Raw genomic sequence first — 57,671 nt, forward strand, 5'->3', positions numbered from 1 at the left:
GGCCGAGGCCATGCGCACGCGGTCTGCCAGGCTGGCGTACACCGCCTCGAAGTGGGCGCTGCGGCGGCGCGAGCGGTTCAGCGGATCGCCCTCGGCGTCCTTGTGCTCGCGCCTCACCTCGTCGATGGACATGCGCAGGCCCTTGATGAACTCGTAGCGCGTGTGCGCGTAGTCCACGCCCGCCATCAGCGCATAGACGAGCCCCGCCCAGGCGAAGCTCTGCAGCACGAGGCTGGCGCCGACGCTCATCGCGGCCGACGGCGTCGCATAGCCGAGCTTCAGCGCGGTATCGAGGCAACCGCGGATCACCAGCCACATCACCGACGCGAGCAGCGCCGTCTTGACCATCATCTTCAGCAGGTTGATGAGGTTGCGCGTCGAGAAGATCTTCTGGAAACCCTGCGCCGGGTTGAGCCGGTTGACGTCGGGCTTGATGCGCTCCCAGGCCAGCAGCCCGCCCACCTGCGCGAATGAGCCGACGAAGCCGCCCGCCGCCGCCATCGCGCCCAGGCCCAGCATGGTGGCCACCAGCACGCGCCCGGCGTGCAGCAGCAGCGCCGGCACGCCGTCGTCCGGTGCGATGAACAGGCGCTCGCTGGTGGCGTGCAGCCACAACTCGCGCCACAGGCCGAAGATCGTGGCGCCGGCCAGCCACAAGGCCAGCACGGCGAACAGGAAGACGGCGCTGGACGCCACGTCGTGGCTGAACACCACCTCGCCCCGCTTGCGTGCGTCGCGCAGCTTCTTGGACGTCGGAGCCTGATCCTTCTCAGCCACTGCGGGGCCTCACCTTGGCCTCATGGAAGAGCGCAGGAATTCGAGCACGCCGTTGTCGGGCCGCAGGAACTGCTGCAGGGAATCCCACAGCACGTACATGAACAGCATCATCATCAGCGCGGCCAGCAGGCCCTTGAGCGACTGTGTGCTCTGGAACACGTTGAGCTGCGGTGCCACGCGCTGCAGCAGGCCGGCGCCCAGCTCCACCAGCATCAGCACCAGGATGACCGGCGCGGCCAGCTTGACGATCCAGGTGAAGAGGGTGTCGCCCTGGCGGATGGCGAAGGCCTCGATCACGCGGCTCAGGTCCGGAAAGAAATCGGCCACCGGCCACAGCCGGTAGGAGTCCACCACCGCACCCACCAGCGCCAGCATGCCGCCGGCCGACACGAACAGGTTGATAACGACCCAGCCGAGGAATTCGCCGGTGGGGCCGTTGTCATGCCCTGCCACGGGGTCGAAGAAGGCGGCGTTGCCGCTGCCGGTCTGGAAGTCGATCAGGTCGCCCACGCTCTGGATGGCCCAGAAGAAGATGCCGAAGCCCAGGCCCAGCATCACGCCGATCAGCGCCTCCTTGGCGGCGATGGCGACCCACATCGTCACCGACAGCGCCGGCATGTCGCCCGCCAGCGGCGACATGAACAGCGCCAGCATCAGCATCAGCGAGTTGCGCGACATGCCGGTAATGACATGGGGCGACAGGAAGGGCGTGACCGCGAACACGGCGAACAGCCGCGGCATCGTCAGCGCGATGGAAGCGAGCAGCTGCTCGGGATGGAGGAAGGCGGACTCGTCCATCAGGCCCGCCGCGCCGCCGACCACATCTGCACCGAGGCTTCCTCGGTCGCCTCGTCCTGCCGGCGCTCCTGCTGCGCACGTTGCTCGGCCAAGGCGCGCTGCTGCATCTGCCTGGCCTTCTCCAGCTCGGCGCTGGCGCGGCGCAGCTGCGCGCGGCTCGCGTCGAGCAGCCCTGCAGCCTGCGCCACCACGACCTGCGCCTGCACTGCGGCCGCGCCGGCCGTCACGATGCGTCCATCGAGCGCACGGCTCCAGGCTCCCGCCTGGCGCATCTGCGCCACGCTGCAGCCGCCCTCGCCCACGGCCGCCACGGTGGACTGCCAGTGCTGCGCCTTGGCCTGGTGCTGCTGCAGCCATTGCTGCTCGGCCTCAAGCGCCTGCGCCTCGCAGGCCTGCAGCGCCCGCTGGTCACGCCCCACCACCTGCAGTGCGCTGCGCTGGTGGCGCTCGCGCACATCGGCCAGCAGCTTCCAGGCGATGGCCATGTCACACGCCCTCGGCGAGCCGCCGCAGCGCCGCCAGTGTCTGCTCGAAGGCTTGGCGGTCGCCGGGCTTCTGCGCGAGGAACTGCTGCGTCGCAGCCCGGCGTTGCACCGCCAGGTCGGCCAGCGCTTCGGCGCCCTGGCGGTACTCGCCGATCTGGATCAGCAGCTCCAGCTCCTGGTACTTGGCCATCAGGGAGCGCAGGCGCCCGGCCGCCTGCGCATGCTCGGGCGACGCCACGGCCGACATCACGCGGCTGACGCTGGCCAGCACATCGATGGCGGGGTAGTGGTTGGCCGCGGCGAGCTTGCGCGACAGCACGATGTGACCGTCCAAGATGGAGCGCACCTCCTCGGCGATGGGGTCGCTGTCGTCCTCGCCCTCGGTCAGTACCGAATACACCGCAGTGATGGAGCCTCGCTCGCCCTGCCCCGCGCGCTCCAGCAATTGCGGCAGCATGGAGAAGATCGACGGCGGGTAGCTGCGACGCGTCGGCGGCTCGCCGCTGGCCAGGCCGATCTCGCGCTGGGCGCGCGCAAAGCGCGTCAGCGAGTCCACCAGCAGCAGCACCTTCTGCCCCTGGTCGCGGAAATGCTCGGCGATGGTGGTGGCCACATAGGCCGACTTGATGCGCTCCATCGGCGGCCGGTCGGAGGTGGAGACCACCATCACCGTGCGGGCCATGCCTTCGGCGCCCAAGCTGCGCTCGATGAACTCCTTCACTTCCCGGCCGCGCTCGCCGATCAGCGCCACCACGTTGACGTCAGCCGTGGAGCCGCGTGCCAGCATGCCCAGCAGCGTGCTCTTGCCCACGCCGGGCGGCGAGAACACGCCCACGCGCTGGCCCTCGCCGAGCGTCAGCAGGCCGTCGATGGCACGGATGCCTGTGACCAGCGGCTCGGCCACCATGCGGCGCGCCAGCGGATTCACCGGTTGACGCTGCACCGGCATGCGCGCCAGCGCCTTCAGCGGGCCCTTGCCGTCCATCGGCTCACCCATGGCGTCGAGCACCCGCCCGAGCAGCCCGGGCCCGACGGGGCAGACATGGCCACGGCCTGAAGGCACCACCTCGGTCAACGCGGAGATGCCGGTGGTCGGCCCCAGCGGCGTCAGGATGGCCACCTGCTTCTGGAAGCCCACCACCTCCGCCAGCAGCGGCGGCTCGCCCGGCGTGCGCAGCTCGCAGAGTTCGCCCACATGGGCCTGGATGCCCGTGGCATCGATCAGCATGCCCACCGCCTTGCTGACGCGGCCGCGCACGCCCACGGTGGGCAGGTGGCCGAAGGCGCGCGACAGGTCGTCGACGATGCTTTGCGTGGCCAGCTCGTCCATCAGCCCTGCTCCGCTGGCTGCAGCAACCCGCTGCGCTCCACCGCGGCTCGAAAGGCTTCGAGCTGCGCGTCAACACCAATCTGCAGCGTGCCCGAGGGCGTCTGCAGCACGCAGGCCTGGGCCGGCAGGGCCGGGTCGGCCACCACGGCCAGCGCGTGGGCCCAGGGCAGCTCGCCGCCGATCTGCCGCAGCGCCGTGCGCACGTGCTCCTCCTGCGCAGGCGCCACGCGCAGCATGACGAAGGGCTCGTGGCGTACCAGGGTGTCGACGCGGCGCAGCGCAGTCTCCAGCAGCGCCGCCGGATCGGCCTCGCTCAGGAACTGCCGCACGGCCTGGGCGACGATCTGCGCCATCGCCGCGCGCAGTGCCTGCAGCTGGCGCTGCGCGGCCAGGGCCTCGCCCACCAGCTGCTGGGCGTACTCGGCCCGCGCGGCCTCCAGCCCCTGCTCGTGACCCTGGCGGCGGCTGTCCTCGGCCTGCTGCCGGGCCTGCTGCTCGATGCGGCGCGCCTCCTGACGCGCGGCCTCCACCACCGCCGAGGCGTCCAGCAGCGCGGCGTACTCGGCCTCCTTCAGCACCTTGCGCTCGCTGAGCAGCTGCAGGTTGTCGGTCGTGATCAGAAAAGCCAGTCCCATTGCGGCAGTCTTTCCGGGACGATGCACAGCAGCATCAGCTCCCTGAGTTGTTCGAACTGGCGCGGCTGCAGCGGTGGCACGCGCAAAAGGCTCACGCGCTGCGGCAACTTGAGCCGGATGCGCTGCAGCACCGCGGGCCCCTCGGGCAGCAGCGCGCCCGTCAGCAGTCGGTAGCCGCGCTGCACCATCACATGGCCGGCCGCGTGCGGGTGTTGCTGCAGCCGCTGCATGTCGACGCGGATGTGGGTGAGCTGGGGCACGCGGTCGAGCACGAAGTCGACCGCGTCGTCGGCCACGCGCAGCGCCTGCCGCCGTACCTGGCTGCCCAGGCCACCCCGCAGACCGAACAGCGGCTTGTGCGCCGCAAAGCCACAGTAGATGGCGAGCAGCCGCAGCGAGGCGGCATCCATCAGGTCCACGCGCTTGAGCTGGGAGTCGAACTGCAGGTCCAGTCCCTCGTCGGCCAGGCCGCRGGCGCGCAGCAGTTGGCCCAGCACCGCGCGACCCGCGGGCCCGAGGTGTGCAGTCCTGCGGTGGCGCACTGGCCAGTCCGGTGGCAGCCAGCTGGGGTGCAAGCCGTCCTCAGGGTGCAGACCCTGGCGCAACGCCATGCGCAGCATGTCCAACGGGCCATGCTCGGATGCCGGCGGTGCCGCTTCGACGGGGGGCTGTACGGTTCGCATCAGCGCTTCAACAGTTGGCGCCGCGCCCAGGTGCGCCAGTCAAGACCCTGGCGGCGCAGCAAACCGGGCAGCGCGATCAGGCAGGCCACCGCGGCCAGCAGCAGCACGCCGAGCGTGATCACCGTGCGGTCGAGCGACAGGCCGGCCACTTCGTAGCGCACTGGCAGATCGGCGACCGCCGCCACGCCGCTTGCACGCCGGGCCTCCACCAGCGACAGCGAAACCTGGTCGTGGGACAAGCCCTCGATGCTGTGCGCCACCATGTCCTTGACGGTGGGCGCCAGCAGCCGCAGGTCCACGTCGGGGCGGTATTTGATGAAGACCGCTGCCGACGAAGGCTTGAGCTTGTCGCTCAGCGGGTCGTTGGCCGGGATCACCACATGCACGCGCGCGGCCACCACGCCGTCGATGGTGCGCAGCGTCTGCGACAGTTCCTGCGAAACCGCATAGATATAGCGCATGCGCTCTTCCGACGGCGTGGACACCAGGCCCTGCTTCTGGAAGACGTCGCCAATGCTGGCGTAGCGGTCGTGCGGCAGCCCCTGCGAGCGCAGCACGTCCAGGGCCGCGGGCAGGCGGCTTTCCTCGACCTTGAGCTGCCAGAGGCCGCCCTCGGCCGCCTCCTTCTCGGCGGGGATGCTCTCCGAGGTCAGCGCGGCCAGCATCTCGTTGGCCTCGCGCTCGTTGAGGTTGGAATAGAGGTCGACCTTGCAGGCGGCAAGGGCGAGGCACACGACCAGGGCCGCGGCGGTGCAGAGTTGCCTAGCCATTGTTCTTCAGCAACGAGTTGAACTGGTTGCTGCAGGCGCTGGCCAGGGCCGTGCACATATGCATCTTGCTGAAGTAGGTCATGGAGTCGTTGCTGAACCTGACGATCTCCATCTGCGCGCGACCGAATTCGACGGCGGCGGTCTGCGGATCGCCCAGGTCGGCCGCCGGCACCATGCGGTGGGCTATCAGCTCGCTGGCCCCGGGGCGCTGGCCGAAGAACTGGTCGGCAGCGCTGGACAGCGATTGCAGCGAGCCGGTGCCGCCGGCCTGGGGGCGGACCATGTAGCCGGCGAAATGCTGGGCTTCGGCCGGATCGATCGCGGCCGGCGCCGTGGCGCTGGACTGGACCGCAACGGCCATGGCATCAACGGGTTGGACCATGATGACCTCGCTGGGGTGAAAGGGATGAAGAAGAAGTGCCGCCCCGGCGCCGGGGCAGAGATGAAATGCCGCCCCGGCGCCGGGGCGGCGACAAGCGGAAGGTCAGACCTTCTGCGACTGCTGGCGAACGTCGCTGGCCGCCTGCAGGACCGTGTTGGTCTGCTGGGCGTTGGCCGACGTGATGGCCGCGGTGCGCTGGGCGCTCTGCGACGTCACGGTGCTGAAGATGGTCAGCTGCTTGTTCTGTTCCAGGATTGCCTTGCTGTCCAGTCCGGACTCGGGTGCGGCTACGGCCATGGTTTGACTCCTAACGTCAAAGGTTGATGACATGACAAAAATCGCCCCCGCCCTCGTGGACGGGGGCATTCCGCACGAAGGCCAGGCCTCCGGTGCGAAATCCCTTGGTGCTCATCGCGCGCCCTCCCTGCCTGGTGACACCACCAGGCCATCGGCCTCGATGCGCTTGAGTTCGGCGCCCGACTTGAGCACCGCCCCCTCGTAGTAGCGGTTGCCATTGGCGAGCTGGATGTAGCTCATGCCACTGGCGTCCTGCGTGATGCTGACCATGCGCGACGGCAGCACGTTCTGCCACGCGTCCCACTGCGCGCGCTGCTGCTCGCCCGCGCGGTCGACCTGGGGCCGCGGCCGCAGCTTCACCTGGTCGGACACCAGCACCGCGGGATGCAGGTCGTCGGCCAGGCGACGGATCTTCTGGCGCACTGATTCGTCCTCGGTAGCGCCGGCCACCACCAGCCGGCCCTGGCCCGCGTAGCTCATCGAGATGCCGGGGTCGCTCACGTAGCGGCGCGCCTGCTCGACGATGTCCTCGGCCGCGTGCACGCTGGTGCTGACCTGCCGGCCGAAAGGCGCCATCGCCTCGGCCAACGCCTGCTTGCGCTGGCGCGACTCGACGTAGCCGCGCACGTTGAAGCGGCCACCAGCCACCGCGACCACTTCGACCTCGGGGAAGGGTTTCAGGGCCTTCTCCACCTCGGCCAGGTCGACCGTGGCGGCTCGGGTCGAACTGCCCGCACTGCCGGCCCAGGCCAGCACGCCGGCCGCCCCGCCGACCGCCAGCACCACCACCGCCACGCTCAGCCAGGGCGAGCCACGGCGCGCGGGCGCTTGGAGCAGAGCGGCCGGAGGCGCGTCGCCGGGCATGATGCTTTCGGCCCACTCGGACGCCGGGTCGTCGTGCTCGGGCGCGGGATAGCTGCGGTCGACCTGGAAGTCGATGCTGCCGACCGACACCACGTCGCCTGCCACCACGCCCTTGCGCTGGGCCTGCACGTCCTGGCCGTTGAGCCTCACGGCGGCCGCGCCGACCTTCTGCAGCGACATCGCCAGTTCGCCCACCGTGAACACCAGGTGGCGTGGCAGCACGTCGCTGCCGGGCAGCATGACCTCGCACTCACCCGAAGCGCCCAGCGTGTTGACGCCCGGCTTGAGCGCGATGGTGCGGCCCTTGACCGCGCCACTGAGAAAGCGCAGGCACCAGCCCGGCACGGCGGCCGTGGTGGTGGTGTGGGCCCGCGCGTTCATTGCGTGGGCTCCTGTTGCACCGGCAGCGGCGGCTTGCTGCCGGGCGTGACGAGGCGCGGCGTCAGCAGGTAGAAGCGCTCCATGTTGTTCTGCTTCTTCTCGCTGTACTGGAACAGCTTGCCCAGCACCGGGATGCTGGACAGCAGCGGCACGCCCGAGGTCGCGTTGGCCTTCTCCTCGGAGGTGTAGCCGGCGATCAGCAGGCTCGTGCCTTCGTCCACCAGTGCCTGGGTGTTGACGGTGCGCCGCCGCACGACCGGGATGCGGTCGACGGTGGTGCTGCTGACGTCGCCATCCTCGATGTCGATGGACATCAGCACGCCGCGGCCTTCCTTGTCGTCGACGATCAAGGGAGTCACGCGCACCGCGGTGCCGGCCGTGACGCTGTAAAGGCTCGAATCCTGGAAGCCGTCGACCCGCACATAGAACTCGCTGAGGTTCTCCAGCACCGCCTCGTTGTTGTCCAGCGTCAGGACCTTGGGCCGCGCGATGAAGTTGGCATTGCCCTTCTGGGCCAGCGCGCTGACGCGGGTCAGCAGGTAGTTGCGCAGGTCGTTGCCGATGGAGGCGGTGAACAGCGCGCCCAGCGGCGTGCTGGGGTTGCCCTGCGGGTTGACGGTGACGACCTGGCCGGCCTCGGAGTTGGCGTTGCCGAAGGTCAGCGGCGGCAGGTTGCCGCGGCCGATCTGCAGGTCGCCGTGGCGGGCATGCAGCCGCCAGTCCACGCCCAGGCTGTCCAGCGTGTTGGTGCTGATGTCCATGATCGTGACCTCGATCTCGATCAGGCGCGGCCGCACGTCCATGGTCTGGATCAGCTTCTCGTAGCGTGCCATGCGCTCGGGCGTGTCGCGCACCAGCACCGCATTGAGTCGCGTGTCGGGCTGGAACTGCGGCAGTTCGCCGCTGGAGAACTCGGGGCCGCCGCCGTCACTCTCGTCCTCGGCGGCACCGCTGCCCTCGCTGGACAGCTTGGCCACGCCGGCGTCGGCGCTGACGCCGAGCTTGGTGCGCCGCACCGGCCCGGTCACGGCCGAGGGTGCCGCTCCGCGCGCCGCCCCGGTGCGGCCATACAGATTGCGCAGCACGGTCGCCACGCCAGGAATGGACACCTGCTTGCCGGCGCGGTTGATCTTGAAATCGGCGGCCCACGCATAGCGCAACGGGAACACCTGCACCTCGGCACGGTCGTCGCGCGCCGCGCGCTGGTCGATCAGCCGCACGGTCTGGCGCACCAGCTCCACATAGCGCTTGGGACCGGAGACGTAGACGTTGCCATCCGCCTCGCTGATCTGCAGCGGATAGCGGGCGTCGGCGATCTTGAGCCGGGCCAGCGTGTCGGCGATGCGCTGCGCGTTCTTGCCGGCGATGGTGAACACCTCGCTGCGCGTGTCGGCGGCCGGATCGACGAACAGGAAGGCGCCGTCGTAATACCAGGTCAGCCCGTTGGCCGCGCAGATATTGCTCAGCACCATCTGCACCGCACCGGGCTGGCTGCCGGTGATGGCGAAGCGGCCGCTGATGGTGCCGCCGACCTTGCCGTCGATGACCGCCGTGACGCCCTGCGACGCCGCCAGCTCGCGCAGGAAGTCGCCTACCGGCTTCTCGTTGGCTTCCATGCGGAAGGGCCGGCCGTTGCGCGGCAGGTCGGCCGCCCTGGCGGGGCTGGCCAGCAATGCCGCGACCAGGCCGGCGCAAAACAGGAGGTAGACGAAGCGCAGCATCAGCTCAGCGAAGTCAGGGTTTGGAAAGCGCGCTCGGCGAAGCGCAGCACATCGCGGCCGAGCCAGCCGGCCGTCACCACGAGGGCGATCAGCACCGCAATCAGGCGCACCGACTGGCCGATGCTCTGGTCCTGGATCTGCGTGACCGCCTGCAGCACGGCCACGACCAGCGAGGTCAGCGTGGACACCAGCACCATGGGCAGCGAGACCATCAGCACGATCAGCAGTCCTTCGCGCGTGATGTCGAGGATGCTCTGAGGGGTCATTGGTGCACCCTTCGGCCTGCGGCCTTGCCTGGCCGCTGCATCGGCCAGGCGTTCGCCAGGCTTGGAATGCCCATCGGGCATCCCAAGTCCGGGCTCACTCCCGCCGAGCGGGAGCGAACTTGCTTGGGGCGGCCCGGCGCGGCGTTCATGCCGCCTCCGCGATCGGGGTGAAGGCCTGCGGCTGCGGGTTGCTGACCCAGCCGACCGGCTGCAGCGCGACGTCCTCGTCGACCTCCTGGTAGGACAGCACCGCCAGCTGGGGCGCCACCGGCTCGATCAGCGTCTTGATGTAGCGCCGCGTGTCGGACGACACGATGGCCACCACGCGCTGCTGGGCGCCACCGAGGATGCGGCGCACCTGTTCGCGCACGTCCTGCGCCACCGCGGGATCGAGCAGCAGCAGGTTGCCGCGCGGCGAGCGCTCGACGGCGGCCTGCACGCGGTCGATCAGGCTGGACTCGAACAGGATGGCGTGCAACTCGCGCCGCGCGCCGACATGGCGGCTGGTGATGAAGCGGCCGAGATCGATGCGCACCAGCTCCGTCAACGCCACGACGTCGGGCTCGGTGGGCGCCCAGATCGCCAGGCTCTCGAAGATGGCGTGCAGGTTGCGGATGGGCACGTTCTCCTGCAGCAGCCGGCGCAGCACCTCGGCCAGGCGCTGCAGCGGGACGGCGCGTGCCACTTCCGCCGCCAGCTCGGGCACCTCGCGCTGTGCCGCGTGCAGCAGACGCTGCACCTCCTGCAGGCCGATCAGCTGGGCGATGTGGCGACGCACTGCATGGTCCACATGCAGGCCCAGCACGTCTTCGCAGGTCCAGGCACGGACCGCTGTCGGTGCGGCATCGACCCATACGACCCGCGAGAAAGGACCGAAGGGCTCCGCCACCTCGGCACCCGCCGGCGGCGTGGCGGCCTCGGCCGCGTCGAGCAGCCAGCTGCCCGGCCGCAGCGTGCCTTGCGAGACCACCACGTCCTGCACCAGCACCTGGTACTGGTTCTCGCCCAGGCCGCTGCCCCAGCCGACCTGCACGCGCGGGAACACCGGCCCCAGGTCGCTCTCGACGCGGGCCTTGGCCGCGGCCATGCGCAGGTCCAGCGCGGGGCGGTCCAGGCGCCCGCGCAGGCCAGTGGACAGGCGCAGCTCCAGCGGTGCGGCGATGGCGCCCTGCACCACCTCGCCACCATCGTCGTCCGCGTCGCTATAGGACATCCAGGCCGGCGTGCGGCGGCTGTCGAGCAACCGGCGCGTCAGCAGCCCGGCGCCCAGCACCACCAGCGCCAGCGTGCCGAAGACCCACTTCGGAAAGCCGGGCACCAGCAGGAAGCTGGCGGTGGCCAGGCCAGCAATCACCAACGCACGGGGATGGGCCATCAACTGGCGGCTGATCTGGTTGGCCAGCTGGCCCCCGTGCGGTTCGCCATCGGCCGACACGCGGGTGATGACCACGCCCGAGGCGATGGACACCAGCAGCGACGGGATCTGCGACACCATGCCGTCGCCCACCGTGAGGATGGCGTAGCGCTGCAGCGCGCCGCCGATGCTCATGTCGTGCATCAGCGTGCCGATGGCCAGGCCCGCAAGGATGTTGACCAGCGCGATGACGATGCCGGCGATGGCATCGCCCTTGACGAACTTCATCGCGCCGTCCATCGCGCCGTGCAGCGAGCATTCCTGCTCCAGCTGCTGGCGGCGCTTTTGCGCCTGCACCGACGACAGCACGCCGGCGCGCACATCGGCGTCGATGCTCATCTGCTTGCCGGGCATGGCGTCCAGTGCGAAGCGCGCCGCCACCTCGGCCACCCGCTCCGAGCCCTTGGCGACGACGATGAACTGCACGATGGCGATGATCAGGAACACCACGCCGCCGACCACGACGTTGTTGCCGACGATCAGCTTGCCAAAGGTGTCGATGATGTGACCCGCATTGGCGTGCAGCAGGATGAGCTTGGTCGATGCGATGTTCAGCGCCAGCCGGAACAGCGTCGTGAACAGCAGCAGCGACGGGAAGGTGGACAGCGACAGCGCCGACGGCACATACATCGCCACGATGAGCAGGGTCAGGCTCATCGACAAGTTGGCTGCGATCAGAAAATCCAGCAGCGGCGTCGGCAACGGCAGCACGAACAGCGCGACGATGGCCACCAGCATGCCGGCCAGCAAGAGGTCGTTGTGGCGGCCCGCGCTGGCGATCAGGTCCTTCATGCCGCTGCGTCGCGGCAGGTGTCTTTGCAGTGCGTTCGGTGCGGGGTCGGCCATGCGAAGCACTCTATGGCGTGACTTTTTTACGCACCACTACGAGTCCCCGTAGCGCCTCGCCGCAGCTCGCGGTGCTACGAATTCACGTAGTTCCTCCCAGCCCCGCGGATGGCTACGCTCGCCGCGTGCTGATGCCTACCGCCGTGATCGATCTGAGCGAAGTGAGCGCGTTGACGCGCTTGCCGGCGCCCGCCTGCCTGGCTCTCAACCGCCTCTACGACCGCCGCGCACCGCCCATCGAGCTGACGCTGCGGGGCGCGAGGCATCGCCTGCAGTGGCATTTCGGCAGCATCCAGGATTTCACTGGATTTGGCCGTTATCGATTCCGCCTCGGCCCTCACACGGGCTGGCTGATGCTGGATTCCCCCGCGCAGGCCGCACTGCTGCAGGAGCGCAGCCATGCCCTGCTGCCAGCCGAGTTGCGCTACGTGCTGCTGGCCGATGCGCTGCAGCCGTTGGCCACCGCACTGGAAGCGGCCCTGCGTCTGCATTTCGAATGGTCGCCGGGTGAGCCTGATGAGGAGGCCGACTCACCGGCGCCACTGGAGGCCGCCGCCTGCTTCACCGTGGCGACCGATGGCCAGGCCTGGCCCTGGCAGGGCTTCGTGCTGTTCCAGGACCCCTCGGCGCTCGACAAGCTGGTCCCCGCCCCGCCCGCTGCCTCAGCTGGCCCCATGAGCAAAAGCTTCGACGGACTGCGTGTGCCATTGGCATTCCGCATCGGCGACAGCGTGCTGAGCCTGGCCGAGGTGCGCGGCATCCGGCCGGGCGACATCGTCAGCGTCGAACACTGGACCGCCGCCGGCACGGGCCTGGTCGTGCAGGCCGAGCTGGGTGGCCCTACGGGCCGGCAACTCATCGCGCGTGCCGAGGGCTCGCGCATCACCGTCACGCAATGGAGAAACCCTTCGATGAAACGAGATGAGCTTGCCCCCGCCACTGAGGGCGACGACGCGACGGGCCTGCCGCTGGACCGACTCGATGCGCTGGAAGTGGCGCTGCGCTTCGAGGTGGGTCATCTGAGCCTGTCACTCGGCGAGTTGCGGAATATCGGCCCCGGCCACGTGTTCGATCTGACACAGCCGCTGAACCGCAGCCCGGTGCGCATCCTGGCCCATGGCAACGTGCTGGGCAAAGGCTTCCTGGTGGCGGTCGGTGAACGCCTGGGCGTGCGCGTCTCGGAATTCGCGCCGACCGAGCTGAAGACCTGACGATGAACACCACCGGCATGCCCGAGCCCATGACGCTCGTGGCGCTGATCCTCGCCTTCGGGGTGGCGCCCTTCGTCGCGATGATGGTGACCAGCTACACCAAGCTGGTCATCGTCTTTGGCCTGCTGCGCACCGCGCTCGGCCTGCAGCAGACGCCGCCGAACATGGTGCTCAACGGCATCGCCATCATCCTGTCGGTCTACATCATGGCGCCGGTCGGCATGGAGGTGGCCGACGCGCTGCGTCACCGCCAGGCCGGTGCCAGGAGCGAGGGCTGGACTGACGTCGTGATGGTGCTGGACGCCGGCAAGGCGCCGCTCAAGGCCTTCCTGCAAAAGCACACCCATGAGCGCGAACGCCAGTTCTTCCTGAAGTCGGCCGCCGCCATCTGGCCCAAGGAGCAGGCCGACAGGCTGCAGGCCGACGACTTTCTGGTGATGGTTCCCAGCTTCACGCTCAGCGAGCTGACCCGGGCATTCCAGATCGGTTTTGTGCTCTACCTGGTGTTCGTCGTGGTCGATCTGATCGTGGCGACGGTGCTGCTGGCGCTGGGCATGTCGATGATCTCGCCGACCACCATTTCGCTGCCGTTCAAATTGCTGCTGTTCGTCATGCTCGACGGGTGGGCCCGCTTGATTCACGGGCTGGTGCTTTCGTATCGATAGCCGTGCGGTAGCACCATGACGCAGATGAGCAATCCGCCAACGACTGTCGTCATCACCATCCCGGAGACGTTCAGCATGCCGAGTGCGAAGGTGAAGCCGCCCAGCAGCACCGCAGCCAGCAGCACGCCCACGATGCTGCCGCGGCCACCTTGGATCGCCACGCCGCCAAGGATGACGATGGTGACGGCGTCGAGCTCCCAGCCCAGCGCGAGGTTGGGCCGCGTGCTGCCAATGCGGCCGGTCAGCTGCACGGCCGCCAGCGCCGCCATCAGTCCCGCAGCGGTGAACAGCAGCAGCCGGTAGCGCTGCACCGCGATGCCCGAGAAGCGCGCAGCCACGGGGTTGGCGCCAATGGCGTAGATGCGGCGGCCATAGACCGTGCGGTGTTGCAGCAGGATGAACACCACCGCCACGGCCAGCATGACGCCGAACTCGATCGGCACGATCAGCCACGGCCAACCCGCAAGATCCCCCAGCGTACCGTTGCCCCACTGGCTCAACCATTCCGGGTAGCCCGTGATGGCCTGGTCGCCCAGCAGCACCAGGGCCAGGCCGCGGTAGAGCGACAGCGTGCCGATGGTGACGACGATGGAGGGCAGCTGCCAGCGCGTGACCAGCCAGCCGTTGAATGCGCCACACACGATGCCGCAACCCAGAGCGGCGGCGATCATGCCGGCCGGGCCTGCGCCGGCCTGCATCGCGTAGCCCATGGCCAGGGAGCACAGCGCCATCGTCGCGGCGATGGAGAGATCGATCTCGCCCGCAATGATCAGCAGAGCCATGGCCATCGCGATCAAGGCCTTTTCCGACATATTGGTCGTGCTGTCGGCGATCGCATAGGGCGAGGCAAAACCGTCGATGCACAGGCCGAAGCCGACGTAGACGGCGACGATCAGCGCCGTCAGCACCCATTCCCAGGAACCCCAGGCCTTCATGCCGCTCGCCTTTCCAGGATCTGCTGCCCCGACCGGCGCTGTGCTCGCGAGTTCAGCATCACCGAAACCAGGATGACAGCGCCGGCAATCGCCTGCTGCCAGAACGGCGAGACGTGGATGACCGGCAGGGCCGCATTGATGACGCCGATGAACAGCACGCCCAGCAACGCGCCGCCAACCGTGCCGACGCCACCCGCGATGCTGACACCGCCGATGACGCAGGCCGCAATCACGGTCAGCTCGAAGCCGGCGGCCAGTTCGGTGAAAGCAATGGCATAGCGGCCGACCCAGAGCAGGCCGGCAAGCCCGGCACAAGCGCCCGACAAGGTGTAGGCCATGCGAATGCGCTGCGACACCGGGATGCCCACGATCCGCGCCGCAGCGGGGTTGCCGCCGCAGGCGTAGAGATCACGGCCTTCCCGTCGCCAGCGCAGCAACCACCATCCCAGCGCTGCGACGGCGGCTGCAATCCACACCAGCAGCGGCAGGCCCAGCAGCTCCGAACGAGGCAGGGCCTTGATGGACGCATGGATGTCCTGGTCGTTGACCCAGGCGCCGCCGCTGACCAGGAAGATGGCGCCGCGATAGACCGACATGGTGCCCAAGGTGACGACGATGGGCGGCAGCTCGAAGCGCGTGATCAGCCAGCCATTGAGGGCGCCCTGCGCCGCGCCCAGCGCCAGCGCAAGCAGGATCAACACCGGCGCGCCGGCACCCGGAAAGAGCTTGCCGAACAGCGCCACCAGCATGCCCGTCAAGGCCAGGTTGGACGCCACGGACAAGTCGATGCCGCGCGTGAGCAGAACCGGCATTTGGCCGATGACGAGGATGGCCAGCAGGGCCGAATCGTTGGCGATATCCAGTGCATTGCGCGGCGTGAGAAACACGGGAGATCGCAGGCCAACCGCCAGGGTGATGGCCACGATGACGGCGGCCAGCGCCAAATCGCGCCAATTCATGCGACGCGTCATGCGGCGTTCCTGCTCAGGCCCGAAGCCGCAGCCACGACAGTTTCTGCATCCACCTCGCCACGCCGGAACTCGGCGACTTGCCGGCCACGCTTCATGACGACCACGCGGTGGGCCAGGTGCATCACCTCGGGCAGTTCGGACGACACCAGGATGACCGCCAGCCCCTGCGCCACCATCTCCGCGACCAGTTGATAAACCGCCTGCTTGGCGCCGACGTCGATGCCCTTGGTGGGTTCGTCCAGGATGACGATGCGCGGGGCCAGCCCCAACCACTTGCCGATGACGACCTTCTGCTGGTTGCCACCGGAGAGGCCGGACAGCGGCGTGTCCTGGCTGGCGGTCTTGATGTTCAGCCGTTCGATCAGCCGCTGCGCCCAGGCGCTTTCGCGCAAGGCGGACAGCCAGGGCCCGCGCGAGACCTGGCCCTTCACGGCGTGACGAGGCCCGGCCAAGGCGGCCAGGCTGAGGTTGTGCCGCACCGAGAAATCGAGAATGCCGCCCTGGCGCTGGCGCTCCTCGGGCACATAGGCCAGGCCCAGCGAGATGGCATCGGCCGCGTCACGGATGCGCTGCTCCTTGCTGTCAATCAAGATGCTGCCGCGAGCGAGCGGCTTGAGGCCCATCAGCGCCATCATGATCTCGCTGCGCCCTGCGCCGACCAGGCCGTAGAAGCCCAAAATCTCGCCACGCCGCAGCGCAAAGCTGATGCCGTCGAATTCGGTCGGGTGGCTGAGATCGCGCGCCTCCAGCACGACCGCACCGGGTTGCGTGTCCACGCGCGGGTACACCTGCTCGATGCTGCGGCCGGCCATCAGGCGCAGCAGCTCCGGCTCGCTGGCCTCTTTCATGCGGCCACTGCCGACCGAGGCGCCATCCCGCAGCACCACGTAGTTGTCGCAGACGGCGAACAGCTCATCGAACTTGTGCGAGATGAACAGCACCGCCACGCCGCGAGCCAGCAGCCCGCGCACGAGGCCGTAGAAATCGCGGATCTCGGCCTGCGACAGCGCGGCGGTGGGTTCGTCCAGGATGACGACGCGGGCCTGGTGCGACAAGGCCCGCGCGACCTCGATCAGGTGCCGCTGCGCCAGGCTCAGTTGCCGGACCGGCGTCGTGGCGTCAAAGCCCGCGCCCACCTCGTCCAGCACCTGCTGGGCCAGGCGGTTCATCGTCGCCCAGTCCACGACGCGCAAGGCCGCTGGCCCGCGCATGGGCTGACGGCCGATGAAGATGTTCTCGGCCGCCGTCAGCTCGTCGAACATCACCGTTTCCTGGTGCACGGCGACGATGCCGGCGGCCTGGGCCGCGTGCGTGTCGTGCAGGTGCAGTGGCTGACCGTCCAGCCACAGCTCGCCGTCGTCGGGCTGATGCACGCCAGTGAGGATCTTGACCAGCGTCGACTTGCCCGCGCCGTTCTCGCCGATCACGGCCAACGCCTGGCCCGGCCTCAGTTCGAGGTCCACGCCGCGCAATGCATGCGTCGGCCCGAAGCGCTTGTGGATGCCCCGCAGGCAGAGCACCCCGGCCGGGTCAGAAGAACTTGGCGAACTTGTCGACATTGCCGGCGTCGTAGGTGAACGGCTCGGCCATCACTGCTTCGGTATTCGCGTCCAGCGTGACGGTGCCGACCCGGCCGACGCTGATCTTGGCGCCCGCAGTCGCTGTCGCTTTGCCGGTGACCAGGCCGTGGGCGATGTAGATGGCCGAGTAGCCCAGGTCGATGGGGTTCCAGATCGCAAAACTCTTCACCGCGCCGCTGCGAACGTGGCCGGCCATTTCCGATGGCAGGCCGAGGCCGGTGACGAAGACCTGGCCCACCCTCTTCTCGTCCTGTACGGCCTTGGCGGCGGCCGCGACGCCGACCGTCGTCGGCGCGACGATGGCCTTCAGGTTGGGGTAGCTCTTCAGCAAGCCCTGCGCCTCGCGATAGCTCTTGTCGGTCTGGTCGTCGCCATAGACCACGCTGACCAGCTTCAGGCCCTTGGCCGTGGGCTGGGCCAGCGCCTTCTTCATCTCGGCGATCCAGAGGTTCTGGTTGGTGGCCTGCGCGGTAGCCGACAGCACCGCGATCTCGCCGCTGCTGCCGATGGCGTCGGTCGTGAGGCTCACGAGCTTCTGGCCGATCAGCGCATTGGACGAGGGCGCGAGATGCACGAGCCGCCCATCCTTGCGCACCGCCGAATCGAAGGACACCACCTTGATGCCGCGCGCCATGGCCTTCTTGAGCACCGGCACCAGCGCGTCGGGGTCGTTGGCAGACACCACGATGGCCTTGACGTTCTGCGCAATCAGCGTGTTGATGACCTCGATCTGCCCCTCGGCCGTGGCCTTGGCGGGGCTGGCCAGCACGATCTCCACGCCGCCGAGCACCTTGGCGGCTTCCTGCGCACCCTGATGGGCGGCAATGAAGAAGCCGTTGCCCGAGCTTTTGGCGACAAGGGCGATCTTGTCAGCGGCCAGCGCGCCCTGTGCGGCAAGGCAGAAGGCGGCTGCGGAAACGGCAAGCGTCAGCGTGCGGCGGCTTAGGGTCATGGCGCATTCCTGGAAAGAGGGCTCGAAGGCTGCCGCAGGCTATCCGTTCTTGCCCAGAGAATGTCGGCCCTGGCGCACAACGAGCAAGCTGTTGAGCGAAGTCCCTTGCGCGCGAGCCGCCCTATTGCGGCATCGTCGCCTGCGCGGGCATGGCCTTCCCAGGTGTGCCGCCCTCCCCTTCGAATGGCCGAAGGCGAAACGCCACGCGAACCGGTTCCAGCCGGGTGCGGTACTGCGCATGAGGCTGGCCGACGAAGCTCCAGGAGTTGTCGCCGCCCACGCCCCACTGCGCGCCGTCGATCAGCAGCGTGCCGTGGTCGTGGGCGACGATGTCACTGCTCTTCCAGGTGCCGGGGGCGCGGCGGTAGAGGTCGGTGTAGGGAAACGCGAGCGCGTTGGCCATCAGCAGCTGCTGGCCCTCCACGCGCAGGCCGCGGCCACCGCCGGAGACTTCGAGCCAGCGCACGTCGACCTTGTTGCCGGTGTCCTGCGGCCGCATGTAGTCGTGGTTCTGCTCGGCGATGGCGCCGTGCCAGAGGCCGACCGCAGCGCCCGTCTTGCGGTCGACGTAGCTTTCGTGGGGACCGCGGCCGTACCAGGTGACCGTGGTCAGGTCCAGCGGCATGTCGAACCACAGGCCGACCCGCACGGGCGGCGGCAGGTCGCTTTTGAGCGGCGTCAGCACGCCCGCCACGTCAACGGAGCCGTCGCCGCGCATGGTGTAGGTGGTGACGAAGCGCGCCGCGCCGGCGCCCAGGCGATGGTCGACCACAATCTCCGCTCCACCGCCCGGCAGGCGGCGGCTGGCGATGGACCGGACCTGGCGCTCACGGGTCATCACCTTCCACGGCGCCTGCTGCGCGACCGTGCCGGTCAGCGTGTCGTTGTCGGTCTCGGCACGAACGAAGTTGGGCTGGCCGCCAGTCAACAGCGGCGTTCCTGCCTTGCCGTAGCCGGTCAGCAGGCCGGTCTGGCGATCGAGTGACAGCGTCGCACCCGCGGCCGACAGGACCACGGCGTCGGCACTCTCCTTCAGCTCGACCGTGCCCTTGGCCGGCGGGGCCGATGCGATCACGGGAGGCGTCAGCGCGAACTGCTCCCAGCCGACGACGTAACCTTCCGGCGTCAGCGGCACGGCACCCGCCCTGGCCCTCGCGCGCACCGTGACGAGGTATTCCGCGCCCGGCTTGCGCCGGACGTTGGACAGCGGCAACTGCAACTTCTGCGTGGCCCGCGCCGCGGTCGACAGCCCGGGCAGCGGCCCCGAGGCGACGGCCACGCCGTTCTCCAGCAGCGCCCATTCGAAGGCAAAGCCCGACAGATCGCGGAAGTCGTGGCGGTTGCGCACGACGACCGTGCCTGCCTTGGCATCGAAGGCCTCGAACTGGATGGGCGAGTAGACCTTCTGCACTTCGTAGACATGCGGGTTGGGCGTGCGGTCGGGCTGGATCAGGCCGTCGCCGAACTCGATGTCGCCGCCCGGGTTGGGGCCGTACTCGCCGCCATCGCCCCAGTAGCGTCGTCCATCCTTCGTGGTGCGATACATCGACTGGTCCACCCAGTCCCAGATGAAGCCGCCCTGCAGCTTCTCGTACTTGTAGATCGTGTCCCAGTAGTCCTTGAAATTGCCGCCCGAGTTGCCTTGCATGTGGGCGTACTCGCACTGGATCATGGGCTGGGTGCGGGTGGGGTCGGTCGCCCAGTCCACCATCTTCTCGATGTCGTCGTACATCGGCGCGTAGATGTCGACATAGGCGTTGGGCTCATGGCGCCAGTCCACCGTGCCCCAACCCAGGTAGGAGATCAGCCGCGAGGGGTCACGCTGGCGCGCCTGCGCCGCCGCCTTCTCGAAGTTGGGGCCGAGGCCTGCCTCGTTGCCGAGGGACCAGAAGATCACCGACGGGTGGTTCTTGTCGCGTTCCACCATGTTCAGCACACGGCTGACGTGCGCGCCTTCCCAGGCCGGGTCGAAGCCGAGCTGGATCTTGGCCCTCAGTTCCGGATGCTGGTGCCCGTAGCCCATGTAGGCATGGCTCTCGATGTTGGCCTCGTCCATGACGTAGAGGCCGTATTCGTCGGCCAGCGCGTACCAGAGCTCGGCATTCGGGTAATGAGACGTCCGCACCGCGTTGATGTTGTTGCGCTTCATCAGCTCGATGTCGCGGCGCATCGACGCTTCCGACATCACGTGGAAGGTCTCGGGATCGTGCTCGTGGCGATTGACGCCGCGGATGACGATGGGCCGGCCGTTGACCATGACCAGGCCCTTGCTGATCTCGACCGTGCGAAAGCCGATGCGCTGCGGCGTCGCCTGGATCAGCCGGCCGTCGGCGTCGAGCACCTCGACCAGCAGCGTGTAGAGGTTGGGCGTCTCGGCCGTCCAGGGGCGAACGCCCGGCACGGGGGCGGACAGCGTCTCGGTGCGGGCCGCACCGGCCGCGACGGACGCGGTCCGCGTCAGCACGACCTTGTCGCCCTCCAGCAAGCTCATGCGCAGCGTCAGCGGCTGGGTGCGCGCGGTCAGTGCCACGTCGACCGACAGCGCGCCGTCGCGGTAGTCCTTGTCCAGGCCGGCATGGACGAACAGGTCGGTCAGCCGTGTCCTCGGCACGGCCTTCAGGTAGACCGAGCGCTCGATGCCCGAGACCCGCCAGAAGTCCTGGTCTTCCAGGTAGGACCCGTCGGACCAGCGATGGATCTGCATGGCGACAACGTTCTTCTGCCCCGGCTTCAGCAGCGCTGTGATGTCGAACTCGCTGGGCAGCTTGGAGTCTTCGGAGTAGCCCGCCTCCATGCCGTTCACCCAGACCCGGTAGGCCGAGCCGGCCGCACCGATATGCAGGATGACGTCCTGCGCCGACCAGTTCGCCGGCACCTCGAAGCTGCGCCGATACGAGCCCACCGGGTTGGTGGCATGCGGGATCAGCGGCCGGTTGGCCGGGAAGGGATAGGTGATGTTGTTGTAGCGGGCCTGGTCGTAGCCCTCGGCCTGCCACATGGCCGGCACCTTGATGGTCTTCCAGCCCGAGATGTCGTAGCCGGGCTTCTCGAAGCCGCTGGGCACGTCGTCGGACGACGGCGAGAAGCTGAACGACCAGAGGCCGTCCAGCGTCTGGTAGCGGGTCGACCGCGCGGGGTTGCCGGCCAGCGCCGCTTCGCGGCTCTCGAACGGGAAGTGGGTCGCCGCGGCCGGCAGCTTGCCGCGCGCGTAGACCGCCGGATTCTCCCAGTCCGGCCGCGACGCGTCGACCTGCACTGCCTGCACCTGCGGTGCCTGGGCGCGCGCCGCACCGCCCAACGTGACGCCCAGCAACGCCACGCTCACGCCGGCGATCAGTCTCAGCTGCATGTGTATTTCCATCATCAAAGCTCGTTGATTTCCTTGTGGCGCGGCACCAGCGCCTTCATGGCGGCCCAGGCGGCCAGGTAGGCCAGCGCGCAGATGGAGAACATGATCATGTAGCCGGTGGACAGGTCGCCGCGCGCGCCGTAGGCGTCGAAGATCCAGCCGCCGAGCTTGGACACGGCCACGCCGCCCAGGCCGCCGGCCATGCCGCCGATGCCGACGACCGAGCCGATGGCCCGCTTGGGGAACATGTCCGAGACGGTGGTGAAGAGGTTGGCCGACCAGGCCTGGTGGGCCGACGCGCCGATGCCGATCAGCAGCACGGGAAGCCAGTAGCTGATGGAGCCCAGCGGCTGGGCCAGCAGCACCACCAGCGGGAAGAAGGCGATCACCAGCATCGCCCGCATGCGGCCGTCATAGGGCTTGTAGCCACGCTCCATGAAGTAGGTCGGGAACCAGCCGCCGCCGATGCTGCCGATCATGGTCATGCTGTAGAGGACGGTGAGCGGCAGCGCGATGTCCGTCGTGCTCATGCCGTACTGGCCGGTGAGGTATTTGGGCAGCCAGAACAGGTAGAACCACCAGACGCCGTCGGTCAGGAATTTGCCGACGACGAAGGCCCAGGTCTGGCGGTGCGCGAGCAGCCGGAACCACGGCACCTTGGCGCCCTCCACGGCAGGCGCGGTGGCCTCACGGTCGCTGTTGATGTAGGCCAGCTCGGCCGCACCCAGCCGGCGCTGACGGGACGGCGCGTCGTAGAAGGTGAGCCACAACGCGACCCACAGGAAGCCGATGGCGCCGATGGCGATGAAGGCCATCTGCCAGCCCCAGGTGACGGCGATCCACGGCACGGTCAGCGGCGCCAGGATGGCGCCGACGTTGGCTCCCGAATTGAAGATGCCGGTGGCGAATGACCGCTCCTTCTTGGGGAAGTATTCGGCGGTCGCCTTGATGGCCGCAGGGAAGTTCCCGGCCTCACCAAGGGCCAGCACGGCGCGCGACACCATGAAGCCCGCCACCGACACCGGCAGCCCGACACCAAGGGCCACCAGCATGCCGCCAATGGGCACGGAGAGGGCATGCATCATGGCGCCGAGCGACCAGACGACCACGGCGATGGCGAAGGCGCGCTGGGTGCCGATCGCGTCGATGAACCGGCCCGCGAAAAGCATCGAGATCGCGTAGCCGAACTGGAACACCGCGGTGATGTTGGCGTAGTCCGTGTTGGACCAGCCGAACTCCTTGGACAGGGCCGGCGCCAGCAGGCTCAGGACCTGGCGGTCCAGGTAGTTGACGGTGGTGGCGAAGAACAGCAGCGCACAGATGGTCCATCTGTACTTGCCGATGACTTGCGGGTTCATGTTCAGTCCTCTGTTCACTCAGCAACCAGTTTGTCACCGACGAACACGCGGTAGCGGCGGATTCGGCCGGTGACGCCATCCGGCCCCTGGCGCGGTGTGTAGCGCAGGCCGGCGATGTCGGCCGGCGCGCCGAGGTCGATGATGAGGCGCGGCGGACCGGAGGGACGGACGGTACCGCTGTAGGCCGTGTGCCAATAGTCAGTCGCCTGACCGTTGATGGCATTCAGCGCGCCGCCGTCTTCCTTGCGCACCTCCTCGCTGCTGGCGTAGGCGATGGTCCAAGCCGTCTGGTTTAGCGGCTTGCCCTGTGCGTCGAGCAGCGCGAGTTCGGCTATTGCCGCATGGGGCTTGCCGTCGAAGCTGTCGAGCACCTCGATGCAGAGCTGGCGGCCGCGTGCGGGCTCAGCAAAACGCACGTCCTGCGTGGCCGGGCCGCTGGCGAACTGCCCGGCATGCACCGGCGTCAACCCAGCCAAGCGCGGGCGCGCCTTGCTGGGCGGCCGCGCCAGGTCGAGCTCCGGCCGCAGTTTGTCGAGCACGGGCGCGGTCTTGCCTTCGATGCGATTGACACGCGGCCCGGTCAGGTCCAGCACCACGACCTCGTTGCGGCCGGCCTTGATCCAAGGCCCCGGCAGATACATCGTCTGCGTCGGGCCGATGCTCCAGTAGCGCCCCAGGCAGCGGCCGTTGATCCAGACGATGCCCTGGCCCCAGCTCGACACGTCGAGGAAGGTGTCGGCCGGCGCCGCCGCGTCGAAGCTGCCGCGCCAGAAGGCCGGTCCGGCAGTTTTCTTGGACTGCCAACGCAGCGGCGGCAGGTCGCCCTCGGCACCAAAGTCGATGGCGCGGATCTCCCAGCCCTTAAGCTCCTGCGTCTCGGTCTTCGACGTGCGCAACATGACCGGGCCCTGCAGGCCCTTGCGGTCGTGGACTTCCATGCCGAAGTTCACGCGGGCAATCGTGTACAGCAGGATCTCGACCACGGTGTCGCGGCTGCGCGCGGGGATGTCGACGCTGAAGCGGCGGTAGCGCGTGTCCATCGTGCCGGCCAGGCGGCCGCCGACGAAGACCCAGGCCAGGTCGCGCGCGTTCGCGGCCTCCAGCTTGCCGGCGGGGCCGGCCGGCAGCGTGACGCGATAGGCGACCAGCCCGCGGCTGATGTCGTAGTGCTCGATGTTCCTGGGCGACTCGGCGGCAATCGCCTGCGCGGGCAGGTTGGCGAACACCGGCGCCGACTCGGTGAGGGTGAACGGAGGGATCGCCATCACCGGCAGCCGGGCCGGCGGATCGGGCAGCACCTCGCCCGGCTTCAGGTGCTTGGCCAGGCAGTCGCGGTAAGTGCGGAACTTGTCGCCCACCCAGCCCGCCTCGCCGATGGGCGCGTCGTAGTCATAGCTCGTCGTGTCGGGGCGGAAGGGCCGGTCACAGCCACCCCAGAGGCCAAACGTCGTGCCGCCATGGGCCATGTAGAGGCTGAACGAGCCGTTGGCCTTCAGCATGGTGTCGATGTCCTGGATGGCGCGGGCGTTGTCGCCGCGCTTGTGCGGCGAGCCCCAGGTGTCGAACCAGCCGGAGTAGTACTCGCCGCACATCAGCGGCCCCTTCTGCAGCGCCGCCAGCGCCTTGAAGCCGGTCACTGGGTCGCTGCCGAAGTTGGCCACGTTGAACAGCTCCGGGATGTGCGTCTTGCCGAGCGCGTTGGTCGGGTTGCACTGGAACAGCGGCACGTCAAAGCCGCCGTCCAGCACGGCCTGCCGCATCACGCGCATGTAGTCCTTGTCGTCGCTGAGGAAGCCGTACTCGTTCTCCACCTGCACCATCAGGATGGGGCCGCCCTGGCTGACCTGCATCGGGGCCAGCACCCGGCCGACCTCCCTGAACCAGCGCCGCACCGGTTGCACGAAGGCGTCGTCGCGGCTGCGCAGGAAGGCGTCACCGGGGTGCTTCAGCAGCCACCACGGCAGGCCGCCCATCTCCCATTCGGCGCAGGCGTAGGGGCCGGGGCGCAGGATGACCCACAGGCCCTCGGCCTGTGCCTGCCGGCAGAACTCCGCCGCGTCGCGCTGGCCTTCCCATTGGTACTGGCCTTCGCGCCATTCGTGGAAGTTCCAGAACAGGTAGGCGCACACCGCGTTCATGCCCATGGCCTTGATGGCCTGCAGGCGGTGCTTCCAGTACTCGCGCGGCACGCGGGCGAAGTGCATCTCGCCGCAGCGGATCTGCAGCGGCTTGCCGTCGAGCAGGAAGTCACTCTCGCCGATGGCAAAGCGCGGTGCTTCTGCCTTGGCCGCGCTGGCAGGCGAAGCGTTCAGCAGCAGCGTCGCACCAGAGGCGGCAGCGCCGAGCAGTCGACGACGGGGAAGAAGAACAGTCATGAGGGGTCCTGATTTCTTGTACGGCCGGCCTGAACAAAAAAACCCTGCCTCACGGAGACAGGGTGAAAGGCGTGCGCCCGGGCACCACCTGGAGAACTCTGCTGGCTTGCTAGAACGCCACCCGCACACCCACGTTGAAGCGGCGGCCGACGTCTTCCAAGGTCAGGAACTGCGACTCGTTGTTCGCGTATTCGTGCATGCGTTCGTTGTTCAGGTTGATCGCGTCGGCATACAGCGAAATCGTCGGCGTGACGTTGTAGCGCACGCTGGCATCGGCCTGCCCGTAGGCCGCGCGCGTGCGCGGCAAGGTGCTGCCGCCGCCGCAGTCGACGGAGAAGTGGTTGCGCCAGTTGTAGCTCAGGCGCGCCTGGAAGCGGCTGTCCTCGTAGAACACCGAGCCGTTGTACGACTGCTTGGACAGGCCCGGATAGCCACAGCTGGCGACGCCGCCTTCCCGCGTGGCGTTCGCGTCCACATAGGTGAAGTTGGCCGCCACGCCGAAGCCCTGCAGCAGCCCGTTGTTGGCGTCGAAGGCATATTGCCCGGCCAACTCCAGGCCCTTGATCTTGCCTTGCTGCCCGTTGCGGATGCGGGTGTCGTGCGCGATCTCGGGGAACTGCGGCAACTGGATGTCGACCAGCCGGGATTCAAGAAAGTCGGTGACCTTCTTTTGGAAGACCGCCGCGCTGACGTAGTTGGTCTTGGACAGATACCACTCCAGCGACGCGTCCAGGTTGGTCGAGCGCATCGGCTTGAGGTAGGGGTTGCCGCCGCCGGTCTGCACGTCTCCAAAACGGCCACCGTACCAGTTGCTCACGCCCATCTGGTTCAGCGTCGGGCGCGTCAGCGTCTTGGAGGCCGCCAGGCGCAGTACGACGTCGCGCGTCAGGTCGAGTTTGAGATTGGCAGAGGGCAGCAGGTTGTTGTAGCTGTTCTCGACCGAGTTCACGCTGTCGGGGCCGTAGTTCAGGATGTAGGTCGTGTCGTTGGGGCTCTTGACGGCAGACAGCAGCACGCGGCTGATGCCGATCGACGTGGAGTTCACGTGCACATACCGCGCGCCCACATTGCCCGACCAGCCGTCGCCCTCCCACTTGCTGTCCACGAACAGGCTGGACACCTTCTCCTTGACGGCCCACATCGACGGCCTGGTGTAGTCGATGGCCATCGGGCCGTTGGGGTACTTGGTCTTGTCGCCGTAGAGCGCCGGATCGTTGGACTGCGCGATCAGCGACGGCTGGTTCAGGTAGGCCATGTAGGCGTAGGGGTCGAACCTCAGGAAGGTCGACGGCATCGCGCCTTCCGCGCCCAGGATGTTGTCGAGCTTGCTCACCGTGAACAGCGAGGCCGGCAGCGACACGTGATAGCCGCTGAACGCGTTCCACGAATCGCTGTTCCATTGGGTGCGGTCCACCTTGCGGCGCGAGGCCGCGAGGCCGAACTGCAGCCCCTTGAAGTAGCCGATCTCGTGATCCCAGCCCAGGTTGACGCGGCCTTCCTTCAGGTCGTCGCCGTTGCGGATCTGGCCGTAGGCAACAGCGTGGGCACGCACGGCGGCGGGGTCGGAGAGGCTGTCGCCGAAGTGGATGGTGGGCGTGCCGTCAAAGGTCAGCGTGTCGCCGTTCTTGGGCACCATGCCGGCGACGATCCACATGTCGGGCGTCCCCGAGGTCGTGCGCGACGAGGACAGGTCGGCTTCCAGGTTCCACTCCGGCGCCAGCGCCCACTTGGCATTGCCACCGAAGGCCTTGGTCGTCGACAGCCGGTCGCCGGCCTTGACGATCATGTCGTTGGAGTTCGCCTCGCCGAGCAGCTTGCCGGGGCCGGCAATCTCCGGGTTGTTGGCGAAGAAGGTCGAGCCCGGCCGCAGGAAGCTGGTGATCTGGTTGTCGGCGTTGAACTTGACGCCGAGCTGGGTGGGGTTGTTCCAGTCGCTGACCGCGATGACGTCGTTCTTCTGGTCCAGCCGCGAGTACAGCGCATCGGCCGTGAGCTTGAGCGCCGAGCTCGGGTTGAACTGGACGGTGCCCGCGGCCACCAGGCGCTTGCGGCGCTCGTTCTCCTCCTGGAACCCGAAGCTCTGCGGGATGTAGAGCTTCTTGACCGTCACGTCGGCCATGGTCAGGTTCTTGGAATTGAGGTCGCCATTGATGACGGACACGTCCTTGTAGTTCCACGCGTCATTGACGGCCTTGGTCTGCTTCGAGGCACGGTCGGTGTACGACAGGGAACCGCTGACGCCGAAGCTGCGGTCGTCGTTCGCGAACGAGTACATCGCGCTCGCATTGGGCGTCTTTTTCTTGGAGTTCGAATCGTAGGACCCGGACAGGTTCACCACCGCGCTGTGGCCCTTGCGGCCCAATAGCGGCCGCGCCGTTTGAATATCGACCGTGGAGCCAATGCCGCCCTCGGGCAGGAAGGGCTGGGCCGTCTTGTAAACCAGCGCCTTCGAAATGAGATCCGGCGACAGCAGGTCGAACGAGAACTCACGGCCGCCGGTATCGCTGGTCATGGTTCGGCCGTTGACGAGCACATTGTTGAATTCCGGCCCCAGCCCGCGCACGGAAATATACCGGCCCTCGCCGTTGTTGCGCTGGATCTGCACGCCAGTGACGCGCTGCAGCGATTCGGCGATATTCGTGTCGGGGAATTTACCGGCGTCTTCCGCGGACACCGCGTCGACGACGCCGTCCTGCATGCGCTTGGTCGCGACTGACGATTCCAGCGAGGCCCGGATACCAGTGACGACGACCCGTTCCAGGTCGGGCTTTGCCGTATCTTGCGCATGCACCGGGGATGCCAGCCAAAACTGGCTGATCAAACCGGCAATGACGGTTTTAGCGAAATTCTTTGACCGCATGGTTGTCTCCGTGAGGTGGGTATGTTTGGCAGGCGAAATAAAATGCGTTCGTCTGCCGATTTATTGATACCAATCATTACACCGCTCGCAGTGGATTACACCTGAACAGGTAATGTCGAAAGGCTAGCACCGTTGAATATTCAATTCGTATGCTGTTTCGCCTTTGCCCCATCAAAAGTTCGTATAGCTGGCAATAAACATATAGTTACGGAGCGGCGCTTTAGGGCACAGGCTTTCCCGTCGCTCAGGGTTTCGGACGCCACTGCAGCACTCGCACCTTGCTGGTCGGAATGTCAGCGGTGCCCTCCCCGTCCACCTGCTGCACGGTTTGCAGGAACAGGTTCAATTCGCCTCGCTCGCGCCACAACTCCGTGTCAAAACTGGGTTCCCAGGCGCCGGCGGAATCCGCCGTCAGGTTGTGCACGGTCCAACGCCGGGCACTGAAATCGGCTATGCGGGCGACCGACACCCGACTGCCCCGCTCCTCGTCGCGAAACACCAGCAGCGCCGTGGGCTCACCACCTCCCAGGCTCACCATGATTTGCGGGCGTGACACGGGGATCGCCTTGGTCCCCACGCCGCTGAGCGAGAACGGCGTGCGCCGAAAGTCCAGCTCCAGTTCCCGCCAGGCACCACCGCGGCGGTAGACCACCTGGTACTGCGGCACCGTGCGGCCCGCGCGCCGCCAGTAGCTGGCGATGTAGGGGTTGCCGTCCTGGTCGGCCGACATCGAGGTCTGGTTAATCAGTTCGCTGTTCTGCGGGATGTGCGCGGCGACCTCGGCGCTGGACAGCGTGATGGGCAGCGCGCACGGCCGGCCGTCGGAGGTCTCCCAGCTGCGGCCACCGTCGCGCGAGCGGGCATAGGCCAGGTCGTGGTTGCTGGCGACGTCCGGCGATTCGCGCCAGACCCAGGACAGATGCAGGGTGCCGCGGTGGTCGAGGAAGGCTTGCCAGTAGGCGTTGCGCTGGCCTTCCCCGCTGATCAGGTTGGCGTGCAGCCGTGTCCACTTTTGCGTGGCGACGTCGTAGCGGTTGAGCACCAGGTTGCCGCGGCCCGAACCGCCGTCCCGGTAGAAGAACAGCAGATTACCGTCCGGCTGGCGGTGGAACTCGGGATAGGACACGGAGGCTTCGTCCTGCCCCGTCATCGGCATCTCGGCCGTCATTTCCAGCGCACCGGGCCGCAGGCTGCGCGCATAGCGCAGCGCACTGTTGTGGTGGTCCCAGGCGAGATGCAGATAGCCCGCGCCATCGACCATGATGCTGATGCTGTTGTGGGCATCCAGCGCGTTGCCCTGGTAGGGCGTGGCCTTCAGCTCCCAGGCGCCGCTGCCGAGCCGGCGCTTGCCCAGCACCACCCGGGCCTGCGGGTCGTAGAAGGCGATGTACTGCATGTCGCCGTGGGTGACGAGGGAGTTCTTGCGGAACACCACGGCGTTGACGGAGTTGCGCGCCCAACCCTCACCGACGTCGACCACACGCACATCGCCGGCGTGGATATCAGCGGCGCGCGGTGGTGGCGCGGCGCAGCTTACGGCACACGCCGCGGCCATGAGAACGGACAGCGCGTCGAACTTGCGGGCCGAGCGCCGGGCCGCTCCCAAGCCGGCCCGCCTGGGGCGATGTGCTTGCGGCTCAACGCCGCAAGCATCGCCGTCCCCACGGGGGACCGGTTGGGCACGCCCGCGTTCAGCGGCGCGAGACCGGACGAGGGGCATCAGAACCTGCCGCGCAGGCCGATCTTGAAGGTGCGACCGTCGTACTTCGCATAGTCCATGCGGGTCTTGTTGCCCAGGCCGTACTGGCCGGTGGCATCTTCGAAGTAGTCGTAGGCCAGCGTGTTGGACAGGTTCAACCCCTCCACGCGGATCTCCAGCGAGTCGTTGATCTTGTAGCTGACGTTGGCGTCCAGGTAGCCGCGGCCGGCGCGCCAGCGGATCAGGTCGTCGCCGTTGTTCTTCGGGTTGTCGCTGTGCAGCGAGCGGCCCTTGTAGTTGTAGGACGTGCGGAATGCGAACGGGCCGTTCTCGTAGTACAGCGTGGTGCTGTATGCGTACTTGGGCACGGAGTTCACGTCGATGACGCTGCCCCCATTGGTCGTCCACACCGCGCTGTTGAACGGGTTGATGTGCGTGTAGCTGGCCAGCGCGCCCAGGCCCTTGAAGGGTTCGGGCAGAAAGGTGAAGGCCTGCTGGTAGGCCAGCTCGAAGCCCTTGAGCGTCTGCTTGCCGGCGTTGCTGTAGGTCTTCAGCGTCATCGGCAGCTTGGGATCCACCTTGCCGTTGGCGTCCTGGAAGATGGCGCCCAGCGCCGTGTCAGGCAGGCCCAGCGCGCCGAAGGTGGTTTGCACGCTGTTGCTCGTGGTGGCGTCGGTCAGTTCCTTCCGGAACAGGGCCGCCGACAGCATGCTGCCCTTCTGGAAATACCACTCCAGGCTGGTGTCGAAGTTCTTGGACTTTTGCGGACGCAGGCTGGGATTGCCGGCCGTTGCGGTGTTGTCGAACGGGTTGGGGATGACCGTCTGCGCCGCGATGATGGACAGCGCCTGGCGGCTCAGCGTCTTGCCCCAGGAGGCGCGCCAGGTCAGGTTGTCGGTCAGGTCCAGGGCCGAGCTGAAGGCCGGCAGCACGCTGGTGTAGGAGCCCTTCTCCTGGTTCGGTGCATACGTGAGGCTGGCACCCTGCTGCTTGAAGTTGTCGATCAGCGTCTCGGTGCGCGCGAAGCGCACGCCGGCGTTCAGGCGCAGTTCCCGGTCGAACACCTGGCCCCGGAAGTCGGACTGCACGAAAGCCGTGGACACGTTCTCCTGCGCCTTGAAGCTCTGCGCCGGCGTGAAGGTCGCCTCCGAGTTGAGGGCCAGCGGGTCGAAGGTCGAGTAGGTGTAGGCGCGAGTGAAAGTGCCCCAGGCGTGCGGCCAGCCGGCACCCATGTCGAGGTTGCCGATCGGCAGCACGGAGGTCATGCCCGAACGCAGGCCTGCCGTGCCCAGCGTGTTGAGCTTGGCGGTCGCGGCGGATGTGCCGTTGCGCTTGTTGATCTCCTTGGAGGTCTCGGAATAGGCCAGGCCGGCCTTCAGGTGGCCGGTCCAGTCGCCGGCGAGGGCGTAGTCCCAGTCGGCGACGACGCGGCCCTGGTTGCTCTTGTCTGTCTCACGAGTCCAGCCGGTACCGATGCCGAAACCCTGGAAGTTGGCGGGGTCGGTGTAGCTGGTCGGCGAGGACAGCGACGGGTAGACGTGGTCGCTGCCGTAGTCGATGGTGGAGTCGACACCGAAGATCTGGCCGGACAGGGTGTCCTGGTAGCTCAGCGCCTTGCTGTTGTTGGTGCTCAGCTGGCCAGTCAGCACCAGTTTGTCGCTGACGCTCCAGCGGGCATTGGCGGCCACGTAGCCGAACTTGGTTTCGTCTTCGCTGTAGGTCGCTCCGCTGCTGTAGGACGTATTGCCGAAGGTGCCGGTCAGCAGGTTGGACGCGGGGTCGATCTTGACGTTCAGCGGAATGAAGCCGTTGTTGCCGCTCTGGCCCGCCGGCTTGGTGCGGTCGGTGGTACGGCTGTTGCGGATCAGCAGGCCGAAGTAGATCTCGTCGCGGGTGTTCTTCAGCTTGGAATAGAGCGTGTCCAGGCTGAAGTTCAGCGTCGGGGTCTTGAACTGCAGCGAGCCCACCAGGCCGTCGCGGGTCCGGTCATTGGCCGAACCGTAGAAGCGGTAGATGCGGGGCAGCAGTGCGTTGTCGACTTGGGCGCGGGTGTAGCTGCCGAGGTTGGCGCGCGGGCTGTCGTAGTCCAGCGCGAAGGCGAAGTTGCCCTTCACGGGACTCTGGCTGGCGCGGGCCGAGCTGTTATAGCCACCGGTCGCCTCAAAGCCTGAGCGGTTGTTCACGGCGGCGGCGTGCGACACGCCAATCAGCGCGCCCCAGTCGCCCCAGGTGTTGGAGTACAGCGCGAAGCCCATCGGGTCCGTCTTGCCGGACGTGGTGTTGTACGACGCCGTCACGCCATAGCGGATGGTGCGCTTGGGGTTGTCGAAGGGGCGTGGCGTCTGCAGGTCCACCACGCCGCCCATGCCGCCTTCGTTCAGTTCCGCCAGCGGCGACTTGTAGAAGTCCACACGGCCGAACAGTTCGGACGCGAACACGTCGTAGTTGAAACCGCGCACCGCCGAGCCGATGGTGGCCGTCGACACGGTGTTGACGAGGGCGCCATTCAGCGTGGTGACCGTGTACTCGGTCGGCAGACCACGGATGGAGATGCGCTGACCCTCACCCGAACTCTCGTCACGGTTCAGGATGATGCCCGGCACGCGCTGCAGCGATTCGGCCACGTTGGCCTCGGGGAACTTGCCGATGTCCTCGGCGACGATGGAATCGCGCACGCCGATGGCCTGCTGCTTCAACGCCATCGACTTCTCGAGACTGGCGCGGAAACCGGTCACGACCACGGTCTCGAGTTTCTGGCCGTCGGGCTTGGCGGCGGCGTCTGCGGCGTCGGGCGCTTTTTCGGCCGCTTGGGCGGGCGCCGCAGCCTGAGCCGCGGCGTGGCCGTAGGCGGCGGCAAGCGCCATCGACACGGCCGAGCAAATCAGGGTTTGTTTCATGTCTCTCTCCATGCCTCAAGGGCTTTTGTCATCAATGTGACTACAAGTTGTTTTTATATCGACGATGGCTGGATCAGCTTGCTCATCGCAGATTCATTTCGATAACAGCAATATGTGACAACGTTACCATGCGAGCCCAAAAAAAATGGGCTCATGAAACCCTCCAAGACGCTTACAGCGCAGCATGTGATCACGCTTCCTCGACCCTTAGTTACGGTATGGTAACGTTGCCTCATCGATCTTGAAAGTTGCTTTGGTGCGACATTGCAGGATCATCACCAATGTTCTCGAAGACAGTCAGGGATGCTTGGCAATCTTGGTGACTATCAAACTAGGGGTGTCACGGCCTCGCCCCGTTCAGCTTAGTCTCCATGGCGCGAAAGGAGCTATGAATAAGGCGCCGCGAGATATACAAAATTTCAGAGTCAAAGCGCATCGCAGGACGCCACCGGGAAAACATGGCTACTCCGCGCCGAATTCGACCCGGATCGGCGATGCGACGCGCTTGCGGTAGGCCTCCACATAGCCCTGCCAGGCTTGCGCCGTGGGGATCTCACCAGACCAGTCGACCGCGGCGCCAAGGTAGTAGCGCAGCGGCTGGCCGGTCTTGGCCTTGACGAGGATCAGTTCGTTGTCGGGATCGGCCGCGTAGCCGTCTGCACCGGGCAGCAGGATGGCGACACCGAAGTCACCCGCGCTGCGCTGGCGCACCCACTGCATCAGCGTGTCCGGGGCGCGGTAAGCAGCGACCGTCGGCGCCTGCTCGGGATAGGCCGGCTTCTTGTTGAGGCCCAGCGCGACCGTGAGCGTCTGCGGCGTGGCAGTGCTGAAAGTGCTTTCGACCGTGTCGAAAAGATGGCCCGCGTCGACCGTGAACCGCTTCACTTCGCTGACCGCCACACCGCCCGCGTCCCACTTGTCGTAGGTCAACTCGAAAACGGCACGGACGGGCCCGTTCGTGATGACGCGCCACGCCGAGTAGTTGCGGCTGACGAACAGCCGGCTGCCATTCCAGATGCCCGTGCCGCCCGCGCCGCGGGTGCGGCCGACGGCGTACATGTCGAGCCCTTCGCCCTCGTCCTTGTGATAGTGGTCGTGGCCCTTGTTGTACCAACGGTCGACGATGAGGTAGGACGGCCGCTTGAACCAGATGTCGACGCCGCTCGTGACGAGGACTTCCTTGTCGCTCCCGGGCGGCGCCGGCGCGGCCAGCGCCTGGCCGTAGGTGCGGTGCCCGATCCTGTCGTTCTCCCACGCGAAGTCGTCGAGGCGCTCGGGGACATAGCGGGCGAAGGCCTTGACGGGAAACGGCGGCGCAACCGTCGTCGTCTTCTCGACGGTGAAGCGCGCGCTCTGCTCGTCCATGGCGAAGTCATGCTGGAAGATCAGCTCCCCGTAGGCGATGCCTTCGTTCTTCGGGTCTTTCGCCAACGGCGCCACGTTGGTGACTTGGTAGGGCAGCAGGTTGCCACCGGCATCGCGCACAGCGAGCTGATGCAGCAGTGCCCCGGGCAGGCGCCGGGCCACTTCGGACCAGGGGACCGCGATCGTCTCGGCCGGCCGCGCGGCCTTCAGCTCGTGCCGGACAGTGACGACCAGGCGCTCCGCCGCGCCGGCGCCCAGCGCGTTCAAGGCCAGCCAAACGGCGAGGAACGCCCGCTTCATCAGTAGCCCACGGCGTAGTCTTTGGGAAAGCGGTTGCTGCTGAACGCCTTCTTCTGCGTCCAGTCCTGCGCCGGCGCCGTCCAGTAGGAGTCGGTCGCGGGCAGGCCCAGCGCGAGCAGGCCCGCCGCGGCGATGTACATGCTGCCGTTGTTGGAGTACCAGTCCCCCAGTTCAGGCTGATGGCCGCGAAAGCCGATGGTCAGGAAACCGTCCTTCGTGAAGTTTCCGGGGCCGTCCCAGATCGCCACGTGCGCGGCGTGCAAGGCCGAGCGCACCTGCCCCTCGGGCAACGATGCCGGCAGCTGCTTGCGCCAGGCCAGCAAGGCCAGCGGCTGGAACACCGCGGTGCGGTAGGTCAGCGAGCGGCCGATCGGCGGGTAGCTGCCCTGCGGGCCCACGAAGCGCTCCAGGTGCTCGCAATAGCGCTGCGCGCGCTTCGTGGCCTGCGCCAGCAGGTCCTCGGGCTTGGCGTTCCAGAACGGCCCCTTCCTGGCCACCAGCACCTCGAGGATCTCAAGGAGCATGGGGTACATGACGTAGGAGCAGTAGTAGTCGAAATGGAAGTCCTGGCCGTCCTTGATCCAGCCGTCGCCGACATACCACTCGTTGATCTTGCGGATGGCCCCGTTCATGCGCATCGGGTCGGATTCCTCGCCGATGGACAGCAGCCAGGCCTCGTTCATCGCCGCGAACAGCAGCCAGTTGATGTAGGGCACCTCGATGCGGCGCAGGCCCTTGATCTCGGCCACGATGCGGCCTTTCGTGGCCGTGTCCAGCGGCTCCCACAACACCTTGGGTGCGCGCATCAGCGCGTTGGTGAAATAGGCGGAATCCACCAGCGCCTGGCCATGCCCCTTCCAGGTCAGGTAGTCCGGGCTCTTGGGGTCGACCGCGTTGACGTAGCTCTGCAGCGCCTGTTGTTGCAGGCGCTGGCGCAGCTTGCCCTCGGCAGCGTCATCCGCCGGCAGCGCGAGCCACGGAGAGATGCCCGAAATCAAGCGACCGAAACATTCGAGGTAGGCGACGGAAGGGTCGCGGCCATCCCAGGTGGGGCTCAGCTCGAGCGCAAACTTCTTCTTCAGCTCGCCTTTGGACATCAGGCCCAGCACCGGCTCCGCCATCTGGCGCAGCAGGTTGAGCATGTAGGCACGCTCCTGTCCAGGCGCAGCGGCAGTTGAGGCAGTCGCCGCAGCTGCCGCCTCGCTGGTGGCCAACAGGGCCGGCACGGTCGGCCCCAAGGCCGCAGCGCGCATGAAATTTCGACGTTGCACTTTGTCTCCTGGCTGCGCCGTTATTTGTCGAGCAGACGGACCATTTCAGCCCCTGCCAGCAGGAAGGCGCCGACGCCGAAGTGCGACGTGGAATTCTGGTCTACCACCTGCCCCGGAATCGCGCGGTCGCCGATCGGCTGCACATACCCCAGCTTGCCGTCGGGCTGTAGGGCCACGGTCGTCAGGTAATGCCAGCCGCGCTGCGCCGCAGGCAGGTACCGGTCACGCGGCAGCAGGCCATTGTTGATGCCCCACAACAGCCCGTAGGTGAAGAAGGCGGTCCCGCTGGTCTCGGGGCCCGGCGCATGGGCCGGGTCCATGAGGCTGCGCGTCCAGTAACCCTCGGGCTGCTGCAGCGGCAGCAGCGCCGCAGCCATGTCCTGAAGGCGCTGCACGTACTCACCGCGGTGCGGATCGTCCTGCGGCAATTCCGACAGGACCCTGGCAAGCGCCGCAAATGCCCACMCATCGCCGCGGGACCAGAAGTCCTTCTTGCCGTTGACGCTCTTGTGCTGCGGGAACACGTATCTCGCGTCCCGGTAATAGAGCTTCTCCTGCGCGTCGTACATGATGCTGTTGGCGTGGCTGTAATACTCGTACATCTTGTCGAGATACTGGCGATTGCCGGTGGCCTTGTACATCTTTGTCATGACCGGCATGGCCATATACAACCCATCCACCCACCACCAATAGTCCTTGTTGGGGGTGCTCATCTGATATTCCATCACCTCGCGGGCGCGGGCAATCTTGCGCGGGTCCTTCTCCAGTTGATAAAGATCCGCGTAAACCTGAAAGCAGATCTGCCAATCACCGAATAGCACGTGCTCCGGCGTTTCGCCGTAGGTGTATTTCCAGGTCGATTTATCCTTGGACCGCGCGCCCGCCCATTGGTTGTATTCGGCCCAGGTCTCGGTATAGCGCCGATAACCTTCATTGCCGGTCACCCGGTAGGCTTCGATATTGCCGGTGTGATAGGCCGCCACATTCCAGAACGGGCTGTCTTGAGCAGGTGCGCGCGCTTGCCAGTAGGAATTGATCTTGTCGATCGCCGCAATCACTTCACCGCGATTGCTGCCGTTCTGAGCGGGCGCGCCCGCACATCCACCCAGAGCAATGCCCAGCGTCAATAACAAGCCGCTCACGCAATTCTTCAGTTTCATCAGCATCGATCCGTTGAACGCACGGAGCAATTCCAATGCGTCGGCTTGGTCGGCGCAGCCCGCCGGTTGGCTGCTGCGGCCATAGAGTATGGTTACGTTAGCATATCAAGTCGAAATCACAAAGAAATTTGCGTGACCGGCACGCTTTGCCGGCCGCGCCAACGAATGTGGTATCGTCACCACATTCTGGTATTCCATCTCAGCGTCGATCTATGCCAAAACCCAGCAGGCTCAGTGAAGTAGCGAAGTTGGCCGGTGTCGCGCCCATCACCGCATCGCGTGCAATCCGCGGCACGGGCTACGTCTCGGAAGATGCACGCGCACGCGTCATGGAGGCTGCGGCCAAGCTGAACTACTCGCCCGACATGGTGGCGCGACGCATGCGCGGCGAGAAAAGCCGGCTCATCGGCATCTTCGTGAACAACTTCGGCTCACTGGTGCTGCATGAGATCACGAAGGAGATCAGCAACGAAGCGCGTGCCCGCGGCTACGACATCCTGCTGTTCAACGCCGACCGTTTCGACGCCCCAGGCCGCGCAGACACGCGCGACATGCTGGCCAATCTGTGCGCCGGCCTCATCCTGCCCATGCCGAACGTCGAGGATGCCTACCTCGGCGACCTTGAACACCGCCAGTTGCCCTGTGTGTTCGTCAACTTCGATGCGCGCGCCATGGGGCTGCCCGTCGTCGTGGTCGAAAACCGCAAGGGCGCCCGCACGGCAGTCGAGCACTTGCTATCGCTGGGGCACCGCCGCATCGCGTTCATTGCCGGCTCCCACTACACGGGCCAAAGCACCGAGCGGCAGGCCGCCTATGTCGAAGCCCTGAACGAAGCCGGCATCGCCGCAGACCCGGCGCTGATCGTTCCGGGGCGTTTCGTCCAGACCGGCGGCTACGCGGCCACCGTGCAGCTGCTGGACCTGCCGGAGCCGCCCACCGCCATCTTCGCGGCCAACGACGAGATGGCGTTCGGCGCCATCGACGCCATCCACAGCAAAGGCCTGCGCGTCCCCGAAGACATCTCGGTCGTGGGTTTCGACGACATCGCCATCTCCAGCCACATCCACCCACCCCTGACGACGATGCGCCAGCCGCTGGTCGAACTCAGCGCCTGCGCGGTACGGGAACTTGTGGCGCTGATCGAGGGCCAGGGCATCGCAGCGAAGAAGATCGCCCTCCCGCTGGAACTGGTCGTCCGCAAATCGACCGGCCCCGTGGCGCAGCGCGGCTGACATGAATCGCGCACTGGCTGCGAGAGCTGGGGCGGCTGTGCCGCTCAGCCTTGTCGGGCTGGGCGCCCTGCTGCTCTGGCTGCTGTGCGGCGATTTCGGCGTCTCGATGCGCGACCGCGCTGCCGTGCCCAGCGCGCTGGAGCTGCTGCGCCGGCACGCGGCGTCTGACACGACGATCTCGCTGCTGCTGTCCACGGTGCCCGCCGCCTTGAGCTTGCTGTTGGTACCCCTGGCCGGCTATCACTCGGACCGCTGCCGCAGCCGCCTTGGCAGGCGCAAGCCCTTTCTGATGGTTGCAGCGCCCACCGGCCTCGTGGCCATGGCGGGCCTGGCAGCCTCACCCACGCTGGCGGGCTGGCTTGATGCTGCACTGGGCGGCTGGTCACCCGGCCTGCACAACTGCCGACTCGCGCTGTTCAGCCTGTTCTGGGCCGCATTCGACTGCGCCGCCATCAGCGCTTTCTCGCTGTTCAACGGCCTCGTCAATGACCTTGTACCCGCGGGCCTGCTCGGTCGCTTCTTTGCGGTGTTCCGAATCGTCAGCCTGACGATCGGCATCGCGTATCACAACTGGATCTTCGCGCTCACGGACCACCATCTGCGCGAGGTTCTGATGGGCGTCGGCCTCTTCTTCTGCCTGCCTATCCTCGCGATGGCGTTGATGCTGAAGGAGACACCCTTGCCGCCCGACACCGCGCCCGCTGACAAGACGGAGCGCCGGCTGAGATTTCCCCTCGACCACGTGCTGGCCTGCTTTCGCCATCGCTCCTATGGGTGGGCCGTCGCCGCCTTCGTGCTGGCGAGCGTCACCTTCAGTCCCTTCAACACCTTCTATCTGCACTACGCGCACGCGGCCGGTATCCAGAAGGCCACGCTGGGCGCATTGACGGCAGCCGGCTATGCGGTGTCCATCGTGTCGGCCTTTGCCATTGGATCGATGGCTGATCGCTTGGGTGCGGTGCGGGTCTCGGTAGCCATCATGACGGTGTATTGCGCCATCTCGGCGGGCGGCTTCGCCTTGGTGTCGGACGCCGCCAGCTTCCGCGTCTTCTACTTTGCCCACGTGGTGATTTCCGGCGCATGGTTCACGGCTGCTGCATCAATGCCGATGGCGCTTTTCCCGCGCGACAGATTCGTGCAGTTCAACTCGACCAAAGATCTGATGGTGATCTTCGGCACGATCCTGGTCAGCAGCGTCCAAGGGCCGATGCTCGACCTGTCCGAACACGACTATCGCTACACGCTGCTTGCAGGAACGGTTTTCTCTCTGCTGTGCGTTGTGTGCCTCTTGCGTATGCCGTTCCGCCGCAGCACACCTGCCTGTCCAACAATCGCTGAGCCAACCGAACATCCTGAATCATCAAATCCTGGCACGTCTGCGCTTGAGCAACGGAGCTGATGTCGACGGCGAGATCTCCGCAAAGAAGTCGAAGAGTTGCTGTGCTGCGGGCGCCAGCCCTCGCCCCCGACGTTTGATAAGACCGACGACGCGCTTCACTTCTGGACCATCGAGAGGGATGCTGACCAGCAAGGGATGGTCACGCGCGGGCATCGCCAACGAGGGCACTGCAGCAACACCAAGCCCGGCCTCCACCAACCCCAGCAACGTGGTCACGTGTTGCGCCTCGTACAGGCTCTGGGGCCTGCCCACAACCCCGGCCAGCGCCTGATCAATCAGCAGCCGGTTGCCCGAGGACTTTCCCACCGTGATGAAGTCGTGCGCGGCAAGATCCAGCCAACTCACACGGCGTTTGTTCGCCAGCGGATGGTCTCTTCGGCAAGCCGCCACAAAGCGCTCCTCAAGCAGGGGTTGGAACTCAATCTCTGGTTCCTGGCTGCCGATGAAGTTGAGCCCGAAGTCAGCCTCGTTGCGGGACACGGCCGCGAGCACCTCGTTCGCACTCGCATCAAACACCTTCACACGAATCTTCGGATAGCGGTCGCGGTATCGCCGGATCACTTGCGAGAGGTAGTAGTAGACCGTCGAGGGAACGCAGGCGATGGTGACCTCACCCATGCGGGTGGCGGCAATGCCTTTGATGCCGAGCAACGTGGCATCCAGGTCATCGAGCATGACCTGGACCTTTCGCGCGAAGTCCCGGCCCACAGCGGTCAGGCTGACGCGCCGGGTCGTTCGCTCCAGGAGCTTGACGCCCAGCGCTTCTTCCAGCTTCTCGATGCGTCGGCTGAAGGCGGGCTGGGAGATGTTCACGGCCTCCGCCGCCTGGCGGAAGTTGGCCAGTTCGGCCACGGCGCGAAACGCCTGCAGATCGTTCAGATCGAAGTTCAGCGCCATGGAATTCCTTCTCGGCGGGCCGAAACGGGCACCCTAGATTGATGCGCCCTGTGGATCAATCGATTCTAACAATGCAATTCACAGACGATCTGTTGCTGAAGATCATTCAGCCATGTCTTCCATCCGCCTCCCTTGCGTCCTCATGCGCGCCGGCACCTCCCGCGGTCCGTTCTTCCTTCGTGAGTGGCTTCCACAAGATGACCTGGCGCGTGACCAGGCGCTGATCGGTGCCATCGGTGCATCCGATCTKYTKCAGGTSGAYGGCGTSGGCGGCGGCAGCACGCTGACCAGCAAGGTSGCGATCGTGTCGCGGTCGTCCCAACCGGACTGCGATGTCGACTACCTCTTCGCGCAGGTTGGCGTCGGGCAGCAATCCGTCGATACCCGTCCCAACTGCGGAAACATGCTGTCGGGCGTCGGCCCGTTCGCCATCGAGCAGGGCTTGATTCCGGCAAACGACGGCCTGACCACCGTCCGTGTGTTCAACGTCAACACCCGCTCCCGCATCGAGGTCACCGTCCAGACCCCTGAGCGCTGCGTTCGCTACGACGGCGATACCCGCATCGACGGCGTTGCAGGCACAGCGGCGCCGATCTATCTCAACTTCCTGGACGCCTGGGGCGCCGTGACGGGCGCGGTCTTTCCGACCGGGCGCCGCATCGACCTCATCGACGGCATCGCGGCGACATGCATCGATGCCGCCATGCCGCTGATGATCATCCGGGCGTCCGATCTCGGCGTCAGCGGCCGTGAGACGCCGGTTCAACTTGACGAGCATCCCGGCCTGCTGGAACGCATCGAGCGGCTGCGCCGCCATGCGGGCGAAATCATGGGCCTGGGAGACGTGACGAACAGCGTCATCCCGAAGCCGGTTCTGGTGAGCCCAGGCGATGGCCCGGACAGCATCACCTCGCGCTACTTCACGCCCAAGCGCTGCCATGCATCGCACGCCGTCACCGGCGCCATCGGCGTTGCCACGGCGTTCGCACTGCCAGGCACCGTCGCCAGCGGCGTTGCCATGCGACCGCGAATCCATGACGTCGTGGTCCTGCATCCGCAGGGTCGCATCAATGTCGCCGTTGAGATCGACGGCTGCGGTGAGGACGCGCGCGTGACGCGCGCCGCATTGGTCCGCACCGCCAGAAAGATCATGCAGGGCGACCTCCATGTGCCTGGCTATGTGTTCTCGAAGCCCTTGGAATCCAACAACGGAGACGACGAAGTGCAACTGCTTCTCACCCCTTTCATCGCCGGCGCTCTCGTCGCCGCAACACCGGCCAGCCAGGCGCAGACGGCCGCGCCCTACCCTGCCAAAACCATCACGATCGTCGTGCCCACGGCCGCCGGCGGCGGCAACGATGCAATGGCCCGCACCATCGCTCAAAAGCTGGGCCCGCTGCTCGGCCAGACGATGATCATCGACAACCGTGCCGGCGCCACCGGCTCCATCGCCAGCGAGTACGTCGCCCGTGCAACGCCCGACGGCTACACGCTGCTGTTCGGGTACATCGGCACGCATGGGATGAATCCGGCGCTGCAGAAGCTGCGTTACGACCCCGTTGCCGACTACGAGCCCATCGGTCTGGTCGGCTACTCACCCACGCTGATGGTTTCGACCGTCGACGCGCCGGTCAAGGATGTGAAGGACCTGGTCACGCAGCTGAAGGCCAAGCCCGACGCCTTCGCGTATGCCTCCGCCGGCAATGGCACGGCGCCGCATTTCGCGGCCGAGCTGTTCCTGCTGAATGCCGGCGTGCACATGACGGGCATCCCGTACAAGGGCTCAGCTCCGGCCATCACGGACACCATCGCCGGACAGACCCAGTTCATGTTCCCGAGCCTGTTCACCGCGCTGCCCTTCGTCAAGAACGGAAAGCTGCGCGCCATGGCGGTGGCCGGTCCCAAGCGCGTCGCCGCCTTGCCGGATGTGCCGACGCTCAAGGAGGCCGGCGTTGACGGCGTCGATGTCATGCAGTGGTACGGCATCTTCGCCCCGGCCAAGACGCCAAAGGCCGTCGTCGACAAGATCAACAAGGCGCTCAACCAGGTGCTGGCCGACAAGGAAATCGTCAAGCGCATCGAGGACCACGGTGCCGATGTCCAGACCAGCACGCCCGAGGCTTTCGGTGCGTTGGTGAAGAGCGAAGTCGCCAAGTGGAAAAGCGTCGTGCAGCGGGCCAAGTTGAAAGCCGACTGAGCCCTCGCCCCTATCAACCAGAACAAACCGGAGACAGAAAATGAAGCATTCAAGAATCGTGATCGCAGGCCTCGTCGCCTGCTCGGCATCGACCGCTTGGTCGCAAGGCGTGACGCTTGCCGGTGTCGCCGACGCCGCCGCGCGTTATGTGTCCAACGAGGGGCGAGGGTCAGTGAGCTCGCTGGTCAGCGGATCGAACTCGACCAGCAAGCTCATCGTTCGCGGTGTCGAGAGCCTCGGCGGAAACCTCTCCGCAGGGTTCCACCTGGAGCATGGCTTCCAGCTCGATTCGGGCACCCAAGTCGCCAGCACGCAGTTCTGGGACAGGCGCGCCACCGTGCATCTCATCAGCAAGGACTGGGGCGAGCTCCGGATGGGGCGCGACTACGTGCCGAACTACCTCAACTGGAACCGCTTCGACCCGTTCGCCTATGTGGGAGCGGGCGGCGCCAACAACTTCATCTCGGCCACGCCGAACGGGCCGATCCGGTCAGCGTTTGGGTCGGGGCTCAACACCACCGTCCGGTCGAGCGACTCCGTGCAGTACATCCTTCCAGGCGACCTCGGCGGCCTGGAAGGCGGCGTGATGCTCGCCGCCGGCGAGGGCGGGACCACCGCTGACGGAAAGAACAAGTTCACCGGGGGCCGATTGGGATACACCGGCAAAGGCTTCACCGTCTCGGCCGCCGCGTCGCGCAGCACGAACAACCTGACCGGAGGCAACGCGTTCCGTGACCAGGTCGTTGCGGGCAGCTATGACTTCGGCCCCGTGCAGCTGAGCGCGGCCCTGCGCCAGTTCAAGCAGGCAACGGCCAAGCAGACCAACCTGTTGCTGGGTGCGTGGATCCCGGTCGGTAGCGGCACCGTCAAGATTTCGCTGAACCGCGCCAACCTGTCCGGAAAGGTCGGCACGGTGTCCATCGACGCCAACGACGCCCAGCAGTTGGCGGTCGGCTATGTGTACGACCTCTCTAAGCGCAGTGCCGCCTACACGACCTTGTCCGTGATCAACAACAAGGGCGCAGCTACCTATGTGGTCCCCGGTGGCGCGTCCGGCATGGCCGGCGGCGGCACGTCCAAGGGCCTCGAGGTCGGCCTGCGCCACAACTTCTGACCGGAGGATTCGACATGGACGACCTCGCCGCATGGATCGGCCGCACCGCGACCGCCGACGACACGATCACCCCGACACCCGTCGCGGCCTTGGCCGCCACCCTGGACTACCCCTCGGCGCCGGTCGAACCGGGTGCCGCCCTGCCTGCGCTCTGGCATTGGCTGTACTTCCTGTCGCTGCATCGCCAGTCTGAGATCGGCGCCGACGGCCATGCCAGGCGAGGCGGCTTCATGCCGCCGGTGCCGCTGCCGCGGCGGATGTGGGCGGGCAGCCAGTTCGAGTTCCATTCGCCGGTCCGCGTGGGGGATCGCGTCAGCCGCACCTCGACCATCGCCGACGTGAAGACGAAGAATGGGCGCACGGGCCCGCTGGTCTTCGTCAAGGTGAGGCACGAGCTGCGCTGCAACGGCGCGGCCGAGCCGGCGCTGGTCGAGTTCCACGACATCGTCTACCGCGAGGCCCAACGCGCCGATGACGTCGCGCCGCCCCCGCAGGCGGCTCAGGTTGATGCGCCCTGGCAGCGCGTGATCGTGCCCGACGACGTCCTGCTGTTCCGCTACTCGGCGCTGACCTTCAACGGGCATCGCATCCACTACGACCGCAAGTACGTCACCGAGGTCGAAGGCTATCCAGGCCTGATCGTCCATGGCCCGCTCATCGCCACGCTGCTGATGGATCTGCTGCGGCGCCAGCTTCCCGACGCGGATGTCGCGACCTTCCAGTTCAAGGCCTTGCGGCCGACGTTCGACCTCAATGCCTTCCGCGTCAATGGCGCGCTTCAGGACGACGGCAAGACCGTGCACCTCTGGGCGATGGACCACGACGGCTGGCTGACGATGGACGCCACGGCAACGCTGCGTTAGGACACCAATCATGCAACCCCTCAAAGGCCTGACCGTCGTGACGCTGGAGCACGCCATCGCCGCGCCATTCGCGACGCGCCAGCTTGCGGATCTCGGAGCGCGAATCATCAAGATCGAGCGCCCGGGCAGCGGCGATTTCGCGCGTGGCTACGACAACCGTGTGCGGGGCCTCGCCTCGCACTTCGTCTGGACCAACCGCTCCAAGGAAAGCCTGACGCTCGACGTCAAGCATCCGGAGGCCGCGCGCGTGCTGGAGCGACTGGTGCTTGAGAAGGCGGATGTGGTCGTGCAGAACCTCGCACCCGGCGCCGCCGCGCGGCTCGGGCTGGGTTATGAGCGCCTGTCCGCCATCAAGCCCGGGATCATCGTGTGCGACATCTCCGGCTATGGCGGCGACGGCCCGTATCGCGACAAGAAGGCCTACGACCTGCTGATCCAGAGCGAAGCCGGCTTCGTGTCCGTCACCGGCACGCCCGACGAGCCCAGCAAGGCCGGCCCGTCGATCGCAGACATCGCGGCAGGCATGTACGCGTACACCAACATCCTCGCCGCGCTGATGCAACGCAGCCAGACCGGCCGAGGCCAGCACATCGACATCTCCATGCTGGAGTGCCTGACGGAGTGGACGAGCTACCCGCTCTACTACGCCTTCGAAGGCGCACCACCACCGCCGCGCACGGGGGCCAGCCACGCCACCATCTATCCCTATGGTCCCTTCCCCACGGGCGACGGAGGCACGGTGATGATGGGTCTGCAGAACGAGCGCGAGTGGGTCAACTTCTGCGAGAAGGTCCTTTTGCAGCCGGGCCTCGCGACCGCCCCTCGCTTCACCGGCAACGCCAGACGGGTGGCAGAGCGGGTCGCCTTGCGCGCCCTGATCGTAGACGCCTTCAGCGCGCTGACGGTGGCGCAGGTGGTTGAACGCCTGGAGCAGGCTCAGATCGCCAATGCGCGCGTCAACACGATGGCGGACGTCTGGGCGCATCCGCAGTTGCAGGCGCGCAAGCGCTGGCGGGAGGTCGGCACGTCCGCCGGGCCGGTGCCCGCGCTGTTGCCGCCCGGCTCCTGGGATGAGGGCCCTCGCATGGACCCCGTGCCCGCTTTAGGCGAGCACACCGACGCCATCCTGACGGAGCTGGGGATGGATACCGACGCGATCCGGGCGCTTCATGCGGCCGAGGCTGTCTGACATGCCGGCCCGCACTTACCTCTTCGTTCCGGGCAATCGCCCCGAGCGCTTTGACAAGGCCCTGGCCAGCGGCGCCGATGCCGTCGTGCTTGATCTGGAAGATGCCGTGGCGCAGGAGGACAAGCCGACGGCGCGAGATGCAATCTCGACCTGGACAAGGCTGAGGACGGCGGCCGAGCTGGACAGGATCGTCCTGCGCGTCAACGACGCCGAGAGCGGCGAATTCGCCGACGACCTGCGGCTGCTGCGCGACACGAGGCTGCCCAGGGCCATGCTGGCCAAGGCCGAGTCGCCCGAGCATGTCCGGGAGCTGCGCGCCAACGCGCCTGCCGTCGACGTGCTGGCGCTGATCGAATCCGCGCGAGGCGTGGCCAATGCAGACGCGCTGGCCGGCTGTGACGGCGTTTCACGGCTTGTGTTCGGCACGCTCGACTTCGCGCTGGACCTCGACATCGACATCAGCGACCAGGCCGATGGCCTTGCTTTCTCCGCCAGCCGTCTCGCGCTCGCATCCCGTTGCGCCGGCATTGCCGGGCCGGTGGCCGGCGTCACGACACAGCTCGACGACGAGGCGCGGTTGCTGGCTGAGCTGGCCTGGGCGCGTCGGTTCGGCTTCACAGCCAAGCTCTGCATCCATCCCAGGCAAGTGGCCATCATTCACGCCGCACTCGCACCAAGTGCGCAGGACCTCGATTGGGCTCGCCGGGTGCTCGCGGCCGACGCGGCTTCACCCGGCGCCGCCCGGCTCGACGGCCACATGGTCGACCGCCCCGTGGTCCTGCGCGCGCAGCGGCTGCTGCAGCGCGCATGGCACTGATCCTCACCCCCACTGGAGACACTCCCCATGGCTTCCACCCTCATCGACTCCGTCATCTTCCAGGGCATCTTCGGCACCGAAGCCATGCGTCACGTGTGGTCCGACGAGAACCGAACGCAGAAGTACCTCGACATCGAAGCGGCACTTGCCAAGGTGCAAGGGCGGCTCGGCCTGATTCCGCAGGAGGCGGCCGACGAGATCGTCAGCCACTGCCACCTCGACCAGATCGACATGGCCAAGCTGCGCCTGCAGACCGAACGAATCGGCTATCCGATCCTGGGCGTCGTCTCCCAGCTGAACCTGCTGTGCCGCGACAAGCTGGGTGAGTTCTGCCACTGGGGCGCGACGACGCAAGACATCACGGACACCGCCACCGTGCTCCAGATCCGCGAGGCGCTTCAGCTCGTCGACGATGAGCTGACGGCGATCTCGGCGGCGCTGGCCAAGCTGTGCCGCGAACATCGCCTGACGCCGATGATCGGGCGCAGCAACCTGCAGCAGGCGATTCCCGTCACCTTCGGCTACAAGATGGCTGGCCTGCTGTCGGCCATTGAGCGGCACCGTGAACGACTGGCCCAGCTGCGGCCGCGCGTGCTSGTCGGYGAGTTCGCCGGCGCGGCAGGCACSYTGGCRTCSCTACAGACCSAYGCGATGGAGACCCAGGCCGGCCTGTGCGCYGAGCTGGGSYTGRGSCAGCCSSTGATCGCCTGGCACACCATCCGCGACAACATCGCCGAGGTAGGCRCCTTCCTGGGCCTGGTCGGCGGCACGCTGGGCAAGCTCAGCATGGACGTGAAGCTGATGATGCAGACCGAAGTGGGCGAGGTGTTCGAGCCTTATGCCCACGGCCGCGGCTCCAGCAGCACGATGCCGCAGAAGCGCAACCCCATCTCCAGCTGCTACATCCATGCGGCGATTTCGGTGGTGCGCCAACATGCCGCCGCACTCATGGACGCCATGGTCGCGGATCACGAACGCAGCACCGGGCCGTGGGAGATCGAGTGGATCGTGCTGCCCGAAGCCTTTTGCCTGATGGCTGGCGCGCTGAAGCAGTCGCGCTTCGTGCTGGAAGGGCTGGAGGTGGACCCGGMCGCCATGCGCCGCAACATCGACATGACGCACGGCCTGGTCATGAGCGAGGCCGTCATGATGGGTTTGGGCCCGTACATCGGTCGCGAATTCGCGCACGACCTGGTCTACGACATCTGCCGTCACGCTGTGAGGCAGCAGCGGCCGCTGCTCGACCTGCTCTGCGAGCACCCGCAGATCAACAAACATCTTGATCGAGATGCGTTGGCCGTCTTGTGCGACCCCAACAACTACCTCGGGCAGTCCGGCGTGATGGTCGACCGCGTGCTGGCCACCCTGCGCTGAAGAGTCGGCCAAGACCGACGGCGCAGTACGCGTTTCATAAATTCGGAGACAAGCGATGCAAGTTCCCAAGCTTCTCAAGATGCTCTACGTTCAAGTCCTCATCGGGCTGGTGGTGGGCATCACGGTTGGTCACTACTGGCCGGAATTCGGCGCTTCCCTCAAACCCCTCGGCGACGGGTTCGTCAAGCTCGTCAAGATGATGATCGCCCCCATCGTGTTCTGCACGATCGTCAGTGGCATCACGTCGTTGGGAGAGTCCAAGGAGATTGGCAAGACGCTGATCAAGGCCATGGGCCTGTTCTATGCGCTGACGGTCATCGCGCTGTTCACGGGCCTGGTCGCGGTATCCGTCATGCAGCCTGGCGCGGGCATGCACGTCGACCCCACCCACTTGGATGCAGCGGTGGTCGCCAAATACACGAGCAAGGTGCCGCCGAGCGGATTTGTCGAGTTCGTTCTCCACATCATTCCCACCTCTTTCTTCGGTGCGTTTGCCGAGGGCGAGGTCCTGCCGGTGCTGCTGCTGGCCGTGCTGTGCGGCTTCGGACTCACGCGCATCGGCCGTGGGGGGCACGTCGTGCTGTACAGCATCGACAGCTTCTCGCACATGCTCTTCGCTGCGTTCGGTTTCGTCATGCGGTTGGCCCCGCTGGGTGCATTCGGTGCGATGTCGTTCACCGTCGGCAGGTACGGCATCAAGTCCATCGGCTCCCTCGGCATGCTGATTGGCACCTTCTACGTCGCCTGCGTCTTCTTCGTCGTGGTTGTGTTGGGCCTGCTCGCCCGTGCGCACGGGTTCAAGCTCTGGCAGCTGCTCCGCTACATCCGGGAGGAACTGCTGGTCGTTCTGGGCACCTCATCCAGCGAACCCGTGCTTCCCCGGCTCCTGATGAAGTTGGAGCGGCTGGGATGCAAGAAGGGCGTGGTCGGTCTGGTGCTGCCCACGGGATATTCCTTCAACCTGGACGGCACCGCCATCTACCTGACGCTGGCGTCGATGTTCATTGCGCAAGCCTGCGACATCCATTTGAGCTGGGGACAGATCGGTGCGATGTTGGGGCTGATGTTGCTGACATCGAAGGGTGCGGCTGGCGTGACCGGCAGTGGGTTCGTCGCCTTGGTCGCCACGTTGACCGTCATGCCTGACCTGCCCGTTGCAGGCGTGGCTCTGCTGGTCGGGATCGACCGCTTCATGTCCGAAGCGCGGGCTCTGACGAGCACGATGAGCAATGCGGTGGCCTGCGTCGTCGTATCCATCTGGGAGAGGGCATGCGATCGCGAGGTCCTGACGCGTGAATTGGCGATCGGTTTTGTTCAGGTCGAGCTCGAAGAAGAAACCGAAAGGGAGATTCCGGTCGCTCAACCCGCGCCCGTGGTTCAGGCAGTGCAGGCCCACTGAACGCTTGTCGGGCACCGCGCCCCTCCCGTCCGCCATCCGATCGACCGGGACGATGGCACACCGTCCCAGGGCTCCGAGCCGCCGGCCACGCCCCACGAAGCCCTTGCCGAACCTGCGTCCAGTAGGCAATGAAGTTCTGAAGCTCCCGGTAACGGGCCTTTCGCGATACGCTGCTCACTTGCTGCCAGCGGCAAGCGAAGGCAAAGGAATTCAGTGGGGCAACTGGAAGGCCAGAGTCAGAGACACCTCCTGCCGGGTCTGCTCCTGGCTTCGGCTCTGCTCACCTCGCCATCCCCTGCCCTCGCGCTCGATCCTCCCCTGCAGGTATCCCAGTACGCGCACACCTCGTGGACTGCTCGGGACGGCGCCTTGCTGGGCCTCGTCTTTGCGATGGCACAAACCCCCGACGGCTATCTCTGGGTCGGTGGGTCATTTGGCATGTTTCGCTTCGACGGCCTTCGGTTCGTTCCCTGGCAACCACCGAGAGGCCAGTCGCTGCCAAGCAATCCCTACGCCCTGCTGGTTTCCCGCGATGGCACGCTCTGGATTGGCACCTTCAATGGCCTGGTCAGCTGGAATGGCATCGAGCTGACCCGTTATCCGCAGATCCCCAACGGGTTCGTGACGTCGTTGTTCGAGGACCGCGACGGAACGGTCTGGGCCGGCCTGCTGGGCGAACAGGGACGGCTGTGCGCCATCCGCGCAGGTCAGGCCCAATGTTCCATGCCCGAAGGCGGGTTTGGCCAGTTCGTCTGGAGCCTGGCCGAAGACAAATCCGGGGCGCTGTGGGTGGGTGCGGACTCGGGCCTCTGGCGATGGAAGCCCGGGACGCCGCAACGATTCGAGACGCCAGGCGCGCGAGTGGGCGACCTGAGCACGACCGCCGATGGACAGCTCCTGATTGGCATCCGTGGCGCAGGAATCCAGCGCATCGACGGCGACAGGTTGGTGCCTGCTCCGATGCGAAGCGCTGCCAAGCCCGATGAATGGCTAGCTGACCGCGACGTCAAGGCCAACAAGTTGTTGCGGGACCGCGATGGCGGGCTCTGGATCGGAACCGAAGGCCACGGGATCCTCCATTTGCAGGAGGGGCAGGCCGACGCGTTCACCCGGGCAGACGGCCTCTCCGGGAACATCGCCTGCAGTCTCTTCCAAGACCGCGAGGGCAACATCTGGTTCGGCAGCGAGAAGGGAATAGACCGCTTCCGAAAGCTGCCTGTCACCACCCTCTCCTTGCAACAAGGGCTGCCCAATGACGGCACGAAGTCTGTGCTGGCCACGACGGACGGCAGCGTCTGGGTGGCAACCGGCGATGGACTGGCCCGATGGAAGGGCGCGAGACCGACCGTCTACAGGGAACGCGACGGCCTGCCCGACGCCAGGGTGCAGTCCCTGCACCAGGACGCCGAGGGGCGACTCTGGGTGAGCACGGGCCGTGGCCTCGCCTACTTTGCGAACGACCGCTTCGTCGCCGTCAGCGGTGTGCCCAGCAAAGAGATCTATTCCATCACGGGGGACGGGGCGGGCGACCTCTGGCTTTCAGGCAACGATGGCCTTGCACGGCTGCATAAGGGCCGATTCGCCGAGAACATCCCGTGGGCCGCGCTCGGTCGCCGGCAACAGGCCAAGGTCGTCGTCGCCGACCGAGGTGGCTTGTGGCTGTCCTTCTGGCAGGACGGTGGGGTGTTGTATTTCAAGGACGGCAAGGTCCAGGCCGCCTACACGCCCGCCAAAGGGCTGGGCGCGGGCCACGTCGCCGGTCTCCGGCTCGATGCCGAAGGAGCGGTCTGGGCTGCCACCGAAGAGGGGGGCCTCAGTCGGATCAAGGATGGCCGCGTCGCCACGCTCACGGTCGGCAACGGCCTGCCCTGCAACACGGTGCACTGGTCGACGCTGGACGACGATGGGTCGCTGTGGATGTATGCGTCCTGCGGGCTCGTGCGGGTTCTGCGTGATGACCTGGCTGCCTGGATCGCCGACCCGAGCCGCCGGGTCGCCACGAAGGTCTGGGGGGCCGCGGATGGCGTGCCGCTGCTGGCGCTCACGCCGGCCTACTTCAACCCTCCCGTGGCGAAAGGGCCGGACGGCAAGCTCTGGTTTGTGTCGGGCGCAGACGTCCAGGTGATCGCCCCCGACCACCTGCCCTTCAACCCGCTGCCGCCGCCGGTTCACATCGAAGCTCTGCTCGCCGACCACAAGCCCTATGCGGTCGAGAACGGCCTTCGTCTGCCCCCGCTGGTCCGCGACATGACGATCGAGTTCACCGCGCTGAGCCTGGTCGACCCGAAGAGCACGCGCTTTCGCTACAGGCTGGAGGGGCACGACCACGATTGGCAGGAGGCCATCGACAGGCGCCAGGCCACCTATACCAATCTGCCGCCCGGCAACTATCGCTTCCGCGTGAAGGCGTCCAACAACAGCGGCGTGTGGAACGAGGAAGGCGCGCAGCTCGAGTTCGCCATTCCACCGGCCTTCTACCAAACCACCTGGTTCCGCCTGGCCGGCGCCGTCCTGCTCATCGGCCTGGCATGGAGCGCTTTCCAACTCCGGCTGCACATGCGCATCCGGCGGCTGCATCGGCAGTTSGARGCGACGCTGGAKGCGCGWRTYGCCGARCGCACGCGCATYGCYCGCGACCTGCACGACACSCTGYTGCARCGTTTYCACGGGCTGCTGCTGCAGTTCCAGGCCGCGCTCAACCTGCTGCCTGATCGCCCGCGCGAGTCGAGGCAGATCCTTGCGGGCGCCATCGACCATGCAGCCGAGGCGATCACGGAGGGCCGCGACACCGTGCAGGGCTTGCGGACCTCGGCGCTGGAGACCAACAACCTGGCGGACGCCTTGCGGGCGCTCGCCGAGGATCTGGCGAACGAGAGCGGTCACGCGGCATCGGCGCATGTCGAAGTGCAGGGAACGCCGCAAGCTCTGCATCCGCTGGTGCGCGACGAGACCTTCCGCATCGCCGGCGAGGCGCTGCGCAACGCCTTCCACCACGCTGATGCAAAGCAGATCCAGGTCGAGATTGGCTACGACGAGCGGCAGCTGTGCGTACGGGTTCGCGACGACGGCAAGGGGATCGACCCGGAAGTGCTGCACGCGGGCGAAAAACAAGGGCACTTCGGGTTGAGCGGCATGCGAGAGCGCGCCGAGCTCGTCGGCGGCAAGCTGGCGGTTCGCAGCGGCCCGGGGACCGGAACGGAAGTGGTATTCAGTGCGCCCAGCTCGCAGGCGTACAGTCGGCCAGTACCGGCTCGATCATGGTTCCTCCACAAGAAGTTCGCACCCAGCGAGGTCGGCGAATGACCGAAGATCTGACCCGCATCCAGGTTCTCTGCGTCGACGATCACCCGATCGTGCGGCAAGGCATCGCGATGCTGCTWTCYGTGGAGCCGGACATGGCCCTSGTGGCGGAAGCAGCGAACGGMCGCGAAGCGATTCAGCAATTCCGCGCGCACCGCCCGGACGTCACGCTGATGGACTTGCAGATGCCCGGCATGAGCGGGCTCGACGCGATCGGCGCGATCCGGGCCGAGTTTCCCGAAGCCCGGATCATCGTGCTCACCACCTACGCCGGCGACGCTCAGGCGCAGCGCGCCTTGCAAGCCGGCGCGCGCGGCTACCTTCTGAAGAACGCCTTGCACAAGGAGCTGCTCGACGCCATCCGCGCCGTGCACGCCGGCCGCCACGCGCTTCCGTCGGAAGGGTCATTTGAACTGGCCGAGCAGATCATCGACGACAACCTCACGCCGGCGGAGATCAGCGTCCTGCGATTCATCGCTCAGGGGAACGCCTACACCGAGATCGCCAGGGTGCTCGCGCTCAGCGAGGAGGCGGTCGAAAGCCAGGTGCGAAGCACCCTGTCGAAGCTGGATGCCCGGGATCGCGCGCATGCCGCGACGATCGAACTCGAGCGCGGGATGCTCCAGACCGAGCGCGCCGCCCGGCACGCAGCCGAAGCGGCCAACCGAGCGAAGAGCGAGTTCCTCGCCGGCATGAGCCACGAGCTGCGCACACCGCTGAATGCCGTCCTCGGCTACGCGCAACTGCTGACCATGGAGGGCGGCCTGAGCGCGCGCCAGGCGCGCGGCCTGGACACCATCCACCAGAGCGGGCAACACCTGCTGGCGCTGATCAACGACATCCTCGACCTGGCGCGCATCGAGGCCGGCCGCACGGACCTGAACCCGGAGCCGGTACACCTGACCGGCCTGCTGCAGACGGTCGTGAACCTCATGCGGGTGAAGGCAGACGAGAAGCGTCTGGCCTTCGTGTTCGAGGCCGGTGAGGGCTTGCCCGAGGCCGTGCTGGCCGACGAGCGCCGGTTGCGCCAGGTGCTGCTGAACCTGCTGGGCAATGCGATCAAGTTCACCGACCACGGCACGGTCGCGCTGCGCGCCCGTGCCGAGCCGACTGGCCCCGGGCAGGTGTTGCTGCGGCTGGATATCGAGGACACCGGTGTCGGCATGCGCCCCGACGACATGGAGCGCATCTTCAAGCCCTTTGAGCAGGTGGGCGACGTGCAGCACCGCAGTGCTGGCACGGGGCTGGGGCTCGCGATCACCCGCGCGTTGGTGAACGACATGGGCGGACAAGTGCAGGTGAGCAGTGAGTTCGGGCGCGGCTCCCGATTCCGCGTGGAGCTGCCGTTGCCAATAGCGCAGCCGGCGGAGGCCGCGCCTCGCAGGATGCCCGGCGTGGCGCGCTACACGGGGCCGCCGCGACGCGTGCTGGTGGTCGACGACGTGGCGGCGAACCGCACGCTGATGTGCGATTTCCTCACCAACGCCGGATTCGAAGTGGCGCAGGCCAGCGATGGCAGCGAACTGCTGGCAGCGGCGAGGAGCTTCCGGCCGGACCTGATCTTGATGGACAGCGTGATGCCGTCTGTCGGCGGCGTGGAAGCCACGCGCCGACTGCGGCGGGAGGCCGATCTGGCCACCGTGCCTGTGATCGCGGTCTCGGCCTCGGCCACCGCCGAGCACCGTGCCGCCTGCCTGCAGGCCGGCGTCAACGTGTTCCTGACCAAGCCTGTGTCCCTGGAAGCGCTGCGGGCCCATATCGGAGAGCAGCTCGGCCTGCAATGGCCGCCCACGGCAGGCGCTGACTGATTGAGCGGCGGCATGGTCCGGGCGGGCGCGTTGCGCGCCCTGCCCTCACCCGGCAATCCTCGAGGTTTGAACGACTGAAGCGATTGGATTAGCCTGCATGGCTCACGCTCGCTCGCAAGGAGACCTTTCCATGAAGCTCTACTTCGCCCCTGGTGCCTGTTCGCTGTGCCCACACATCGTGGTGCTGGAGGCGGGCCTGGCCGCTGAAACCGTGCAGGTCAATTTGAAGGCCCACCAACTGCTCGATGGCAGTGACTACTWCGCSATCAACCCGCGCGGCTACGTGCCGCTGCTGGAGCTGGACGACGGCCAGCGCATCACTGAGAACGCAGCCATCGTGCAGTACCTGGCCGAACGCGCGCCCGACCGAGGCCTGCTGCCACCGGCCGGCACCCTGGCACGCACGCGCGTGCAGGAATGGCTGGCCTTCGTCGGCAGCGAACTGCACAAAGGCTTCTCGCCGCTGTTCAATCCGGCCCTGCCCGAAGAGGCCAGGCCGATCTTCAAGAAGAAACTGCTCGATCGCTTTGGCTGGGTGAACCAGCAACTGGCCGGCAAGTCCTACCTGATGGGCGAGACCTTCACCGTGGCCGACGCCTACCTGTTCGTGATCACCGGCTGGGCCGGCCGCGTCGGCGTGGACATCGCGGGCCTGGAGAACCTGGCGGCCCACCAGGCGCGAACGCGCCAGCGCCCTGCGGTCCAGGCGGCCCTGCAGGCCGAAAGTCAGGCTTGATCGCTGCTGCTGGAAAGCGGGCCGCTGCCTCGCCACGGGAAGAAGCACCTGTGCCTGCGCGGCGCTGGCCTCGTCACCACAGCGGCCGGCGAGGAACACTGCACGTGTGAGCCATGTCAGGGGACTCCAAGGCCGGCGGGCTTCACCGCCATCCAGCAAGCCATGGCGACCATCATCAGATTCTCGGTCAGCGAGACAAAGCCCAGCGGCACGCCGCTGTCACCACCCACGCAGGCACACTTCAGCTCGCGCTTGTCGACATACACCGCCTTGAAGACAGACACCGCACCCACCACCCCTATGAAAAGCGCCAGGGCAATCGCCAGCCACCTGAGCGCATCTGCCAGCATCAGGATGCCGGCCAGTCCTTCTGCGAACGGATAGATGTAGGCGTAGCGAACCCACCTCCTGGCCAGAAGGTCGTAGTTGAGGAACATGGTGGAAAAGGCCTCGACATCACGCAGCTTCTGAAGGGCCAGCAGGCACATCGAGAGGGCCACGAAACGCTCCATGGCCTGGACGATGCGCAGGCCGCCGTAGTCGTCCCAGCCGATGGCCAACGACATCGCCGCGGCCATTGCGAACAGCATGACGACCGGCAGGTAGGTGGCAGCGCCCTCGTCCTTCACCGGGTGGCCGAAGAACGCGCGCAGGTCATCGTGCCCACCTATGCGCCTGCCATCGATGAAGGTCTGAGGCGTGGTCTGCACGCCTTGCGCCTTCTTGAATGCCTCGGTCTCGGCGTGGCTGGTGAGCGGGTGGTCCTCGACCTCGTAGCCGTGGCGCTTCAGCAGATCCAAGGACTTCAGCCCGAACGGGCAGACATGCTCCGGCATGACCATCCGGTACAACACTGCCCGTTTGACCGGTTTCACCATCGCTGAACTTCGGCTCAGGCGCCGGAGCCCAAGTTTGAACGCGTTGATGACGAGGCATCCACCTTCGCCAGCCAACGCAGGACGGCCTCGACGACCGCCTCCGGCTGCTCCAGCGTCGTCAGGTGGCCCGCCTGCGGCACCAGCAACAACTCGACGTCACCTTTGAGCAAGTGGGCCATCTGCTCACTGCGCTCGGGCGGCGTGACCTGGTCCTCGCGGCCACAGACCACCAGCGCCGGACACTCCAGCGTCTGCAGCACGTCGCGGCGGTCGGCGCGATTCATCGCCGCCGTCTGCTGACGGACGAAGCCGCCGACCCCGACGGTACGCGCCATGTCGCGCAGCAGGTCGAGCAGTTTTTCATCGGCGGCATGCGCCGGATGCAGCAGGCGAGCGGAAAGCTCTGCAACAACCTGCTCGAACGTCGCGCTGCCCGCCTTGAGGCGATCGAGGATGCGCTGGCGGTTCAACCTGGCCTCGGCCGTGTCGGCGCGCGCGCTGGTGTCGATCAGTGCGATGCCCGCGATCCGGTCCCGCGCCTGGCGGCAGAGCTCCAGCGCGACATAGCCGCCCAGCGAGAACCCGGCGACAGCAAAGCGCCCCGCAGGCATGCGAGCCAGCGACGCAGCGGCGAGCGCGCCGACGTTGTCGGCGATGTGGGTCTGCCCCTTTTCCACGATGCGCTCCTGGGAGATCGCTTGAAGAATGGGCCCCCACACCCGGGCATCGTTCAGAAGCCCAGGCAACAGCAGCAACGGCATCGACGCCATGGTCGCTCCAGCCAATGGTTCTGGTGACGACGGTAGACCGATCGGGACGGTTCGCGTGTCGGACAACTGCCTGAGCTTTCAAGCCCATGCCGGCAAGCAAAGTGTTACTTACGGCGCGCCATGGCAGATTGGACTTAGAGTCAGAACGGCGCGCCGTTGCGCTGCGGAACCATGGCCACGCTTGCAGGAGCGAACGAATGGTCGCCAGATCCGGAAAATCAGCTCACCGAGGCAGGAAGGTTTTGCGCAGCAAGCGCCGGTCAACGCTTGAGTCGAGGCAAATGAGCGGTTCGCACGCACGCCGGTATCAACAGCTCTTCGCGGCCAACCCCTTGCCCATGTGGGTCTATGACCTCCAGACGCTGCGCTTTCTCGACGTCAACGAAGTGGCCTGCCAGAAATACGGCTACACGAGGGAGGAATTCCTTTCGATGTCCATCCGCGACATCCGTCCACCGGAAGACGTGGGCGCCGTGGAGACGTCAGTACGCCTCACGCCCGCTGGGGTGTTCAACAGCGGCGTCTGGCGGCATCGGCTCAAGGACGGGCGGCTGATCTACGTCGAAATCACCTCTCATGAGTTGCTCTATGAAGGCCGGCCTGCCCGCTTCGTCGCGCCGCTGGACGTGACCCTGCGCATGCAAGCGGAAGCGGCACTGCGAGAGCGCGAGGCCGGTTTGCGGCGCGCCCAGGGGGTGGCCAAACTCAGCCATGTGGTGACCCGCCCGGACGGCTCCTTCGAGCGCTGGTCCGACACCCTGCCCCAGCTCGTCGGCTGCGCGCCGCAGGACATGCCGCGCACGACACGTGACTGGATGAACCAGCTGGTGCATGCCGACGATCGGGCCAGCTACCGCAGGGCGAGCCTCGAAGCGGCGCGCACGCGGGCCAAAGTCGAAGTGGAGTACCGCCTGGTGCGCGCCGATGGCGAAGTCGTGCAGGTGGCCCAGGTGATCGAGCCCCTCGAGGAGGTGGCCGAGGTCGGCGGCCTGCGATGGTTCAGCACCCTGCAGGATGTGACGGTCCAGAAGGCGGTGGAAGCCACCATGCGCGACCTCAACGAGCAGCTCGAGCACCGGGTGGCCCTGCGGACCGAACAGC

The 57,671-nt window shown here is 66.7% G+C and carries 44 protein-coding genes (2 of these 44 running past the window's edge); 15 read left to right on the top strand and 29 right to left on the bottom strand.

What is annotated here, in order from left to right; translation table 11 throughout:
- From ACXJKM_RS23110 to sctV, 13 genes are all read right to left on the bottom strand, one after another.
- Positions 1 to 777, bottom strand: partial view of an EscU/YscU/HrcU family type III secretion system export apparatus switch protein gene (locus ACXJKM_RS23110; RefSeq protein WP_457355472.1) — the 5' portion only. Its footprint begins 255 nt before the window's first position; 777 of the gene's 1,032 nt are visible here — the first part of the coding sequence; its start codon is at positions 775 to 777; its stop codon lies off the left edge, out of view.
- Between the two features lie 9 nt (positions 778 to 786).
- A complete protein-coding gene (sctT, locus tag ACXJKM_RS23115; protein WP_457355474.1) occupies positions 787 to 1,575 on the bottom strand; it encodes a type III secretion system export apparatus subunit SctT in 789 nt (262 codons plus the stop codon).
- Entirely contained in the window at positions 1,575 to 2,060 is a 486-nt protein-coding gene (locus tag ACXJKM_RS23120) for a serine kinase (RefSeq protein ID WP_457355476.1), read from the bottom strand. The genes sctT and ACXJKM_RS23120 overlap by 1 nt, the downstream gene beginning before the upstream one ends.
- Position 2,061: 1 nt before the next feature.
- Positions 2,062 to 3,390 (bottom strand): type III secretion system ATPase SctN, encoded by a 1,329-nt coding sequence (sctN, locus tag ACXJKM_RS23125; RefSeq protein WP_457355478.1) that lies wholly within the window; start codon positions 3,388 to 3,390, stop codon positions 2,062 to 2,064.
- Positions 3,390 to 4,025, bottom strand: a complete 636-nt coding sequence (gene sctL / locus ACXJKM_RS23130) for a type III secretion system stator protein SctL (protein ID WP_457355480.1) — start codon at positions 4,023 to 4,025, stop codon at positions 3,390 to 3,392. Before sctL ends, sctN begins: the two co-directional genes overlap by 1 nt.
- Complete coding sequence (locus tag ACXJKM_RS23135) at positions 4,007 to 4,708, bottom strand: SctK family type III secretion system sorting platform protein (RefSeq protein ID WP_457355482.1); 702 nt, start codon at positions 4,706 to 4,708, stop codon at positions 4,007 to 4,009. The genes sctL and ACXJKM_RS23135 overlap by 19 nt, the downstream gene beginning before the upstream one ends.
- Positions 4,708 to 5,478 (bottom strand): type III secretion system inner membrane ring lipoprotein SctJ, encoded by a 771-nt coding sequence (sctJ, locus tag ACXJKM_RS23140; RefSeq protein WP_457355484.1) that lies wholly within the window; start codon positions 5,476 to 5,478, stop codon positions 4,708 to 4,710. Before sctJ ends, ACXJKM_RS23135 begins: the two co-directional genes overlap by 1 nt.
- Positions 5,471 to 5,860, bottom strand: coding sequence for a hypothetical protein (locus ACXJKM_RS23145; protein ID WP_457355486.1), 390 nt, complete (start codon positions 5,858 to 5,860; stop codon positions 5,471 to 5,473). Before ACXJKM_RS23145 ends, sctJ begins: the two co-directional genes overlap by 8 nt.
- Before the next feature lie 102 nt (positions 5,861 to 5,962).
- Positions 5,963 to 6,157: a hypothetical protein gene (locus tag ACXJKM_RS23150; RefSeq protein ID WP_056193332.1), complete on the bottom strand. Its 195-nt coding sequence runs from the start codon at positions 6,155 to 6,157 to the stop codon at positions 5,963 to 5,965.
- A 111-nt stretch (positions 6,158 to 6,268) separates the two neighbouring features.
- Positions 6,269 to 7,402: an FHA domain-containing protein gene (locus ACXJKM_RS23155; RefSeq protein WP_457355488.1), complete on the bottom strand. Its 1,134-nt coding sequence runs from the start codon at positions 7,400 to 7,402 to the stop codon at positions 6,269 to 6,271.
- Positions 7,399 to 9,123 (bottom strand): type III secretion system outer membrane ring subunit SctC, encoded by a 1,725-nt coding sequence (sctC, locus tag ACXJKM_RS23160; RefSeq protein ID WP_457355490.1) that lies wholly within the window; start codon positions 9,121 to 9,123, stop codon positions 7,399 to 7,401. Before sctC ends, ACXJKM_RS23155 begins: the two co-directional genes overlap by 4 nt.
- Positions 9,123 to 9,389, bottom strand: a complete 267-nt coding sequence (gene sctS / locus ACXJKM_RS23165) for a type III secretion system export apparatus subunit SctS (protein ID WP_457355492.1) — start codon at positions 9,387 to 9,389, stop codon at positions 9,123 to 9,125. Before sctS ends, sctC begins: the two co-directional genes overlap by 1 nt.
- Before the next feature lie 145 nt (positions 9,390 to 9,534).
- Positions 9,535 to 11,649, bottom strand: coding sequence for a type III secretion system export apparatus subunit SctV (gene sctV, locus ACXJKM_RS23170; RefSeq protein WP_457355494.1), 2,115 nt, complete (start codon positions 11,647 to 11,649; stop codon positions 9,535 to 9,537).
- A 131-nt stretch (positions 11,650 to 11,780) separates the two neighbouring features.
- Here sctV and sctQ point away from each other — a divergent pair, with 131 nt between their 5' ends.
- Positions 11,781 to 12,860, top strand: a complete 1,080-nt coding sequence (gene sctQ, locus ACXJKM_RS23175) for a type III secretion system cytoplasmic ring protein SctQ (protein ID WP_457355579.1) — start codon at positions 11,781 to 11,783, stop codon at positions 12,858 to 12,860.
- Positions 12,861 to 12,862: 2 nt separating this feature from the next.
- Positions 12,863 to 13,525, top strand: a complete 663-nt coding sequence (gene sctR, locus ACXJKM_RS23180; RefSeq protein WP_457355496.1) for a type III secretion system export apparatus subunit SctR — start codon at positions 12,863 to 12,865, stop codon at positions 13,523 to 13,525.
- On the opposite strand, the gene ACXJKM_RS23185 is transcribed toward sctR, so the two are convergent.
- The 13 genes from ACXJKM_RS23185 to ACXJKM_RS23245 all read right to left on the bottom strand — a co-directional run bounded on the left by ACXJKM_RS23185 (position 13,498) and on the right by ACXJKM_RS23245 (position 36,597).
- The gene (locus tag ACXJKM_RS23185; RefSeq protein ID WP_457355498.1) at positions 13,498 to 14,460 is read right to left on the bottom strand and encodes an ABC transporter permease; all 963 of its coding nucleotides are present in this window, start codon (positions 14,458 to 14,460) and stop codon (positions 13,498 to 13,500) included. The two genes, sctR and ACXJKM_RS23185, sit on opposite strands and share 28 nt — an antisense overlap.
- Positions 14,457 to 15,419 carry an ABC transporter permease gene (locus tag ACXJKM_RS23190; RefSeq protein ID WP_457355499.1) on the bottom strand — a complete coding sequence of 321 codons (963 nt, stop codon included), beginning with the start codon at positions 15,417 to 15,419 and terminating at the stop codon, positions 14,457 to 14,459. Before ACXJKM_RS23190 ends, ACXJKM_RS23185 begins: the two co-directional genes overlap by 4 nt.
- A gap of 8 nt (positions 15,420 to 15,427) precedes the next feature.
- On the bottom strand, positions 15,428 to 16,894 hold the full coding sequence (locus ACXJKM_RS23195; RefSeq protein ID WP_457355501.1) for a sugar ABC transporter ATP-binding protein: 1,467 nt from the start codon (positions 16,892 to 16,894) through the stop codon (positions 15,428 to 15,430).
- Between the two features lie 67 nt (positions 16,895 to 16,961).
- A complete protein-coding gene (rhaS, locus tag ACXJKM_RS23200; protein ID WP_457355503.1) occupies positions 16,962 to 17,963 on the bottom strand; it encodes a rhamnose ABC transporter substrate-binding protein in 1,002 nt (333 codons plus the stop codon).
- Between the two features lie 121 nt (positions 17,964 to 18,084).
- Positions 18,085 to 21,312 carry a glycoside hydrolase family 2 TIM barrel-domain containing protein gene (locus ACXJKM_RS23205; protein ID WP_457355505.1) on the bottom strand — a complete coding sequence of 1,076 codons (3,228 nt, stop codon included), beginning with the start codon at positions 21,310 to 21,312 and terminating at the stop codon, positions 18,085 to 18,087.
- 14 nt (positions 21,313 to 21,326) lie between these two features.
- On the bottom strand, positions 21,327 to 22,670 hold the full coding sequence (locus ACXJKM_RS23210; RefSeq protein ID WP_457355507.1) for an MFS transporter: 1,344 nt from the start codon (positions 22,668 to 22,670) through the stop codon (positions 21,327 to 21,329).
- Positions 22,671 to 22,684: 14 nt separating this feature from the next.
- Positions 22,685 to 25,045 (bottom strand): beta-galactosidase, encoded by a 2,361-nt coding sequence (locus ACXJKM_RS23215; RefSeq protein ID WP_457355509.1) that lies wholly within the window; start codon positions 25,043 to 25,045, stop codon positions 22,685 to 22,687.
- Positions 25,046 to 25,154: 109 nt separating this feature from the next.
- Positions 25,155 to 27,905: a TonB-dependent receptor gene (locus ACXJKM_RS23220; protein ID WP_457355511.1), complete on the bottom strand. Its 2,751-nt coding sequence runs from the start codon at positions 27,903 to 27,905 to the stop codon at positions 25,155 to 25,157.
- A gap of 244 nt (positions 27,906 to 28,149) precedes the next feature.
- Complete coding sequence (locus tag ACXJKM_RS23225; protein WP_457355513.1) at positions 28,150 to 29,391, bottom strand: BNR repeat-containing protein; 1,242 nt, start codon at positions 29,389 to 29,391, stop codon at positions 28,150 to 28,152.
- Positions 29,392 to 29,624: 233 nt separating this feature from the next.
- On the bottom strand, positions 29,625 to 32,501 hold the full coding sequence (locus ACXJKM_RS23230) for a TonB-dependent receptor (protein WP_457355515.1): 2,877 nt from the start codon (positions 32,499 to 32,501) through the stop codon (positions 29,625 to 29,627).
- A 462-nt stretch (positions 32,502 to 32,963) separates the two neighbouring features.
- A complete protein-coding gene (locus ACXJKM_RS23235) occupies positions 32,964 to 34,166 on the bottom strand; it encodes a DUF4861 family protein (protein ID WP_457355517.1) in 1,203 nt (400 codons plus the stop codon).
- Positions 34,166 to 35,437, bottom strand: coding sequence for a DUF2264 domain-containing protein (locus ACXJKM_RS23240; RefSeq protein ID WP_457355519.1), 1,272 nt, complete (start codon positions 35,435 to 35,437; stop codon positions 34,166 to 34,168). Before ACXJKM_RS23240 ends, ACXJKM_RS23235 begins: the two co-directional genes overlap by 1 nt.
- A 20-nt stretch (positions 35,438 to 35,457) precedes the next feature.
- Positions 35,458 to 36,597 (bottom strand): glycoside hydrolase family 88/105 protein, encoded by a 1,140-nt coding sequence (locus ACXJKM_RS23245; protein WP_457355521.1) that lies wholly within the window; start codon positions 36,595 to 36,597, stop codon positions 35,458 to 35,460.
- 212 nt (positions 36,598 to 36,809) lie between these two features.
- Here ACXJKM_RS23245 and ACXJKM_RS23250 point away from each other — a divergent pair, with 212 nt between their 5' ends.
- Together ACXJKM_RS23250 and ACXJKM_RS23255 are read left to right on the top strand one after the other, a co-directional pair.
- On the top strand, positions 36,810 to 37,829 hold the full coding sequence (locus ACXJKM_RS23250) for a LacI family DNA-binding transcriptional regulator (protein WP_457355523.1): 1,020 nt from the start codon (positions 36,810 to 36,812) through the stop codon (positions 37,827 to 37,829).
- A gap of 1 nt (position 37,830) precedes the next feature.
- Positions 37,831 to 39,228 (top strand): MFS transporter, encoded by a 1,398-nt coding sequence (locus ACXJKM_RS23255; protein WP_457355525.1) that lies wholly within the window; start codon positions 37,831 to 37,833, stop codon positions 39,226 to 39,228.
- Here the strand turns inward: ACXJKM_RS23255 and ACXJKM_RS23260 are convergent.
- Positions 39,190 to 40,125 (bottom strand): LysR family transcriptional regulator, encoded by a 936-nt coding sequence (locus ACXJKM_RS23260; RefSeq protein ID WP_457355527.1) that lies wholly within the window; start codon positions 40,123 to 40,125, stop codon positions 39,190 to 39,192. The genes ACXJKM_RS23255 and ACXJKM_RS23260 overlap by 39 nt on opposite strands.
- Positions 40,126 to 40,267: 142 nt before the next feature.
- On the opposite strand from ACXJKM_RS23260, the gene ACXJKM_RS23265 reads away from it, so the two are divergent.
- From ACXJKM_RS23265 to gstA, 10 genes are all read left to right on the top strand, one after another.
- A complete protein-coding gene (locus ACXJKM_RS23265; RefSeq protein ID WP_457355581.1) occupies positions 40,268 to 42,322 on the top strand; it encodes a 4-oxalomesaconate tautomerase in 2,055 nt (684 codons plus the stop codon).
- A gap of 58 nt (positions 42,323 to 42,380) precedes the next feature.
- Positions 42,381 to 43,436 carry a porin gene (locus tag ACXJKM_RS23270; protein ID WP_457355529.1) on the top strand — a complete coding sequence of 352 codons (1,056 nt, stop codon included), beginning with the start codon at positions 42,381 to 42,383 and terminating at the stop codon, positions 43,434 to 43,436.
- Positions 43,437 to 43,450: 14 nt separating this feature from the next.
- Positions 43,451 to 44,299, top strand: a complete 849-nt coding sequence (locus ACXJKM_RS23275) for an FAS1-like dehydratase domain-containing protein (protein ID WP_457355531.1) — start codon at positions 43,451 to 43,453, stop codon at positions 44,297 to 44,299.
- 10 nt (positions 44,300 to 44,309) lie between these two features.
- Positions 44,310 to 45,488: a CaiB/BaiF CoA transferase family protein gene (locus ACXJKM_RS23280; RefSeq protein ID WP_457355533.1), complete on the top strand. Its 1,179-nt coding sequence runs from the start codon at positions 44,310 to 44,312 to the stop codon at positions 45,486 to 45,488.
- A 1-nt stretch (position 45,489) separates the two neighbouring features.
- On the top strand, positions 45,490 to 46,305 hold the full coding sequence (locus tag ACXJKM_RS23285) for an HpcH/HpaI aldolase/citrate lyase family protein (protein WP_457355535.1): 816 nt from the start codon (positions 45,490 to 45,492) through the stop codon (positions 46,303 to 46,305).
- 27 nt (positions 46,306 to 46,332) lie between these two features.
- Positions 46,333 to 47,679, top strand: a complete 1,347-nt coding sequence (locus ACXJKM_RS23290; RefSeq protein ID WP_457355537.1) for a class-II fumarase/aspartase family protein — start codon at positions 46,333 to 46,335, stop codon at positions 47,677 to 47,679.
- Positions 47,680 to 47,734: 55 nt separating this feature from the next.
- Positions 47,735 to 49,078: a C4-dicarboxylate transporter DctA gene (gene dctA / locus ACXJKM_RS23295; protein ID WP_457355539.1), complete on the top strand. Its 1,344-nt coding sequence runs from the start codon at positions 47,735 to 47,737 to the stop codon at positions 49,076 to 49,078.
- 369 nt (positions 49,079 to 49,447) lie between these two features.
- On the top strand, positions 49,448 to 52,381 hold the full coding sequence (locus tag ACXJKM_RS23300) for a sensor histidine kinase (protein ID WP_457355541.1): 2,934 nt from the start codon (positions 49,448 to 49,450) through the stop codon (positions 52,379 to 52,381).
- Positions 52,378 to 54,186 (top strand): response regulator, encoded by a 1,809-nt coding sequence (locus ACXJKM_RS23305; protein WP_457355543.1) that lies wholly within the window; start codon positions 52,378 to 52,380, stop codon positions 54,184 to 54,186. The genes ACXJKM_RS23300 and ACXJKM_RS23305 overlap by 4 nt, the downstream gene beginning before the upstream one ends.
- Before the next feature lie 130 nt (positions 54,187 to 54,316).
- Positions 54,317 to 54,922: a glutathione transferase GstA gene (gene gstA / locus ACXJKM_RS23310; RefSeq protein ID WP_457355545.1), complete on the top strand. Its 606-nt coding sequence runs from the start codon at positions 54,317 to 54,319 to the stop codon at positions 54,920 to 54,922.
- A gap of 116 nt (positions 54,923 to 55,038) precedes the next feature.
- Here the strand turns inward: gstA and ACXJKM_RS23315 are convergent, their stop codons facing one another.
- Together ACXJKM_RS23315 and ACXJKM_RS23320 are read right to left on the bottom strand one after the other, a co-directional pair.
- Entirely contained in the window at positions 55,039 to 55,800 is a 762-nt protein-coding gene (locus tag ACXJKM_RS23315; protein WP_457355547.1) for a MauE/DoxX family redox-associated membrane protein, read from the bottom strand.
- A 14-nt stretch (positions 55,801 to 55,814) separates the two neighbouring features.
- Positions 55,815 to 56,570: an alpha/beta fold hydrolase gene (locus ACXJKM_RS23320; RefSeq protein ID WP_457355549.1), complete on the bottom strand. Its 756-nt coding sequence runs from the start codon at positions 56,568 to 56,570 to the stop codon at positions 55,815 to 55,817.
- Positions 56,571 to 56,656: 86 nt separating this feature from the next.
- Between ACXJKM_RS23320 and ACXJKM_RS23325 the strand changes: the two genes are divergently transcribed.
- Positions 56,657 to 57,671 carry the start of a PAS domain-containing hybrid sensor histidine kinase/response regulator gene (locus ACXJKM_RS23325; RefSeq protein ID WP_457355551.1) on the top strand. It continues 1,199 nt past the right edge of the window, so the window shows 1,015 of its 2,214 coding nt (coding positions 1–1,015); its start codon is at positions 56,657 to 56,659; the stop codon falls past the right edge of the window.

Source organism: Roseateles sp. P5_D6, assembly GCF_054049415.1.

Bases quoted from the DNA above. Each gene is read 5' to 3' on its own strand.
- sctN (WP_457355478.1), bottom strand. From the start codon at position 3,390: ATGGACGAGCTGGCCACGCAAAGCATCGTCGACGACCTGTCGCGCGCC.
- sctJ (WP_457355484.1), bottom strand. From the start codon at position 5,478: ATGGCTAGGCAACTCTGCACCGCCGCGGCCCTGGTCGTGTGCCTCGCC.
- ACXJKM_RS23235 (WP_457355517.1), bottom strand. From the start codon at position 34,166: ATGAAGCGGGCGTTCCTCGCCGTTTGGCTGGCCTTGAACGCGCTGGGC.
- sctV (WP_457355494.1), bottom strand. From the start codon at position 11,649: ATGGCCGACCCCGCACCGAACGCACTGCAAAGACACCTGCCGCGACGC.
- rhaS (WP_457355503.1), bottom strand. From the start codon at position 17,963: ATGACCCTAAGCCGCCGCACGCTGACGCTTGCCGTTTCCGCAGCCGCC.
- ACXJKM_RS23255 (WP_457355525.1), top strand. From the start codon at position 37,831: ATGAATCGCGCACTGGCTGCGAGAGCTGGGGCGGCTGTGCCGCTCAGC.
- sctQ (WP_457355579.1), top strand. From the start codon at position 11,781: ATGCCTACCGCCGTGATCGATCTGAGCGAAGTGAGCGCGTTGACGCGC.
- ACXJKM_RS23285 (WP_457355535.1), top strand. From the start codon at position 45,490: ATGCCGGCCCGCACTTACCTCTTCGTTCCGGGCAATCGCCCCGAGCGC.
- sctC (WP_457355490.1), bottom strand. From the start codon at position 9,123: ATGCTGCGCTTCGTCTACCTCCTGTTTTGCGCCGGCCTGGTCGCGGCA.
- ACXJKM_RS23205 (WP_457355505.1), bottom strand. From the start codon at position 21,312: ATGCAGCTGAGACTGATCGCCGGCGTGAGCGTGGCGTTGCTGGGCGTC.
- sctT (WP_457355474.1), bottom strand. From the start codon at position 1,575: ATGGACGAGTCCGCCTTCCTCCATCCCGAGCAGCTGCTCGCTTCCATC.
- ACXJKM_RS23280 (WP_457355533.1), top strand. From the start codon at position 44,310: ATGCAACCCCTCAAAGGCCTGACCGTCGTGACGCTGGAGCACGCCATC.
- ACXJKM_RS23150 (WP_056193332.1), bottom strand. From the start codon at position 6,157: ATGGCCGTAGCCGCACCCGAGTCCGGACTGGACAGCAAGGCAATCCTG.
- ACXJKM_RS23230 (WP_457355515.1), bottom strand. From the start codon at position 32,501: ATGAAACAAACCCTGATTTGCTCGGCCGTGTCGATGGCGCTTGCCGCC.
- ACXJKM_RS23250 (WP_457355523.1), top strand. From the start codon at position 36,810: ATGCCAAAACCCAGCAGGCTCAGTGAAGTAGCGAAGTTGGCCGGTGTC.
- ACXJKM_RS23220 (WP_457355511.1), bottom strand. From the start codon at position 27,905: ATGCGGTCAAAGAATTTCGCTAAAACCGTCATTGCCGGTTTGATCAGC.
- ACXJKM_RS23320 (WP_457355549.1), bottom strand. From the start codon at position 56,570: ATGGCGTCGATGCCGTTGCTGCTGTTGCCTGGGCTTCTGAACGATGCC.
- sctS (WP_457355492.1), bottom strand. From the start codon at position 9,389: ATGACCCCTCAGAGCATCCTCGACATCACGCGCGAAGGACTGCTGATC.
- ACXJKM_RS23155 (WP_457355488.1), bottom strand. From the start codon at position 7,402: ATGAACGCGCGGGCCCACACCACCACCACGGCCGCCGTGCCGGGCTGG.
- ACXJKM_RS23260 (WP_457355527.1), bottom strand. From the start codon at position 40,125: ATGGCGCTGAACTTCGATCTGAACGATCTGCAGGCGTTTCGCGCCGTG.
- ACXJKM_RS23190 (WP_457355499.1), bottom strand. From the start codon at position 15,419: ATGAATTGGCGCGATTTGGCGCTGGCCGCCGTCATCGTGGCCATCACC.
- ACXJKM_RS23185 (WP_457355498.1), bottom strand. From the start codon at position 14,460: ATGAAGGCCTGGGGTTCCTGGGAATGGGTGCTGACGGCGCTGATCGTC.
- ACXJKM_RS23210 (WP_457355507.1), bottom strand. From the start codon at position 22,670: ATGAACCCGCAAGTCATCGGCAAGTACAGATGGACCATCTGTGCGCTG.
- ACXJKM_RS23145 (WP_457355486.1), bottom strand. From the start codon at position 5,860: ATGGTCCAACCCGTTGATGCCATGGCCGTTGCGGTCCAGTCCAGCGCC.
- ACXJKM_RS23275 (WP_457355531.1), top strand. From the start codon at position 43,451: ATGGACGACCTCGCCGCATGGATCGGCCGCACCGCGACCGCCGACGAC.
- ACXJKM_RS23120 (WP_457355476.1), bottom strand. From the start codon at position 2,060: ATGGCCATCGCCTGGAAGCTGCTGGCCGATGTGCGCGAGCGCCACCAG.
- ACXJKM_RS23315 (WP_457355547.1), bottom strand. From the start codon at position 55,800: ATGGTGAAACCGGTCAAACGGGCAGTGTTGTACCGGATGGTCATGCCG.
- ACXJKM_RS23215 (WP_457355509.1), bottom strand. From the start codon at position 25,045: ATGACTGTTCTTCTTCCCCGTCGTCGACTGCTCGGCGCTGCCGCCTCT.
- sctR (WP_457355496.1), top strand. From the start codon at position 12,863: ATGAACACCACCGGCATGCCCGAGCCCATGACGCTCGTGGCGCTGATC.
- dctA (WP_457355539.1), top strand. From the start codon at position 47,735: ATGCAAGTTCCCAAGCTTCTCAAGATGCTCTACGTTCAAGTCCTCATC.
- sctL (WP_457355480.1), bottom strand. From the start codon at position 4,025: ATGGGACTGGCTTTTCTGATCACGACCGACAACCTGCAGCTGCTCAGC.